Raw genomic sequence first — 47,983 nt, forward strand, 5'->3', positions numbered from 1 at the left:
ATTTCGATATCGTCGCGAATGAATCTTCGCGGGCCATCATGGATCTCGCCGTGAGCGAAAGCCTCGCCATTGGCAATGGTATCCTGACGGTCGAGAATGACGATCAGGCCTGGGCGCGTGCCCGCCGGTCGGAAGGTGACAAGGGTGGGTTTGCTGCACGCGCGGCGCTCACCATGATTGAATTGAAGAAGAAACTGGGCACGGAAAAGTGACGAAGACACCCTCGGATCAGCCGCTGAAGCAGGTCAACCAGCGCGGCGCAGCGCGCCTCGCCGCCGTGCAGGCACTCTATCAGATGGATATTGGTGGTACCGGCGTGCTCGAAGTGGTCGCCGAATACGAAGCCCATCGCCTCGGCCAGGACGTCGACGGCGACACCTATCTGAAGGCGGACGCCTCCTGGTTCCGCTCGATCGTCGCCGGCGTCGTGCGTGATCAGCGCAAGCTCGATCCGTTGATTGGTTCGGCGCTGCAGGACGATTGGGCGCTGTCGCGGCTCGATTCCACAGTCCGCGCCATCCTGCGCGCCGGCACCTTCGAGATGCTGGAGCGCAAGGACGTGCCGGTTCCGGTCATCGTCACCGAATATGTCGAGATCGCCAAGGCCTTCTTCGAGGATGACGAGCCGAAGCTCGTCAATGCCGTTCTCGACCGCATCGCCAAGCAGGTCCGTAGCGAGTTCAGGAAGTAGAACAATGGTTGCGGTTGCTGCGGATGACATGGGGGCCACCCTTCGCGAAGCGCGCCGCAACGTTTTCCATCTGACTGCCGCACAGGCCATTCTCGGCGTCGTCGGACCGATCTGCTTCTCGATCGGTGGTGTCGCCGGCTACCAGTTGCTGGCGCAAGACAAGTCGCTGGCAACAGCACCGCTCACCGCCTTCAACGTCGGCATGGCGCTTGGCGTCGTGCTGGTCGCGATGCTCTCGCGCCTGATCGGCCGCCGGTTTGCTTTCATGACCGGGACCGGGATCGCCGCCACCGGCGCGGCGCTCGCCGCCGTCGCGCTTTTCCGTGAAAGCTTCTGGCTCTTCGCCTTTGCGCTGGCGATGCTCGGCTCGTCGAACGGCTTCACTCAGAAGCTGCGTTTCGCCGCCGCCGATGCGTCCCCGTCGTTCTACAAGCCGAAGGCGATCTCGTTGATCCTTGGAGGCGGTATTGTTTCGGCCGTACTCGGACCGCAAATCGTGATCTTTGCCGGCGATCTGTTCGCGCCTGTTGCCTTTGCCGGCGCTTTCGTCGTGCTGCTGCCGATCTGCCTGATTGCTGCGTTCTTCTTTGCGCCCTTGCGGCTGCCCGAACCGGGTGCAATGGCGAAAGACCACCACGATCAGGTCGTGCGCCCTCTCGGTGCGATCGTGCGCAATCAGCGCTTTGCCACCGGCATGGTCTGCGGCATCTCCAGCTACGCGCTGATGACGTTTATGATGACCGGCGCTCCCGTCGAGATGGTGGTCGGCTGCGGGTTTTCGACCGAGCTCGCGACGCTCGGCATCCAGTGGCACGTGCTGGCGATGTTTGCTCCGAGCTTCTTCACCGGCTGGCTGATCAGCCGTTTCGGTGCCGAGCGCATCGTCGGCTGCGGCCTGCTTCTCCTGATGGCCTGTGCTGCTGTTGCGCATATGGGCATCGAACTCTGGAACTTCTGGGGCGCGCTGGTGTTGCTCGGCCTCGGCTGGAACTTCGGTTTCATCGGCTCGACGGCGATCGTCGCCAGTAGCTACCGCCCGCAGGAGGCCGACAAGGTCCAGGCCTTCCACGACATCATCCTCTTCACCACCGTTGCGCTGTCGTCCTTTGCCTCGGGCAAGGTGCTGTCCGCCTATGGATGGGACATGCTGAATGCCGTCGTGTGGCCGGTCACCATCGTCTGCCTGGTGCTTCTGCTGCTCCTGAAGCGCGTACCGCGCAACGCCGCCGCCTAACTCCTTTCGCCCGACATTCAAAGTCGCCGGAGCGCCTTCTTACTGGCGGTTTCCGGGGCTTGACGATCTCCCGTTGCAACCGCACTCTGGCCGCGCCGTGGGGGGTGCTGCTTGAGGAGGTGGCGCGTGATTCGCGGTTTTGAGGGGCCCGTGGCCGGGAGTGAGTCCGCGGGTTGTAACGGAGGGTAATGCGAAATGACCATATTGTTGGGCGTTATCGCATGCGGGTTGCTCGCGGTGGTCTATGCCATCTGGGCAACACAGTCGGTGATGGCCGCCGACCAGGGGAACGCCCGCATGCAAGAAATCGCAGGCTACATTCGTGAAGGGGCGCAGGCCTATCTCACGCGTCAGTACAAGACCATTGCCATCGTCGGTGTTGTCGTTTTCATCGCCGCTTGGGTTCTTCTTTCTCCCGCCGCCGCTTTCGGCTTTCTGGTCGGTGCGGTCCTTTCGGGCGCTGCGGGCTTCATCGGCATGCATGTTTCTGTTCGGGCAAACGTCCGCACTGCCCAGGCGGCTTCCGTCAGCCTTGCTTCCGGCCTCGACATCGCTTTCAAGTCAGGCGCGATTACCGGCCTTCTCGTAGCGGGCCTGGCGCTGCTCGGCGTCTCCGTCTACTACGTCGTCCTCACGGCCGGCCTCGGGCATGAGCCCGCCTCGCGCGAAGTCATCGACGCGCTGGTGGCGCTCGGTTTCGGCGCTTCGCTGATTTCCATCTTCGCCCGTCTCGGCGGTGGCATCTTCACCAAGGGTGCCGACGTTGGCGGCGACCTCGTCGGCAAGGTGGAGGCCGGCATCCCCGAGGATGATCCGCGCAATCCGGCGACGATCGCCGACAACGTCGGTGACAATGTCGGCGATTGCGCCGGCATGGCTGCCGACCTCTTCGAGACCTATGCCGTCTCGGTCGTCGCAACCATGGTGCTCGCGGCGATCTTCTTTGCCGGCACCCCGGTGCTCGCGACCGTGATGGTCTATCCGCTGGCGATTTGCGGAGCCTGCATCATCACCTCGATCGTCGGCACCTTCTTCGTGAAGCTTGGCGCCAACAACTCGATCATGGGTGCGCTCTACAAGGGCCTGATCGTCACAGGCGTCCTGTCGATCCTCGGTCTCGGGGCGGCGACGTCGTTTACGATCGGATGGGGCACGATCGGTACCGTCGCCGGCAAGGACATCACCGGCTGGAACCTGTTCCTTTGCGGTATTCTCGGCCTGATCGTCACGGCTCTCATCGTGGTGATCACCGAATACTATACCGGCACCAACAAGCGACCGGTGAACTCGATCGCCCAGGCCTCGGTCACTGGTCACGGAACCAACGTCATCCAGGGTCTCGCCGTCTCGCTGGAATCGACGGCTCTGCCGGCGATCGTCATCGTCGGCGGCATCATCTCCACCTACCAGCTCGCCGGCCTCTTCGGCACGGGCATTGCCGTCACCGCCATGCTCGGCCTTGCCGGCATGATCGTGGCGCTCGATGCGTTCGGACCGGTAACCGACAACGCCGGCGGCATCGCGGAAATGTCGCATCTGCCGCCGGAAGTGCGCAAATCCACGGACGCTCTCGACGCCGTCGGCAACACGACCAAGGCCGTCACCAAGGGTTACGCGATCGGTTCGGCCGGTCTCGGCGCGCTGGTGCTCTTCGCGGCCTATTCGAACGACCTCAGCTACTTCGCCGCCAATGGCGACAAGTATCCGTACTTCGCCGATGTCGGGCCGATCTCCTTCGATCTCTCCAACCCTTACGTGGTGGCCGGATTGATCTTCGGCGGCCTCATCCCCTACCTCTTCGGCGGGATCGCGATGACGGCGGTCGGCCGTGCAGCCGGATCCATCGTCGAGGAGGTTCGTCGCCAGTTCCGCGAAAAACCCGGCATCATGCAAGGCACGGAGCGGCCCGACTATGGCCGCGCCGTCGACCTTCTGACGAAGGCGGCGATCCGCGAGATGGTCGTTCCCTCGCTGCTGCCGGTGCTCGCGCCTGTCGTCGTCTACTTTGGCGTGCTGCTTCTTTCGGGCTCGAAGGCTTCGGCTTTTGCAGCTCTGGGCGCATCGCTGCTTGGTGTCATCGTCAACGGCCTCTTCGTGGCGATCTCGATGACGTCGGGCGGCGGCGCGTGGGACAATGCCAAGAAGAGCTTCGAGGATGGTTTCGTCGACAAGAACGGCGAACGTCATCTCAAAGGCTCGGATGCGCATAAGGCGTCCGTCACCGGCGACACGGTGGGCGATCCCTACAAGGATACGGCCGGTCCGGCGGTGAACCCGGCAATCAAGATCACCAACATCGTGGCGCTGCTGCTTCTGGCCATCCTCGCCTGATCGCATCGCTGAAACGAAAAAGGCCCGCGGAAGCGACTTCCGCGGGCCCTTTGCTTTGGGATGGATGAACTACTTGCTGCCGAAGTCCTTGAACAGGCTCTTTGCGGCAGCCTGTCCGGCACCGGGTCCGCTCAGCAGTTGGCCGAGGAAGCTTGTTTCCTTGCCGCCGGTCGGCGTCGTGCGCGACAGCATGTCGAACACCTTGCCATCCTTCAGCGTATAGTGTGCGAGCTGGCTGACGGTGCCTTCCTTGTCGAAGTAAACAGCAAGGATCGACTGGTCGACGAGCTGAGGCTTCATGAAGGCGACGGGACGCTTGCGGGTCTGCGAAATGTAGTAGAACACTTCATTGTCGAAGGTCGCGGTCGTCGACGGCGTGCCGAGCGACAGGAGCACCTGCTCGCGGCTGGAACCAACAGGAACGAGGTTGAGCGTTTCCTGGTCAACCACATAACCCTGATGAAGGACTTCACCGACATTGGCGGACTGGCAGGCTGAAAGGGTGAGACCGGCGATGGTAGCTACGGCCGCCACGCGGCCGAGGGTTTTAAAGTTTTTTCTCAAATACCGCTTCGTCAACGACAGCTCCCCTTGGAGAAACGATGGCAGATCCGCCATTGCAATTCGTGCCTGCTTCGGTAAACCAGCTTCGGCTGTCATGCAACAACGGGATGGGCGCTTGCGCGCATTTCGAGAAAGCCAAGCCCGAGCTTTGTGATGATTTTTGGACTGTTCAAAAGAAAAAGCGGCAACACCGTGATTGTCGAGCGTCAGTATGCACTGCTGACGTCGGCCGCGCGCCAACCTTACCTCTACACCGACCTCGATGTGCCGGACACGGTCATGGGGCGGTTCGAGATGCTGTCGGCGATGCTGATCCTCTACTTCCGCCGCACCCGTGCTTCGGCCAGGCCCGGCCAGGAAATCGCCCAGGAGATCATCGACGCTTTCTTCGAGGACGTCGATCACTCGATCCGCGAACTCGGCGTGGGCGATGCCGGCGTTCCGAAGAAGATGAAGAAACTGGCCGGCATGTACTACGGTCGCCTCGAATCCTATGCGGCAGCGCTGGAGGCGAAGGACACGGCGGGCCTGGCAGCGGCACTCAAGCGCAACTTCCATCCGGAGGGCGGCGATGCAGCGCCCTCGATGGAGGCGCTCGCCGCCTATCTGCTGAGCGTCGAGGCGCAGCTCGCCGACATTGCCGAAGAGGTTGTCGAGACCGGCCAGTTGCAGATACCATCCGCTGGAGCTTAATAGAGCGCTTGTATAGAGACTTTGCGCCGCGAGCCGGGACACGGGCGGCGGCTGCATTCGCGACTGGGCAGTATTTGCCTTGGCGAGGAAGGATCCGATCATGAAAGACGATAGCCAACCGGCCTTCTCCTATCCGGTGAAGGTGGGGCATATCTCGGCGAACGCTGTCAGCGTGCATCTTTCCGCGAACGAGCGGGAAAGGGCGGCACTGGCAAAGCTCTGGGGCGTCAGCGATGTGCTCTCGCTCAGCGCAGAACTGCAGATTGCGCGCTGGAAGAAGGACGGCATCAAGATCAAGGGTGAGGTCACGGCCCGCATTGTGCAAAGCTGTGTGGTGACGCTTGAGCCTGTCGAGGCCGATATCCATGAGCCGGTCGAAGCGATTCTAGTGCCCGAAGGGTCGCGGCTTGCTCGCCAGGCGAGCAATGACGGCGGCGAGATGATTCTCGATCCGGATGGACCGGACATTCCCGACACCTTCACGGGTGACACGGTCGATGCCGGCGTCGTCGTCAGCGAGCAGGTGGCGCTCGCCATCGACCCTTACCCGCGCAAGCCAGGCGCGAGTTTCGGGGCGCGCATCGAGAGTACGGCAGCTGACGACAAGAAGCCGAACCCGTTTGCCGTTCTGAAGGACTGGAAAAAGGACTGAGGCTGCGAAAGCCTCCTCTACAATTCGGTTGTCACGCAAAGGAAAAGCAGTATTTTGGCCCCAAACCGGCCGAAAGAGCCGTGAAGCGATCTGCCGCGTGCTTGGCTCAAGCGTCAGAAGCAATATGTTTCGTCATTGCGTCCGAGAAGAGTGCGCCACGACGGCACGTGTTGTGTGGCAGAAATGAAGGATAAGACACGCGTGGTCAGAATTTCACTTGACGTGATGGGTGGCGACTATGGTCCCGAAGTCGTCATCCCGGGCGCCGCAAGAGCGCTCGAACGTCATCCGGACATCAAGTTCGTGTTGTTCGGAATCGAAGCGCAATGCGCGGACCTCCTGGAAAAATATCCGAAGCTCAAGGCCAACAGCACTTTCTTTGATTGCGAAATCGCGGTCGCGATGGATGAGAAACCGAGCCAGGCGCTTCGCCGCGGCCGCGGTAAATCGAGCATGTGGAAGGCGATCGACGCGATCAATGCCGGCGAGGCAGATGTCGTCGTTTCGGCCGGAAACACCGGCGCGCTCATGGCCATGTCGGTCTTCTGTCTGCGCACGATGCAGGGAATCCAGCGTCCGGCGATTGCTGCCATCTGGCCGACGCTGAAGGGCGAGAGCATCGTGCTCGACGTCGGGGCGACGATCGGTGCGGATGCCCAGCAACTGATGGACTTCGCGCTGATGGGCGGCGCTATGGCGCGCGCACTCTTTGAGATCGAGCGGCCGACGGTCGGTCTTCTCAATGTCGGGGTCGAGGAAATCAAGGGACAGGAAGAGGTCAAGGAAGCCGGCCGCCTGATCCGTGAAGCCAACATCGATGGCTTCGACTACTACGGCTTCGTCGAGGGCAATGACATCGGCCGCGGAACGGTTGACGTCGTCGTGACCGAAGGCTTTTCAGGCAATATCGCGCTGAAGGCTGCCGAAGGCACCGCGCGCCAGATTGCCGAATATCTCCGCGCCGCAATGTCGCGCACCCTGCTTGCCAAGATCGGCTACATCCTGGCGAAAGGTGCATTCGACCGGTTGCGTGAGAAGATGGACCCCCGGAAGGTCAATGGTGGTGTATTCCTCGGCCTCAATGGCGTCGTGATCAAGAGCCATGGTGGTGCCGACGCTGAGGGTTTCGCAGCCGCAATCGATGTCGGCTACGACATGGTGAAGAATGGCCTGAAGTCGAAGATCGAGCTCGATCTGGCAAAGTACCATGGCGCCGAACCGCCACAGGCTCTTTCCGCCGGCATGAATGATGAGGTTTGAATAAATGATCCGTTCCGTCGTTCGCGGCTTCGGCGCAGCTTTGCCGAAGCGCGTTGTCACCAATCAGGAGCTGGAATCCAAGGTCGATACGTCCGATGAGTGGATCGTGCAGCGCACTGGTATCCGGCAGCGCTACATCGCCGGCGAGGGCGAAACGACCGCGTCGCTCGGCGAAGGGGCTGCCCGTGCGGCGCTCGCCAATGCCGGGCTTACGCCCGACGATATCGATCTCATCATCCTGGCGACCTCGACGCCGGACAACACGTTCCCGGCCACCGCCGTCAACATCCAGGACCGCCTCGGCATGCGCCATGGCGCTGCCTTCGATATGCAGGCAGTCTGTTCCGGTTTCGTCTATGCGGTGACAACCGCCGACGCTTACATCCGCGGCGGGCTTGCCAAGCGCGTGCTGGTGATCGGCGCGGAAACATTCTCCCGCATTCTCGACTGGACTGACCGGACGACTTGCGTGCTCTTCGGCGATGGCGCCGGCGCCATCATTCTGGAGGCCCAGGAGGGCGAGGGCACGAATGCCGACCGTGGGGTGCTGACAGCCAAGCTTCGCTCCGATGGTGCCCATCGCGACAAGCTCTATGTCGATGGCGGCCCGTCGACGACGGGCACGGTCGGCCATCTCAAGATGGAAGGCCGCGAAGTATTCAAGCATGCAGTCGGCATGATTACCGACGTGATCGAGGCGGCGTTCGAGGCGACTGGAACGACCGCAGAAGATCTGAACTGGCTGGTGCCGCACCAGGCCAACCGGCGCATTATCGACGGCTCCGCCAAGAAGCTCGGCATCCCTCTCGACAAGGTTGTGGTGACGGTCGACCTGCATGGCAACACCTCGGCTGCCTCCATTCCGCTGGCGTTGAACGCGGCGGCTGGCGACGGCCGAATCAAGAAGGGTGACCTTGTGCTGCTCGAGGCCATGGGCGGTGGCTTCACCTGGGGCTCCGTGCTCCTCCGCTGGTAAAGAAATTGCTTAAGCAACAGACGCTTGACCGCAAAAGGTAAGGGCAATAGTCTTCGGTCGCTGATCGGCGTACCAGACGTTGGTGGGGGAAGATGAGCGGAAAAACAGTAACACGGGCGGACTTGGCTGAGTCGGTATTTCGCAAGGTGGGTCTGTCACGGACAGAGTCTGCCGAGTTGGTGGAAACCGTCATTGACGAAATATGCAACGCAATCGTGCGTGGCGAGAGTGTGAAGCTGTCTTCTTTCGCGACCTTCCAGGTCCGCGACAAGAACGAGCGCATCGGGCGAAACCCGAAGACCGGCGAGGAAGTGCCGATCTCGCCCCGTCGCGTGATGACCTTCAAGGCGTCCAACGTGCTCAAGCAGCGCGTGCTGAAGGCCCATCTCAGCCGCAGAGCCAAGCAGAAGCCGGTATCGCCCGTGGCGTGACGTCATGGCGTCAGCCACAAATGTGGTTGAAAACCCATCCATAAGCCGTTGAAATGGGTCCGATTCGTGCCATCATCGGTATGATATCGGTTCATTGCTGCTCGCGAGCATGAGTCGCGTGACATGGATTGGGAACCACATGGAAAAGAGCCCGGACGCATTCCGCACCATCAGCGAGGTCGCTGACGATCTCGATCTGCCGCAGCACGTTCTGCGCTTCTGGGAAACCCGTTTCCAGCAGATCAAGCCGATGAAGCGTGGCGGCGGTCGGCGCTACTACCGGCCCGAAGACGTCGATCTCCTCAAGGGCATCCGGCATCTGCTCTACGATCACGGCTATACCATCAAGGGCGTGCAGAAGCTGCTGAAGACCAACGGCAACAAGTTTGTCGCCGCCATCGCCAGCGGCGATCTCGCGACCGTCGAGGCGCTTGCTGCATCCAGCAACGAGGAGCCGGCACCGCCCAAGGCCGGTGTTTCGGAAGAAGATCAGATTGTCGGCCGCGCCAAGGCACCGGCGAGCCGCCGCTTCTTTTCATTCGGTGGCGGTAGCGACGACGTACCGGAAATCTCCCTCGGGAAATCGTCGTCCGTGGGCAAGGAGGACAGGGCCCTGCTTCAGGAGGCGCTCTACGATCTCCTGGAATGCAAGCGCCTGCTCGACCAGGTTCGCTGAGACTGACCGCGATTGCCTATGGGGCGCGTGCTAGGTTGGCAACGCGATGCTTTCATGACCTTAAAAAAATCAACGGCGACGCAGGCATGGCGCTTGCGCGAATGTGCGGGGTTGTTGCCAGCCGATCCCCGCCGGAGCTGACGGCAAACATTCGATCGATCGTCGGTTTGGGAGATTGGCAGGCGGCCCGCATCCAAATGCTTCGGGTCCGGGAGAAGGGGCAACCCACTCATGCATTGACGTGAGCGGCTGAGGGACACCTCACAAGGCTCGCGTTCTGTCGCTCACACCACAGGTGCCGCGTCTTAGTAGGACATACGGAAGCCACCGGGGCTTGATGCGGAAACATCAGGCTCCGGATAGGGGCCGGTCCACTGCGCGTAGGTTGTGTTGGTCGAACCGGAAGTCGCGCATCCGGACAGGGTCAGGACGACGAGTGCGGTTGCGGCCAGCAGTGATTTAAGAGGCATGGTCTACTCCTGAAAATGGAGGCTCCAGGCCTCAAGGGCCAGTACTAAACTGTCCCTCAAATCGGTTGTGATGGCAAGCTCACGTTGCGTTAGGTACGGCGTTTCGAGCGGTGCAATTTAAGACTTGGTGAAAGTTCCCTTGCGATGCGCGACCGCCGATCTCAGGGAGATGACTTTGAAAATCGGACCGATTTTCTCATCGTTCCATGGCAGGCCCGCAGCTTTTCCACGCCGGATATTTCTTTTTCACGCCGAGTTCGAAATTCCCGCTTGCGCTCTAAGCGTTGGTTATATAGGGGTTTCCTCGGTTCGGAGCGTAGCGCAGCCCGGTAGCGCACTTGACTGGGGGTCAAGGGGTCGTGGGTTCGAATCCCGCCGCTCCGACCATTCTTCTCAATCCTCAATCCCCCAGAGAGCGATTGATCTGTTTCCCATCCTTATCTTACTTGCGCTACTCAGCCGGCTGAAGGATCGCTGATACCCGGCGTTTGGTGGCCACCTGCTCGTAAAGCGTCTCGGTTTGATCGAGCATCACATCGAGGGTGAAGCGGTGCTTCCGGCTGCGCGCAAAGGCAGCCAGCTCCTCGAATGTTTCCGGTGCTGCGGCTTTGGCCATCGTCTTCGCGAGCAGGGACGTGTCGTCGCTGTTCGGCAGGATGAAGCCGTTCTCGCCATCTTCGATGACCGTGCGCGCGCCGCCGATATCGGTGGCGATGATCGGTTTGCCCGCGGCCGCCCCTTCCAGCATGACGTAGGACATGGCCTCGTAGCGGCTCGGCATGACCAGAAGGTCGAAAGCGGGTGCGGCCTGTGGTCCCGTAAAGGCCGAGGTCAGGTGCATGCGGTTCTGCAATCCGCTTTCGGCGATCGCCTTGCGCAGGGTCGCTTCCAGTGCTCCGGCGCCGACCATGACCAGATGGCTGTTCTTCACCGATGCAGCGATGCTCTGGAAGGCCGCGATCAGACGCTCCGGTGCCTTCTGTGCCGAGAGCCGGCCGATGAAGCCGAAGACGAAGGCATCCGGCGCGATCCCGAAGCTGGCGCGAATCGTTTGCGCCATTTCGTTTGAGGGCGGAGCGACGCCATTGACGACCACTGACATCCGGTCCCCGGGCATATGCAATGACAGGGCGTGGCGATGCTCGTCCTCGGAAACGCAGATGAGATGGTCCGTGAAGAAACGGGCAAGGGCCCACTCGATCATGCCGTAGATCAACCGGCCACCACGGCCAAGTCTCGGGTCGAGCGTGCGAAAGGCGTGTGGGGTATAAAGGCGTGGGATGTGCGGGCCGGGAAGCCGAATCCGGGTCAGTGCACCTGCCTTGGAACTGTGGCCGTGGATGATGTCGAAGTCGTTGTTGCGGATGATGCGTCGCAGTTCTAGCAAGGAGGCGAGATCCCACGGGCCCGGAGCCCGCTTCATGTTGACGGCGTGGACGGCCGGCAGGCCGATCGCCTTCAATTCGCGCACGAAGCCCTCCTCGGCGCGCACCGGCGAATAGACCGCCTCCACATGGTGGCCGCGCTCATGCATGCCGCGGCAGAGGTCGACGAAATGTCGGCCCGAGCCGCCGCCGCTCGGTTCCAGGACCTCAAGCAGGCGTAGGGGGAGGGCCGGTCGCCGGCCCGGAACAAAGTGTTCCATGATCAGGAGCTCCAGCCGGCGCGCGCTTGCCGGCGATGGCGATATTCGAGGGCGGCACATCCCCAGATGATGCCGACGAGCAGATAGAAGTGACGCCAGTGATCGGTGTCGATGACGTTGCCGACGCCGACATGGCCGAGAACGGCGACCCAGGCAATCATCAGGTAGGTCTGCCAGGGGCGGTTGAGCAGCAGGAAACGGAAGCCGAGCGACAGCGTCCAGATGATCAGCGTCACATAGCTGACGAAGCCGAGCCAACCGTAGGACGTCAGCGACTTGAGCCAGACATTGTGTTCGTCTTCCGGGAAGATCGTGCTGAAGACCATGGGGCCGATGCCGAGGGGTTTTTCCATGGACATCAGGAAGCCAAGCCTGTGGCGGTCGAAGCGTCCGAGATGACCGCCATCGTAATCCTGCACGAGCTGCGACCGGCTGGAAAACAGCGTTGCGACTTGTTCGGATTGCAGGGCGACGAGAAGGGCGCCGACAACCAGCAGCCCGCCGACGAGTGCCAGAACCAGGATCCGCAGGCGGAAGAGGCCGCTACGCTCCTTGAGCAGCATGACAAAGACGAAGGCCACGACACAGAAGAGATTGAGCGCCCAGGCCGCGCGCGAAAACGAGAGGAAGACACCGAGCGCGAGGATCATCAGCGCTGCGATCTTCAGCGGTGCCTTCTGGATCGGCTGCGTCAGGATGCCATGGATCAGATACATGGCCGGAACCGACAGAAACGGTCCGAATACGTTGGGATCCTGGAACGCGCCCTTGGCGCGACCGTAGAGCGTGAAATTCTCCGCACCCGGAACGGCGCCGAAGTAGCCGAGGATGCCGAGCAGGGCGGTAATGATGGCAGCGGCCAGCCAGGCATTGAAGATCAGGCGCAGCCGCTCGTGGCGGTCCTCGATGATCGCTGCGAAGAAAACGGACGAAAGCGCAAGAAAGCCGGAAACCGCCATGTACATCGGGCCTTTGGTCAGATCGACCATGACCGTCAGCGACAGGATGCCGCCCACCATGAACAGCGTCAGAAGCGTGAGCAGGGGGGCGACGCTACGGGAAATCTTGAGACCGAAGAGCGCCCACAGCCCGATGAGCGCAACCAGGAACAGCTCATAGGGCGCCGGCTCGAAGATGACGAAGCCCGAAAGGAACACGGCGAACGCCACCATGCCCGAGCCGAACAGCGAGAGAGCTGCAAGCTGGGGGCGCGCGATTGGAAACCGGCCTGTCTCGATGGCGCTCAATAGGCGTTCTCGGTGTTGAGGAGCCGAAACGGCGTCAGGAACAGGATCTTGAGGTCGAAGAGCAGCGACCAGTTTTCGATGTAGTGGAGGTCGAAGGCCGTGCGCAGGCGGATCTTTTCGTCATTGTCGATTTCGCCCCGCCAGCCATTGATCTGCGCCCAGCCGGTAACGCCCGGCTTGACGCGATGGCGTGCGAAGTAGCCTTCGACGACGTCGGAATAGGTCCGGTTCTGGGTCTGCGCCAATACGGCGTGCGGACGCGGGCCGACGAGCGAGAGTTCGCCTTTCAGCACGTTGAAGATCTGCGGCAGTTCGTCGATTGACGACTTGCGGATGAAACGCCCGACCGGTGTGACGCGCGGATCGCCCTTGGTTACGGCGTTGCGCGCCGAGGGGTCGCTCATATGCGTGTACATCGAGCGGAACTTGTAGACCTCGATCGTCTCGTTGTTGAAGCCGTGCCGCTTCTGCTTGAAAATGATCGGTCCGGGAGAGGTGGCTTTGACCGCAATGGCGGCGCCGAGCATGATGGGCCAGAGCAGCACGAGAGCGACAAGGCTAAAGAAGATGTCGAAGCCGCGCTTGGCGACGGAATCCCAGTCGGCGATCGGCTTGTCGAAGATGTCGAGCATGGGAACATCGCCGACATGGGAATAGCTGCGCGGACGGAAGCGCAGATTGTTGGCGTGTGCGGCGAGCCGGATGTCGACCGGCAGGATCCAGAGCTTCTTCAGAAGCTCGAGAATGCGTTTTTCCGCTGTCAGAGGCAGCGAGATGATCAGCATGTCGATCCGCGCCAGGCGGGCAAACTCGACGAGCTCATTGACCGTTCCGAGTTTCGGATAGCCGGCGATCACGTTGGGTGAGCGCCGCTCGTCGCGGTCGTCGAAGATGCCACAGATACGGATGTCGTTGTCGGGTTGATCCTCAAGTGTGCGGATCAGGTCCTTGGCCGGCTGGCCGCCGCCGACGACGACGGCGCGGCGTTCCATCGTGCCGTTACGCGCCCAGTGGCGAATGGAATAGGCGATGAAGGCGCGTTCGGCGACGAGGAAGAGTGCGCCGCCGACAAACCAGCCGCCGAACCATACGCGGGAATACTGGTGGCCGGATTTCAGGAAGAACAGGGCAATGGCGATCCCACCGAAGGCAATCGCCCAGGCTGCGAGAATACGCGGCATCACGCGCAGCCAGGCGCGTAGCGCCGGAATCTGATAGGTATCTGCGATCTGCATAGCGGCGACCGCCAGGGCCGAACCGCCCATCAGGATCGCCATATAGAGTGGCAATTGCTCGAAGCCCGGTTGAACGTAGAGCGCGTTGATGGCGTAGCCGATGGCAAAGAGCGCGCAGAATTCGAACAGCCGCATCAGGCCCATGATCATGGCCGGCGAATAGGTGTCAGCCCGGAACTGCTCGGCAATTTGCCGCGCCAGCGGATTAAGTTCCGCGGCCGGCTCACCGTTCGGCATTTCGCCGGGTGCACGGGCGCGGATTTCCGAAATCTTCTTGCGAAGCGCTTCCGGATCGAATGAACCCGGGCGGTCAAACTTGTTCATGGCTGTCTTCCGGCGCTGAAGTCCCACAGCCCGGATAGCAGAAAGCCACTAAGAAACGCTTACGTTGTGGGCGACACGCTATCCGTGGGTGGCTGGTAACGGCACAATTCCCGATAGAGGTCTAACATATCGGCCGACATTACCGAAGCGGCGAATCGTGATTTGAACGTGCTCGGCTCAGGCATGACCCGTGTCGCCCAGTCCTTCTCGCTGATGGAGCGCGCCATGATGGTGGCCAGCGATTGGACGTCGGCCGGTTCTGCAAGCGCGCCGCTGTCGGGTCCCAGTATTTCCGGGATGCCGCCGACGCGGCTGGCGATGACCGGCTTTCTGGCCGCGAGTGCTTCGAGGACGATGTAGGGCATGGACTCGGCCCGCGAAGGAACGACGACATTGCGCGCCAGCGTAAACGCTTCGCGGGTCTTCATGGCCGGCTGCATCCTGATGCGGCGGCTCAGGCCCTGCTGCAGCATCAGCTCGCTGTACTCCTCCTGCTGCGGGCCGTCGCCTATCATCAATGCCGAAAGTGGCCGTCCGACAAGACGTTCGGTGCGCGCGAAGGCCTCCACAAACAAATCGGGACCCTTCAGGTCCCGCATCATGCCGATATAGAGAAAATCGACCGCATCCGGCCGTGGGGTGATCACCTCGAATTCCCCGTCGTCTATCCCGTTATAGATCAGTTCGTGCCGTACCCGCGGCGCGCCGACCTTGGTGAAGTAGGTCTGGCGTTCGAAATCGCAGACAAAAACGAGAGCGTCCGCAAGCCGCTCCTGTGCCCGTTCCAGCGGGAAGACAAGCCGCCCGATCAGGGAACGGCGGCGAAAGTGCAGGCTTCCCCCGTGCGGTGAATAAAGGCGGGCTACGCGATACCTGTTGACCCGCAAGGCTGAACCGATGAGCCGGGCAATGGCGCCACCCTTGGCGCCGTGCCCATGCAACACATCCGGTCGCAAACTTCTGATTTCCTTGTAGCCGCGCCACAGCGCGGTAAAATCCGACGGACCGACGGAGCGGTGAATCGGCATGCGAACGAGGCCGAGCGCCAGATGGGGCCGGATCTCGTCGAACAGTGAATCTTCGTGGCTACCCCCGGTGGTGCTGTCGCAGAGAATGCCGACCTCATGACCGGCGCGGGCGTGCGCCTCGGCGAGATCGCGCACGTGGCGGAAAATTCCGCCGACCGGCGACCTGAAGCAATGGATGATGCGCAGGGGACGCTGTTGCTGCATCGAGATCAGAACAGGCGTTCGCGGATATAGATTGTATCGCCGGCAAGAACCGCGTCGGTGATCGGAACCCGGCCGGTGATGATGCGGCCGTTGATCTTGCGGGTAATGTCGGCGTTGGACTGGTTGGCGCGCGGCGAGAAACCGCCGGCGACCGCAATCGCGTTCTGCACGGTCATTCCCGGAACATAGGCATATTGGCCGGCCTGGCCGACTTCACCCATGATGAAGACCGAGCGGTAGCGATCGACCTCGATCGTCACGTCGGGGTCGCGCAGATAGCCCTGGCGCAACTTGGCGGCGATCATGCCTTCGAGTTCCGGCAGGGTCTTGCCGCGCGAGGCAACGGTGCCGATCAGCGGAAACGCGACATACCCGGCCTGGTCGACCGTATAGGTGCCGCTGAGGCCGGCCTGTTCGAAGACGTTGATGCGCAAGCGGTCGCCGCTGTCGAGGCGATAGGGCTGGATCGTGGCTTCGCTGAAAGCCTTCGGCGCGGGCTGGTAGCTGGTGCAACCGCTGAGCAACATCGACAGCACTGCCGCCGTGATCGCGAGACCCGTCTTGATAGCTGCGGTTGACATGCGGTTCATAGGCTCCGGAAACGACCCACCTTTTCGGACGTTATCGATCCGTTAGGGTTAATAGCCGGTAAACTCGCGGTAGAATTTTTGCCGCGTATCGCTGCAAAGGGGAGGGTTTATCGTCCGGAAGTTGATTGTATTAACCCTTGCGTTACCATGTTCATTTACCCTCCGGCAAAATTTGAAGGTTCGGAGCCAGTAGCATGTCGGGAAGCGGCAGCGGTCAACAGGATGTGGATATCGACCTCGGCGGCCTGTTTCGTGCCGTCTGGGATCGGCGCGTCAAAGTGTTGCTCGCAACGGCCTGTGTGGCCGCACTCGCCTTCGGTGCGGCGAAAATGATTTCGCCCGACTATCAGAGCGAAACCCGCGTGCTGATCGAATCGCGCGAGCCGGAATTCAGCGGCCCGAACCAGGCTTCGCAGGCTGGGGCAGATCGCGTCTTCGACGAATCCGGGATTCTGAGCCAGGTGCAGGTGCTTCGTTCGGCCGACCTGATCAAGCAGGTCGCCCGCAACATGAAGCTCTATGAGCTGAAGGAGTTCGACCCGTCGTCGGCGCCCTCGGCAATTTCCGACCTCCTCGTGATGCTCGGCCTCAAGAAGAATCCGCTGGAACTGGCCCCGGAAGAAAGAGTTCTCAAGGAGTTCAATGAAAAGCTCCAGGTCTATCAGGTCGAAAAGTCGCGCGTGATCGCGATCGCCTTCACCTCAAAGGATCGCCAACTCGCGGCCACCGTCCCGAACGAAATGGCGAAGGTCTTCCTTGCGCTGCAAAGCGGAGCGAAGCTCGACACCAATTCCGAGGCGACCCGCTGGCTGGAGCCCGAGATCGCCAATCTGCGCGAGAAGGTGCGGGATGCCGAGGCGAAGGTTGCCGCCTATCGCGCGTCTTCGGATCTGTTGCCGACCGGCGAGACGACGAATTTTGCGACACGGCAACTGACCGATATCTCCACCGAGCTGGCCCGCGTGCGCGGTGAGCGCGCGAACGCCGAAGCGCGGGCTGCGGGCGTGCGCTCGGCGCTTGCGAGTGGCCGGGCACCGGACACGATCACCGATGTCGTCGGATCGCAGATGATCCAGCGTCTCAAGGAGACTGAGGCAAACCTGCAGGCACAGGTCGCCGACCTTTCTACGACCTTGCTTGACGGACACCCGCGCCTGAAGGCGCTGAAGTCGCAGCTTGAAGGCATCCGCGGCCAGATCCGTAGCGAGACGCACAAGATCCTGACGAGCCTCGAAAATGAGGCGAAGGTCGGTGAACTGCGCGAACAGCAGCTTGTCCAGCAACTCAATGGGCTGAAGGCTCAATCGGCCCAGGCCGGTGAAGAAGAGGTGGGGCTGCGTGCGCTCGAGCGCGAGGCGACCGCTCAGCGGCAGTTGCTCGAAACCTATCTCTCCCGCTACCGCGAGGCGACCTCGCGCACGGTGGAGAATGCGACCCCTGCCGATGCGCGCGTGATTTCAACCGCGGTGGTTCCGACCAGCGCGAGCTTCCCGAAAGTTCTGCCGATCACCATTGTCGCCGCGCTCGCGACGTTCTTGTTGAGTTGCGTCGTGATCATGCTGGGGGAACTGTTCAGCGGCCGGGCGTTGCGGCCCGTCTCGGCAAGCGGCGAGCGGGTTGCCCCGATGCGACCCCGGCCGGCTTTGGCCGCAAGCGCGACCGATACCCCGATCGTCGCTACCGAAACGGCACCCGAAGTGGCGCCCTTGGTCGATGACGCAGTCGACCTGCTTCCGGCAGCGGAAGCACCGGCTATGGACACGGACACCACAGAAGCAGCCACCGAACCGGATTTCTCCATCGAAGCGGTTGCGGAACATCTGCGCGCCGCAGGCGCACGCGTTGCAATTTCGGTCTCTCCGGGTGGAGACGAAGGATCGACCGCAACCGTCATGCTGGCACGCCTGCTGGCCGAGGACGATGTGAAGGTGGTGCTGATCGATCTGACCGGATCGGCCTGCCCGACGCGCCTTATGGCGCGCTCACCACAGCTTCCCGGGATCACCAACCTGCTGGCCGGTGAAGTGCCGTTCACGGATACGATCCACGCTGATCGTTTCTCCGACGCTCACGTCATTCCCCAGGGCGATGCCGACCCACGGCAGGCGATGCGCGGCATCGAGCGGCTGAAGATGATCATCGACGCCCTGACCAACGCCTACGATCTCGTTCTGGTCGAGTGCGGTCCGGCGGACGAGATGGCTGTCGAGAAGATCGCCGGGCGCGATAGTGCAGAGATCATCCTGTCGGCGCCGTCGGTCAGCGATGAACGCATCGTCGAGGTGCTGACCGGTTTTGGCGCGGCCGGCTATCGCGACATCGTGCTGATGACCGGGCAGGTCGAACCCGGCCCGGAATATCCCGACCGGGATGCTGCCTAATCGGAAGACGGCGCCTCGGTCGCGAATGACCGACGCGGCCCGCATGCGCGCGACGTTGCAGCTTAGTCCGGGGTGCCTCGTGAATCGCCTCTGCCTTGCCTGAACCGTCTCGCTCGCTGCAGGCGAGCGTAGACGGCCTTGTTCGACTTGGCCGCCGCCTTTGCGCGCACGACGAGATGATGGCGCAAGGCGGCAAGGTGTCCGGGAAGCGTTACCGGCAATATGATGTCACGCAATGGCGTCTCGATCGTACACCACGATCGCTTGTAGAGTTGATCGCCGACGCCGAAATCGAACAGGCGCACACCCTGGACCGAAAGACGCTCGATCATCCGGTAGAACAACAATTCACCCGGGCTTGCATCGCCTGCCAGCACCTCGTCGATCGAGCCGAACTGGCAGATGACATGGTCGCCTTTCAACGAAAGCCCGGCGACGGCGACGACTTGTCCGTCATGTTCACCCTTAAGCCGGATGGCGTTCAACTGCATGAGCTGCGGGTCACCATCCTGAGAGGCTGCGAGCGCGTGGAAGAAGGCCGTTGTCTCGGCTTGCTGGAAAACGTCGGGAAGGCCAAGTGCCGCAAACCGTGTCGCCTTTTGCCGGAAGAAGGTATCGAGCAGCGCCTGCGCCTCGTCGGGGGTGCGAGCAACCACGTAGTCGTAGCCACCCATCTCCGCCAGGCGTCGCTCGGAGATGCGCATCTTCTTGCGCCGCCGCTTGGCGTTGATCTGCGCCAGTGTGTGCTGGATGCTACCGAGGAGGGGGAGCTGGAACGAAGCATTGGGGTTTGCGACGCCAGGAAGCGCGGCAAAGGGGCTGGGGCTGCCACGCCATTCGCAGGGTACCCGTTCGAGCATGAGGATGTCGGCAACGCCGTTTAACGCCATACTGACATCGCGGGCCAAAGCATGCGCAAGCGCCGGCGTCATGGCCGCCGAGGCTTCGGCGGTAAAGAGCCCAGTGTTGAGGTTGCTGTGTTCCGTTCCGATCAGGCGCGCCGTTCGAAACAGGCGCCCATGCCTGATCTCCAGCGGCAGAATGAGGAACAGTTCACCGCCGAACGCGACGCGCAGCAAGAGGAGGTTGCTGTTGTGGGCTTCCGCCCAGGCACGGCACCAGTCATAGGCGTGATGAAGCGAATTGGCGGCCAGGCTGTCGAGCGCACGCCATTCGGCTTCCAGCGGCTCCATGGTGCGATGGATCGAAATCTCGAACCGGCCAGTGGCGTCGGTCGGCCCGAAACGCACGGACGTGCGCGGACGGCGGTCGCCGGAGCCTTCCATGGTCAGATCGGAGTTCGTCATCGAAGGTGCCATCCGGTCCCTGTTGCCGCGCGATTGAACCTCAAGCCGGCTACGATCCGTTTAATGCGATAGCTCTCATGTATGGCGGTGAAGAATAACCGGGGAACGCAGTTAGCAAAGCGTGAAGCGTCGCTGGCCAGCGGCACGGCGGATCAGTCGAGAAAGCCGGTGGCGAGTGCCTTTGCCCATTCCAGTCGGTTGCGACTGGCCGCGAGCCGGGACATTGCCGCCCAGTCATACGGGACATTGCGGAAGGTGACGCGCCACCCGGCGCCCGCCTTTTCGATGATGGCGTAGCGCGCATCCGGCGAACCCACCTCGACCTTGTGCGGCACGGGCTGGTCGTCGGCATAACCGGGGCAGCCGACGCTGCCGGGATTGACGACAAGGCGGCCGTCCGAGAGGCGGACGGCGCGCTGGATATGCGTGTGTCCGCAGAGGATCACCGGGTAGTCGATGCCGGCGGCCTCAGCCTCGATTGCCGAACGAGCCGCCATATGGACCGTGCCGTCGCTCGTCAGTGCCTCCAGCCAGTAGGTCTCATCATCAGTCGGCGTCGCATGGCACAGGAAGAACGTTTCCTTGTGGACGTGTGCGACGGGCAGGGTGGCCAGCCATTCGCGGTGCTGCGGTTGCAATTGATCGTAGGCCGCGCGATCCGACTGCCCCAGTTTGCGGGGATCGATGGTCAGGAGATAGCGATCGTGATTGCCTCTGATCGAGGAGATCCCTCGTTCGATGAGGATGTCGGCGGTCCGCGCGGCATTGAGCGGGCCGCTCAAGTGATCGCCGAGGTTGACGATGTCGGTGATGCCGAGCGCATTGATGTCGGCAAGCACGGCCTCAAGCGCGAGGTCGTTGCCATGGATATCAGCGATAACCGCAAGCCGCATGGGCGTCTCCTCGGATGTCTACCACGCCGGGGGATCAGCGATCGCGCGCCGGCTTTTCCATCCATTTGATAATCAGCATGGCTGGCAATATCCAGAGCAGGCCGGTGAAGAAGAAGTAGGCAAGGTGCACCCACCAAGGCGACGCCCCGAGCAGGAGCGAGGCGAAGGTGACGGCGGCCAGCGCATAGACGACGACGAGGATGATGATCAGGATCGTGCCGATCAACTTTCTGAGGCGTACGGGCATTTCATTTCTTTCAAATGGCACAATGGCCGGCCGCGACGGCATGCCGCAAAGGTTTCGGCCTTGTTTTGCATGCCACTCTGGTGCAAATCAACGGCTTTCCTGAAGGTGCGACCGTTGATCCGTCCGGTCTCACCGCCGAACCCTGCGATATCAGAGGGACAATGATGGCCGGCGTCGAAATGGCGACAGAACAGATGCTTCGAAACGAGATCAGCAGAACCGACCGCAACCGCCGGCAAATCCGTGGCTGGCTGGCAGTCGTGCTCTTCACCCTTTTTGCGCTGGTGCTCGTCGGTGGCGCGACGCGGCTTACGGAATCCGGCCTGTCGATTACCGAATGGAAGCCGATTCACGGCGTGATCCCGCCGCTTTCTGCGACCGAGTGGGAGGAGGAATTCCAGCTCTACCAGCGCATTCCGCAGTATCAGCAGATGAACAGCGGCATGACGGTGGAACAGTTCAAGACCATCTTCTGGTGGGAATGGGCGCACCGTCTGCTGGCTCGCACCATCGGATTGATTTTCGCGCTGCCGCTCGCCTTCTTCTGGCTGACCGGCCGGATCGAGCGCAAGCTCCGGATGCCGCTTCTTGGCATCCTCGCGCTTGGCGGCTTCCAGGGGTTCATCGGCTGGTGGATGGTGTCGTCCGGCCTCGTCGAGCGCACCGAAGTCAGCCAGTACCGATTGGCGACCCACCTCGTCATCGCCTGTCTCATCTTTGCCGCCTGCATGTGGATATTGCGCGGGCTCAGCCCGCATTCCAACGACGCGGCGCCCACAGATCGCTCGCGCAAGATGGCAATGATCATCGCGGTCATGAGCCTGTTCCAGATCTATCTCGGCGCGCTCGTCGCCGGCCTCGATGCCGGTTTCAGCTACAATACCTGGCCGCTGATGGATGGCGCCATCATCCCGCAGGACCTGTTCCTGCAGCAGCCCTGGTGGATCAATCTGTTCGAGAACCCGAAGACGGTGCAGTTCGTTCACCGGATCGGCGCCTATGTGCTCTTTGCCTTCGCGCTGATGCACATGATCGCCTCGCTGAGGGCAGCGCCCGAAACCACCCATGCGCGGCGCTCGGTGCTCCTCTTCCTGCTCGTCTCGGTCCAGGCGGTGATCGGCATCACCACGCTCGTGCTGCAGGTGCCGGTCGGCTGGGGCGTGGCGCACCAGGGTGGCGCGCTCGTTGTGCTCGGCTTTGCCATCGCCCACTGGCGCGGCTTTTACGGCGAGTATTTGCGACCGACGGCAATCCAGTATCGGGACTGACGTTCCGTAAATCCCGGAAAAAGAAAGACCCCGGCGAGCGGCTCGCCGGGGTCTTCTTGTTTTCAGTTGATTGCCGATCAGACCGACAGCATGAGGTCCATGTTCTGGACGGCCGCGCCGGATGCGCCCTTGCCGAGATTGTCGAGCAGGGCGACGAGGTTCACGTGATTGCCGCGGCGGGTGCCGAAGACGAAGAGCTTCATCGTGTCCTTGCCGGCAAGCTCGGTCGCGTCGATGCGCGCGAGCTTCTCGCCTTCCTCAAGCGACACGACCTCGACGATCGACTGGCCCGTGTAGTGCTCGACCAGCGCCGCATGGATCGTTTCCAGCGTCGCGCCGGCTGCAAGATCTTCGATATAGAGCGGGACCTGGACGATCATGCCCTGCGCGAATTTGCCAACCGACGGAGCGAAGATCGGTGCGCGGTCGAGCAGTCCATGCATCTTCATCTCGGGCACATGCTTGTGTTTGAGCGGCAGGCCGTAGAGGAAGTGCGGCGCGCTGATGTGCTCTGGATTGGCCTCGTCTTCCATCTGCGCGATCATCTGCTTGCCGCCGCCGGTATAGCCGGAGACCGCGTTGACCGTGACCGGATAGCCGTCCGGCAGGATGCCGGCCTGGCGCAGCGGCCGGATCACGCCGATCGCGCCGGTCGGATAGCAGCCTGGATTGGCGACGCAACGGGCACTGCGGATCTTCTCCGGCTGCGCCTTGTCCATTTCGGCAAAGCCATAGGCCCAATCGGGCGCGATGCGGTGCGCGGTCGAGGTGTCGATGATGCGAACCTTGTTGTTGCCGGAAACCATCGAAACCGCCTCGCGTGACGCGTCATCCGGCAGGCACAGGATGGCGATGTCGGCGTCGTTCAGAAGATCTTCGCGCATCGCGGCGTTGCGTCGCTCCGCTTCCGGAATGGAAAGCAGTTCGAGATCGCTACGGCCGGCCATGCGCGTGCGGATCTGCAGGCCCGTGGTGCCGTGTTCGCCATCGATGAAGATCTTCGGTTTCATGATTTTCCCGTTCTGCCAGTAGGTTAGAGGTCGTTCCGGAATCACTCTGGCATAGAATTGAATCAATTTCTCAACAGGCCGGCGGGACACCGCCAAGCCCATTGTTTCTATATAAGCAGCGGCACTTCATCGCAACGGCAGCGGCTATCTTCAGCGAAGCGGCGCGCGCTCTGCAAGCTTCTCCGCATGCAGCCCCAGCATATACATCGCGACCGTCGCGCCGGCGATTGCGGTGACGTCGGCATGGTCATAGGCCGGCGCCACTTCGACGACATCGCTGCCGACGACCGTCAGCGCGCCGAGCTTGCGCAATACCGACAGGATCTTGGCGCTTGATGGGCCGCCGGCGACCGGGGTGCCGGTGCCGGGCGCATAGGCCGGGTCGAGGCAGTCGATGTCGAAGGTCAGATACGCCTTGCGCTCGCCGACCTGCCTTATGATCGTCTCGGCGATCTCGGCAGCACTCATCTCTTCGACGTCGTAGCCATAAAGGATGCGAATGCCGCAATCCTCCGGCGCGTGGGTACGGATGCCGATCTGGATCGAAGCGTCGGTGTCGATCAGGCCCTCGCGGGCGGCGCGGCCGACGAAGGAGCCATGGTCGATACGACCGCGCTCGTCCGGCCAGGTATCCTGGTGGGCGTCGAATTGAACGAGGGCGAGGGGGCCGTGGAGGGCCGCCTGCGCCTTCAGGATCGGATAGGTGACGAAGTGGTCGCCGCCGAGCGTCTGCAGATAGGCGCCGCCCCTGATGATCTTAGCCGCCTCGCGTTCGATCGTTGCCGGCGTCTTCGAATGGTTGCCGTAGTCGAGCAGGCAGTCGCCATAGTCGACCGTCGGCATCTGCGCGAAGAGATCGCGTTCGAACGGATATTGAGGATCGTTGTCGAAGATCGCCGAGGCGCGGCGGATCGCCTGCGGCCCGAAGCGTGCGCCAGGGCGGTTCGAGGTGGCGGCGTCGAAAGGAATGCCCCAGACGACGGCGTCGACGCCCTTCAATTGCTTCGAATATTTGCGGCGCATGAAGGAGAGAATGCCGGCATGTGTCGGGTCGGATGCCGCCGATGTGAGAGAGCGCGCCGTCAGCGCGTGATCGATTGTCCTGTTGGCCATGTCCCGCCTCTGCTTGCGCGCGGGATGTCGGCGCTGTGGCCGGCCATTCCGCTCTACCTCTCGTGGCGAGACGTTGGACAATCGTTGCCGGCAAGGCAAGGCCCTGCCGGCCGATTCTTCGGCTATTACGATGCCTTGGCCTCGTAGGTCGGAGCGAAGTCGCCAAGCGCTTTCGCTTCAGTGATGCGCGCGGCGATATCCTCTTCGATGATCGTTTCGAGCTGAGCGAAACTGTCGATCACGTAGTAGATCGGCTGCACGATATCGATGCGATAGGGGGTGCGCAGCACGGTCATCAGGTCGAACGGGCGGAACTCGATGCCTGGCGTTTCCATGGCATTCCGTGTCTCGTTCGGCGAAGAAACGATACCGGCGCCATAGCAGCGGCGGCCCTTCGACGTGTTGATCAGACCGAACTCTACAGTGAACCAGAAGATCCGGAACATGTGCCAGGAATAGCCCTTGCCGAGCGAGACGGCTTTCTCGCCGAAGCGCCGGACGAAATTGGCGTAGCTCTGGTTGGTCAGCAGCGGGCAGTGACCGAAGACTTCGTGGAAGATATCGGGCTCTTCGATGTAATCGATATGCTCGCGGCGGCGAATGAAGGTCGCCAACGGAAACTTGCCTTGGGACAGAAGCTCGTAGAAGCGGGACGGCGGAATAAGAGCCGGCACACCTTCGACGCCGAAGCCGGTGGTCTCTGTGAGGCGCCGGTTCACGTCCTTCAACTGCGGCACGTGGTGCGGACCGAGGTCGAGCGTTTTGGCGCCTTCCAGATACTCGTCGCAGGCCTTGTCGGCGAGGAGCTTCATCTGCCGCTGATAGAGCTCGCCCCAGATCGCATCTTCCTCTGGAGTGTAGAGATAGGTGCCGTCAGGCTCCGGTAGTCTCGCAGTATAGGTGCTTTCCTTCGTCATGACGTCTCCTCTTCGTCAGAACAACTCTGTTGTTGCAATTGTATCGCGACTGGAGCGAGTATTTGTTTCACAGTTGCCACGCTTCGGCCCTTAGGCGGGAGGAAATTTCGAAATGTCGTCCGATGTGAAGGAAAATTTTCAACCCCTGCGAAAGCTGTTGCGGCTGATTCAGGCCGATAGCGGTCAGTCTCTTTCGGAACTCGCGGAAAAGGCCGGGATGTCGCAGAGCTCGGCCTGGAGACGGCTGCAGGAACTGGAGACGGACGGCGTCATCCGCAAGCGCGTGGCGCTGCTCGACCCGGCAAAGCTCGATTTGAAACTCTGCATCATCGCCCATGTGACGCTGGAAGATCACCACGACGAGGCGATCGCGGCCTTCTCGGCGCTGGTGCGGGACCGGCCGGAGATCATGGAGTGTTACGCGCTCTCTGGCACCTTCGACTACATGCTGAAGATTCGCGCCACCGATGTCGAAAGCTACGATGCCTTCATGACGCGCTATCTGATGCGCAATCCGCACGTGCGCACGGTTGTGTCGAGCTTCGTCCTGCGTGAACTCAAATCGACGACCGAGCTGCCGATCTGAAGCAATTCCAGGAAAAGTGCGAAGCGGTTTTCCGTTCGGGATTGCGTCGTTCAAGACAGACCGGAGAGGTCATCATTCATTGAGCGACGAACTGACCGTGTCAGCGCTCGAAGCCGTATTGCCGTTCGATCTTGCCAACGCGCACCTGATAGTCCTCGTACCAGCGCTCGCGGCCGAGCCGCTGCGCGGTCAGATGCCGGACGTCGCTTTTCCACGCAGCGATGCTCTCCTCGTCCGCCCAATAGGAATTGGTGAGACCGAAGCCGTCGGCGCCGCGAACGCTTTCCAGTCCGAGAAAACCCGGCTGCTCGCGCGCAAGCCGCTCCATTTCCTCTCCCATATTGTCGTAGCCGTGATCGCCGGCCGTGCGGCGCGAGGCGAAGGTGACGATGTAATAGGGCGGCTCTGGGGTCTTGGCGACGGGGGAGCTTGTCATGCGATCCTCGGTGGGGCGGCGTTGTTGGACACGGTGCGTCGGATGATAACAAAAAAAGGCGGAGCAAAGCCCCGCCTTTCCAAGTGTCGCAGTTTGGAAGCGATTAACGCTTCGAGAACTGGAACGAACGACGTGCCTTCGCACGGCCGTACTTCTTGCGTTCGACCACGCGGCTGTCACGGGTGAGGAAGCCACCGCGCTTCAGGACCGAGCGCAGGCCCGGTTCGAAGTAGGTGAGTGCCTTGGAGATGCCGTGACGAACGGCACCGGCCTGGCCGGAAAGACCGCCGCCAGCAACGGTCGCGTCGATGTCGAACTGGCCATCACGGGCAGCAGCGACGATCGGCTGCTGCAGGATCATCTGCAGAACCGGACGGGCGAAATAAGCCGAGTAGGGCTTGCCGTTGATGGTGATCTTGCCGGTGCCCGGCTTGACCCATACGCGGGCGACAGCGTCCTTACGCTTGCCGGTCGCGTAGGAGCGACCCTGGGCGTCGACCTTCTTGACGTGAACCGGAGCAGCCGGTTCCGCGGTCGTGGCGATGTCCTTGAGAGCGGAAAGGTCAGCCATTATCAGGCGCTCCTTGTGTTCTTGCTGTTCAGCTTGGCGACGTCGAGGACGGCCGGCTGCTGTGCTTCATGCGGGTGGTTGGCGCCTGCGTATACGCGCAGGTTCTTCATCTGGCGACGGCCGAGCGGACCGCGCGGAACCATGCGCTCGACGGCCTTCTCGATGACGCGCTCCGGGAAGCGGCCTTCGATGATCTGGCGAGCGGTGCGCTCCTTGATGCCGCCGGGGTAGCCGGTGTGCCAGTAGTACTTCTTGTCGGTGTACTTCTTGCCCGTCAGGACTGCCTTCTCGGCATTGATGACGATGACGTTGTCGCCGTCGTCAACATGCGGGGTGAAGGTAGCTTTGTGCTTGCCGCGCAGGCGGTTTGCGATGAGGGAAGCGAGGCGACCAACAACGAGGCCTTCGGCGTCGATGATGATCCACTTCTTCTCCACCTCTGCAGGCTTCTGAACGAAGGTTGCCATATCAAAACTCTTTCTTTGGACCCGAGCGGCGAACCGCTGGGCGTTTCTTGTTGCTTGGTTTTGCCCGGTTTCCCGGACAAAAGAGAAAGCGGCCCGTAAGGACCGCGATCTGCGGCAGCTTATACGCAAGAGCGAAACAAGCGTCAAGAACGTGAAATCTGCACGATGGAAATAAAGGTAAGTAAAAACAATATGTTACGTGTATGGTATTTTGTTACCACAAATTATCGCGGCGGAATCGAATAGGTCGCCGTGGCATGCGCGACCAGATCGTCGCCGCCCACCTTGACGATCGATGCGTCGAGAACGGCAAGCCGCTTGCCGAGTTTCAGGATGCGGCAGGTGCATTCCAGAGGTTCCGGCTCGGGCTTGCGCAGGAAGTTGATGTTGAGATTGGTGGTGACGGCAAGCGCAACCGGCCCGATATGGGCGATCAGCGCGATATAGGCGGAAACGTCGGCAAGCGCGAAGAGGGTAGGGCCGGAGACGGTTCCGCCCGGCCGGATGTGCCGTTCGTTCGGATCGAGCCGCATGGTGGCAAAGCCGGGACCGACCGCCGTGACGCGAAAGACCTTGCCGTCGGTATGGACCTGCGGGAAATCCGTGTCGAGAAACCGGTTGAGGTCGTTGACGGTCATGATCGGCTCGATGGTCATGCATTCTATCCTTCAATACACCTGCGCCACCTGAAACCGGCTAATGGTCGGGCGCAAGTGGGAAAAAGGTCTTAGATGAATGCGCCGACCGGTTCTTCGGTCACCTTGCACCGCAGGCGCGTCCGGCGTACCACCAAGCCCGAGTTCAAGTTTCAGGAGAAGAAGATGGCCGAAGTCGTATCGTTCAAGAAGGAAGAGCCGAATGGCCTGCTGCTCAGCGAACGCTCCGGGCCGGTGCTGCGGCTGACGCTCAACAACCCGCCGGCCAACGTGCTGTCGATCGCCATGATGGAGGCGCTGCACGCCGAGTTCGATGCGGTCGCCACCTCCAAGGACATCAGGGTCGTCGTGCTCGCCGCCACGGGCAAGCTGTTTTCCGCCGGTCACGATCTGAAAGAAATGACTGCGCACCGCGAAGACGATGACCGCGGCAGGGCCTTCTTCGAACGGACGGTCCGCCTCTGCGCCGATCTCATGCTGAAAATCACACGGCTGCCGCAGGCGGTCATCGCCGAGATCGATGGCTTGGCAACAGCAGCTGGCTGCCAGCTCGTCGCAAGCTGTGACCTCGCGATCTGCACCGACAGTTCCACCTTCTGCACGCCCGGCGTCAATATCGGCCTCTTCTGCTCGACGCCGATGGTCGCGCTCACGCGTGCGGCACACCGCAAGCAGGCGATGGAGATGCTGTTGACCGGCGAGACCATCGACGCTTCGACGGCCAAGGATTTCGGTCTCGTCAATCGCATCGTGCCGCAGCAGTATCTGCGCCAGGTCGTCGACAAATACGCCGCCGTGATCGCTTCGAAGTCGCCGCAGGCGCTGAAGATCGGCAAGGAGGCCTTCTATCGCCAGGCGGAGATGGACCTGCCTGAGGCTTACGACTACGCCGTCGGCGTGATGGTCGAGAACATGCTGGCGCGTGATGCCGAGGACGGCATCGGCGCTTTCCTCGGCAAGCGCATGCCGGAGTGGAAGGAAGACTGAGCGTCAGGCGAGCTTCAGAAGCAGGGCGCCAAGCGCAATGACGAAGGCAGCGGCGATGCGCCAGACGCTGACCGGCTCCTTGAGAAACACCACCGAGATCACGACGGCAAAGAGGATCGAGGTCTCGCGCAGCGCCGCGACGGTCGCGACCGGCGCCTTGGTCATGGCCCACAGGGCAAGTCCATAGGCGCCGATCGAGCCGGCGCCGCCGATGAGGCCGCGCCACCAGTTCTTGTAGACGTGGCGGGCGACCGGCTTGATGCCGCGCCGGGCAAAGGCCCAGGTGAACAGAAGAACCGGCGGCAACAGGGCCATCCACAGTGTATAGGAGATCGCGTTGCCTGAAACGCGCGCGCCGATGCCGTCGACAAAGGTGTAGCTGGCGATGACGCAAGCGTTGAGCAGCGCCAGAATGATGGCGTGTTTGCCGCCTTTTCGCGATTCGAAGGCAAGCGTCAGCACGCCGGCGGAGATCGTCAGGATGCCGATCATCGTGCCGAAGGTGAGCTTTTCGCCGATCAGCGCCCCACTGGCCATCGCGACGATCAACGGTGCCGCCCCGCGCATCAGCGGATAGACAAGGCCGATGTCGCCGGCGCGGTAGGAGGCGGCGACGAGCTGGAAATAGGCGAACTGGAACAGTGCCGAGACCAGGATGTAGGGCCAGGCTTCCGGCTTGGGCAACGGCATGAACGGCAGGATCGGCAGCGCTACGGCAGCTGCACCGAGCGCGATCATCGCCGCATCGAGCGATTTTTCCGAGCCTGCCTTGACCAGGGCATTCCAGGTCGCGTGCAACAACGCCCCGAACAGGACGAGCGCAATGACTTCAACGGGCAAGATGGGACCTCGGAAAACGATGTGGCAGGCTTTGTGAAGCTTGTCGCGCCGCTTGGCCGCAAAATCAATCGGAAAGTCTCACGCCAGCCGCTGTCTTCGGCTTGACGCGGTGGTCGCGGACCGCACAGTTGACTCGCCACACCTCGGCATCATTATACCATCGTTTAATTGGAATGGACCCGAAGCCTTAATGAACCACGACGCCTATCCGGACTATTATCTCGCCGACATCCTGCGCGAGACCAAGACGATCGCCCTCGTCGGCGCCTCGCCGAATGCCGAGCGGCCGAGCCACAGGGTCATGGCGTTCCTGCTGCGCAAGGGCTATCGGGTGATCCCCATCAACCCGGGCCATGTCGGCAAGACAATCCAGGGCCAGACGGTGGTCGGCAGGCTCGCCGACGTCAAGGAGCCGGTCGACATGGTCGATGTCTTCCGCGCCGCCGCCGCGCTTCCGGCACTCGTCGACGAGATCCTGGCACTGGACGCACTGCCCAAGGCAATCTGGGGGCAGCTTTCCGTGCGGCACGACGGTGCAGCGGCGAAGGCGGAGGCCGCCGGGATCAAGGTCGTCATGGACCGCTGTCCGGCAATCGAGTATCCGCGCCTGATCGGTTGACATCTCGTCCACAAGTACCGCCTGCAACCACGCAACCGTCAGTTTCGTAAAATCCTCTTTGACCAGGTGCGGTGGCTCTGGAATAGTGCCGCGGCTTCCGCGCTGAACCGCGGAGGTTTGCTCGCGGATAACGCGCAGATTCAAGATGATAGAGCGTTCTTGACCTGCCAGAAGGCGGTCGCGCTCTGATCATGGGAGGGGTGAATGACGAAAGACAATCCTGGTTTCAACACGCTCGCAATTCATGCGGGGGCGCAGCCCGACCCGACCACGGGCGCACGGGCGACGCCGATCTACCAGACGACGAGCTTCGTCTTCAACGACACCGACCATGCCGCAGCCCTTTTCGGCCTCCAGCAGTTCGGCAACATCTATACTCGCATCATGAACCCGACGCAGGCGGTTCTCGAAGAACGCATCGCGGCGCTCGAAGGCGGCACCGCGGCACTCGCTGTTGCCTCAGGTCACGCCGCACAGCTTCTCGTCTTCCACACGATCATGAGCCCGGGCGACAATTTCGTTGCTGCCAACCGGCTCTATGGCGGCTCGGTCAACCAGTTCGGCCACGCCTTCAAGTCCTTCGACTGGCAGGTTCGCTGGGCCGATCCAAGCGATCCGACTTCCTTCGAGGCGAAGATCGATCGGCGCACCAAGGCGATCTTTATCGAGAGCCTCGCCAATCCCGGCGGCACCTTCGTCGATATCGCGGCGATCGCCGAGGTTGCCCGCAAGCACGAGCTGCCGCTGATCGTCGACAACACGATGGCGACGCCCTACCTGTTGCGGCCGCTTGAGCATGGCGCCGACATCGTCGTGCACTCGCTGACCAAGTTCATCGGCGGCCATGGCAATTCCATGGGCGGCGTCATTGTCGATGGTGGCACCTTTGACTGGTCGAAATCGGGCAAGTATCCGATGCTGTCGGAACCGCGTCCGGAATATGCCGGCGTCGTGCTGCACCAGACCTTCGGCAACATCGCCTTCGCCATTGCCGCACGCGTTCTCGGCCTGCGCGACTTCGGACCGGCGATCTCGCCCTTCAATGCCTTCATGCTGGTGACCGGTTCCGAGACCCTGCCGTTGCGCATGCAGCGCCATTGCGACAACGCACTTGCGGTCGCCAAGTGGCTGAATACACACGACAAGATTTCGTGGGTGAACTATGCCGGGCTTGAGGACGACCCCAACCACGCGCTGCAGCAGCGCTATTCGCCGAAGGGCGCCGGTGCCGTCTTCACGTTCGGCCTCAAGGGTGGCTACGAGGCCGGCAAGCGCTTCGTCGAGGGGCTGGAAATGTTCTCGCATCTCGCCAATATCGGCGACACCCGCTCGCTCGTCATTCATCCGGCCTCGACGACCCATCGCCAGCTGACACCCGAGCAGCAGGTGGCGGCCGGCGCCGGTCCTGACGTGGTGCGCCTCTCGGTCGGCATCGAGGATGTCTCCGACATTATCGCCGATCTCGAGCAGTCGCTGGCAAAACTTTGATAGGCGTCTCGCCAGTCGTCGTTCGTTGACGACGACCCTTCTTTTCATGGCTGCGTCCGCTTCGGCGGACGCTTTCCGGTCGCCCATGCGTCAACTCACGAAATATCTCGCCTGCGCCGTTCTGTATGGAAGCTCGTCGATGATCGCTCTTGCCCAAGACCGCTATTTTACCGCGACCGGCCAAGAGGACGGCAAGCCTCTGATCTTTCGAGGTCTAGGCAGAGTGCCTGCCGGCGTAAAGGAGGCGGACCTTGCAACCCGAGTAGCGATCCTTTGGCGCTACAAGTCTCATGCCAACGGGATGCCGGATGCGGAAACCAACGACGCACAAATCGCCTTCGAAGATGCTCTGGAACCGTTGGATGCAAGCGACACGAGCCGCCTAATGCTGGTGGTTACCGGGAACGGGCGCAAGGAGTGGCACTGGTATGTCAAGGACTTTGACGCCTGGATGGTGCTGCTCAATCAGAGGCTGGCGCAATACGCTGCCTATCCGATTGAGATTACATATAGCTACGAGCCGGCTTGGTCTCTGTACAAGGATTTCATGGCCAATCTGAGTGATCCGGAAGCGGCCAAATGACAAATCGTTTGATTTCAACGGCAGTGCCGTGAAAGGTGAACGATGATCGTAGACCGCGCGCAGGCGGAGGGGGCAGCCCTCGCCGTAAAGGTGCCAAGATGACGAATATGCAGAAGTTCGATCTGTCTTCCGTCGAGGCGGAAACCGGTACGCCGGCAGCCGAGCGGCTGATTTTCGGGGCACCGCAGTTCCGGACCTGGAACCTGGAGGAGGCCGATGGTGGCCTCTATGCCGGGGTCTGGGAATCGACGCCCGGAAAATGGCGGATCGTCTACGAGGAGTGGGAATACTTCCACATCATCTCCGGCTATTCGATCGTCACGCAGGATGGTGGCGAGGCGGCGCATCTTCGTGCCGGCGATAGCATGATCCTGCGCCCCGGCTTCCAAGGCACCTGGGAGGTGGTGGAGACAACCCGCAAGGATTACGTCATCCGCCTCTAAGCAACCAGACACCGGCGGCCGGACGGTCTCCGGTGCTGCTCACCAGACAAGGTCAAGGCGCTCCAGGCCGTGGAAATGGAACGCGTCCTTCACCTCGGGCTCGTTCTTCAGCCGCATATTCGGCAGTCGCCGAAACAGGATCGGCAGCGAGAGATTGAGCTCCAGCCGTGCGAGTGGCGCCCCGATGCAGAAATGCAGGCCGGCCCCGAAGGAGACATTTGCGCCTTCGTCGCGCGTCGGCCGGAACACATTCGGGTCCGTGAATTTCTTCGGATCCACGTTCGCCGCTCCGAGCAGCAAGCCGATCTTGTCCCCTTTTCGCAGCGTGATGCCATCATCGAGCACCATGTCCGACAGGGCATAGCGCTGGAAAATGTGCAGAGGTGCCGCAAAGCGCAGGCACTCCTCGATCGCCAGCGCCGTTGCCGCTTCCGTGGCAAACAGACCCTCGACGGAAAGTTCCGATTGCAGAATGGTCCTGACGGCATTGCCGATTTGATGAACAGTCGCTTCGTGGCCGGCATTGAGGAGGAGGGCGGTGGTCGAGACCAGTTCCGCATCCGACAACCGCTCGCCATCCTTTTCGGAGGTGATCATGTGCGTCAGCAGGTCGTCGGCGGGGTTGCGGCGTTTCTCTGCGATGATCTTTCGGAGATAATCGGCAAAGTCGGCGGAAGCCTGGTTGGCGTCGAGCTCGGTTTCGTAGCTCGGGTCGAAGACATACATTTTGACCATGCGGTGCGACCAGTCGAGAAGGTCGGGCGCCGCCTCGACGGGAATGCCGAGCATGCGGGCGATGATCGTCACGGGAAGCGCTTCCGCAAAGGTCTTCAGCAATTCGACGTGACCGTCGCTTGCAAAGCTGTCGATCAGGGCATGCGACAGCCGCTCGATATCCGGTCTCAACTGCTCGATCTGCCGCGAGACGAAGGCCCGGTTGACGAGCGTACGCAGCCGCGTGTGTGCCGGCGGCTCGAGCTCTAAAAGCGAATGCGCCTCAAGGGCGTCGAAATCCTTGAGATGTGGCTTCGGTGCTGGGAGGCCCACTTCTTCGCGCGTCGCCACATGCAGGATCTGCCGGCCGAAACGTCGGTCGCGGAGCAGCGCGTTCACCTGGTCATAACCTGCGAAATACCATTGCTGCCGCTCTTCCCAGAAGAAGGCCGGGCAGTGCGCGTGGATCTCGGCATAGGCGGTGAGGGGCTCACGGTAGAAGGCGGGATCGCACGCGTCGATGGAAACGCGCCTTTGGGCGCCGTCAATGGTAATGGCAGGCATGCAACGGGCTCTTCCCAGGTTTGGATCGACGCCTATTTCTACGGGAACCGGCGTTCGGCCGGCAAGTGCCGATATCCCTCCGCTCACTCCGGGACGGCGTTGACAGTGCCGGCGATGGCGGTCAATCTCGTGGCGCTGCGTAGGGCGCATCGGCAAGAGGCTGAAAGGGCAATGCCCGCCTACGGAAGACACACCGTAGTTGCGCCCATGCCAAACCTTGAAAACCTGAAGAAGCAGGCGAAGCAGTATCTCAAATGGCATCGCGAACGGTACCATCCGGTCGCCGCCGAGATCAGGGCTGCTTTGCCGCGTTTCCGTGGCCTTGATGACGACGCCATTCTCAAGTCGGAGTTCAAGCTCGCCGACGCGCAGGAGTTGATTGCGCGCCAATCGGGATTCGACAGTTGGCAGGCGCTCAAATCAGGAGCCCTGACAATGACCACACACTCAACTCCCACCACATCGCAGCCGCTGCTGCAATCGATCGCCGCACAGCTGTTTGTCGCCGATATCAAGGCCTCATGCGCTTTCTACACGGAGAAGCTCGGCTTTACCGTCGATTTCGTCTACGGCGAGCCGCCCTTCTATGGGCAGGTCGTTCGAGACAATGCCAGGCTCGCTCTACGGCTGGTCTGCGAGCCGGTTTTCGTCGGCGACATTCGCGAGCGCGAAGACCTGCTATCGGCGGCCATCACGCTCGAAACCGCCAATGACATCAAGCAATTGTTCCTGGCCTATCAGGCGGCTGGTGTGTGTTTTCACCAGCCTTTGCGGACGGAACCCTGGGGCGCCCGCACCTTCATCGTGCTTGATCCGGACGGAAATCTGATCCTGTTCGCAGGGCCGGCTGACTGAGTGAGGTTGGCGACAATGGACACCGGCGCTGCTCCTGCAGGACCGGCTTCCAGCCATTCGACGCGACAACGCAGTTGCGAAACAACTTCCGTCCCTGACCCTTTTTCAGTGGCGCCCGGTGACCTATTTGCGCAATGATGCGGGCAGCAGGCAGGGAGCGGCATGGCAAAAAACCAGTCCAGTCTATCGGCGGGGATCGTCGCAGCGATCCGCAAGCGGCGCCCCACGGTCGTTCATCGCGAAGCTGCGGTGAGCCGCGGGGATATAGTCATCGCCTCCTACAACATCCACAAATGTGTCGGTACCGATGGCCGCTTCGATCCCGGGCGGACCGCCAACGTGATCGGCGAACTGGGTGCCGATATCGTTGCGCTTCAGGAGGCGGATCAGCGGTTCGGTGAGCGCGCCGGTCTTCTCGATCTCGAACATCTCCGGCGCGAGGCCCATCTCGTCTCAGTGCCGATCTCCGGTTTTTCCGCCAAGGGGCATGGCTGGCACGGCAATGTATTGTTGCTGCGCGAGGGCGCCGTCTCCGATGTCCGTCAACTGAAGCTTCCGGGCGTCGAGCCGCGTGGCGCGCTCGTCGTCGATCTCGACCTGAAGGTTGGCCCCTTGCGCATCATCGCCGCCCATCTCGGTCTTCTCAGGCATTCCCGCGCTCAGCAGGCCGAGGCGATCCTCGAGGCGGCAGCCGATGCGAACGGGCGGCCGACGCTGCTAATCGGCGATCTCAACGAGTGGCGCATGGGCCGGCGGTCGTCGCTGTCCTTCCTGAGCCCCGTTTTCGATCCTTCGCATGCCACGGTCGCGAGCTTTCCGTCGCGCTTTCCGCTGCTGCCGCTCGATCGCGTGCTTGGCAACCCGCACAATCTGGTAACCTCGGTCGCCGTGCATGATTCACCGCTCGCGCGGATCGCCTCGGACCATCTGCCGGTCAAGGCGTCGATCGCCTTGAAGACCGCCCAGCAGGACAATCGAGACGGCAAGCGCGTCGAAGCCGGTCGCGCGGGGCAGGTCTGACGACGGGGCGAGCTTTCGATGTTGTCCTCCGCTCTGATCACCGTCGCCGCCATCGTCGGTGTCGTCGTTGCGGCCATCCTCTACATCTACGGCCGGTTCGGCCGGCGCCCGCACGGCCCGCCGTCAACGGCGCTTCCCGTGGCTGAGGCAGGTACGGACCTCGACCGGCACATCACGCCGCTTCTTGCCGCGCATGTGGGCGCAAATGGCGTGGCGCTCGTCTCCGACAACATCGAGGCTCTGGTCGTGCGCGCGCATGCGGCCCGGCGCGCCGGCCGCAGCCTCGATCTGCAGTACTATTATTGGAAGGGTGATCTGACCGGTCTTCTGCTGGCCCGCGAGATTCTGGCGGCGGCCGACAGAGGCGTGCGTGTCCGCTTGTTGCTCGATGACATCAACGCCGGCATTCACGATCGCATGTGCATAGCGCTCGACGCCCACCCCAATAACGACGTGCGGCTGTTCAACCCGAGCCGGGCGCGCACCGACCGTTTTCGCCGCGGCTTCGAAATGGCGATCCGCGCCTTCAGCGCCACTCGCCGCATGCACAACAAGCTGTGGGTGGCCGATGGCCGCGTCGCGATTGCCGGTGGCCGCAACATCGGTGACGCCTACTTCGATGCCGCCGAACTCTCCAACTTCCGTGACCTCGATGTCTGGATGGTAGGGCCGGTACTGGAACAGGCATCCGCGATGTTCGACCGCTATTGGAACAGCGCCTCGGTCCTCCCGATTGCGGCGCTGCGCACGCCACGCAAGCAATATTTGCCGGCGCTCCGCGAGGCCGTCGACGCGCTTGCCCGGACGCCTGCGGGCCGGTTCTATCTCGAGCGTGTCGATGGGGCAGTCCAGCAAGCCGATATCTACCACGGCACACGGCAGCTTCACTGGAGTTCGGAGATCCGTCTGGCATCCGACCCACCGGAAAAGGCCCTGATGCAGCGGCGCCAGAATTGGTTGCTGCGCGAACTCTTCCCGTTGATCGAGGCGGCGGTGAGAGACCTCAGGATCATTTCGCCCTATTTTATCCCCGGCGTCGCCGGCACCAGGGAGCTTGTCTCCCTTGCCGCGCGCGGCGCGCGGGTGTCGGTGCTGACCAACTCCCTTGCCGCGACCGACGTGGCAGCCGTTCACGGCGGCTATATCAAATATCGCCGCAAGCTCGTGCGCGCCGGCGTGGAGCTCTTCGAGCTGAAGGAGCAGGGGGACGTTGCCGAGGGACACCGCATGTCGCTGTTTGGTGCCCGCAATGCGAGCCTGCACAGCAAGGCCTTCGTTGTCGATGGTCGTCATGGTTTCGTCGGCTCCATGAACTTCGACCCGCGGTCCGCGTCGCTCAACACGGAAATGGGCGTCGTGTTCGCGGACGCTGCACTCGCCGGCGAGCTCGCCGATATGTTCGAGGAGGAGACCTCGCCCTCGATCAGCTATCGGCTGGGCCTGGACGGTTCACGGCTTGTCTGGCGTGATCGCGCCGAAGGCTCCGAGCGGCTGTTGCGGCGCGAGCCGGATGCCAGCCTTGCCAGGCGCATGATTGCCAACCTGATCCGTATTCTGCCGATCGAGTCCCAGCTCTAGGAAAGCGGCGGTGCGGGCACAGGATTTGCCGTTCGTTTACCGACGTCGTCGAACCCTGTGTGAAATGCTCGGTCGCGGCGGCTTGCGCTGCGCATATCGGCGAAAAATGGCGCTATTGACAACCATGTGTGGAGGAGCGCCGAACTTCGCAGTAATGCGGGGCTTCGATTAAGGTTATCGAAGCTTCGCGACTTGAAGTGAAGGGTGTTGACACTCTATGTAGGGACAGAAGGCAAATCCCGTGATTCCCGGTTCGCAAAGGTTTTGCGAGCCCGATTGATGAAGGTTCGATATGAGAAATCCCGTTGATACCGCCCTGGCACTGGTGCCGATGGTTGTTGAACAGACCAACCGCGGTGAACGTTCCTACGATATCTTTTCGCGCCTTCTGAAGGAGCGCATCATCTTCGTAACCGGTCCGGTCGAAGATCAGATGGCGACGCTCGTATGCGCCCAGCTGCTTTTCCTTGAGGCGGAAAACCCGAAGAAGGAAATCGCGCTCTACATCAATTCTCCAGGCGGCGTCGTCACGTCCGGCATGGCGATCTACGACACGATGCAGTTCATCAAGCCTGCTGTCTCGACGCTCTGCGTCGGCCAGGCAGCCTCGATGGGCTCGCTGCTCCTGGCGGCCGGCCACAAGGATATGCGCTTTGCCACGCCGAATGCGCGCGTCATGGTTCACCAGCCCTCGGGCGGTTTCCAGGGCCAGGCCTCCGATATCGAGCGCCACGCCCGCGACATTCTCAAGATGAAGCGTCGCCTCAACGAGGTCTACGTCAAGCATTGCGGTCGCACCTACGAGGAAGTCGAGCAGACGCTCGATCGCGACCATTTCATGAGCGCGGACGAGGCTCTCGAGTGGGGAATCGTCGACAAGGTGCTGACCTCGCGCGAAGAGATCGAAGGCGCGGAGCAGGCCTGATAACGCGCTTTTGTGTCGCGATAGATGTAATTGTGACACAATTGTAATGGCTCAAGGGCTTTATCGTCAGGGTAAAGCCGTTAATATGGACCGTTAATGCTATGTTGGATTCTGAGGGCATAGTGTTCGGATGAGTTGGGAGAGTCGTTGCAGCCGCATCGGGCATGTCGCCCTGGTGCGGTAAGTACTCCCGGAAGCCCTGCGTGAGGATAGGCTACAGGGCGAATTGAGTGGTCCGCGATGCTTCTCTTGAGGTGTCCGGCGTGCTGGAAGGAAGTGGAAATGAGCAAGGTCAGCGGAAGCAACGGCGGTGACTCGAAGAATACGCTTTATTGTTCGTTCTGCGGCAAAAGCCAGCACGAAGTCCGTAAGCTGATTGCCGGACCGACCGTCTTCATCTGCGATGAATGCGTCGAACTGTGCATGGACATCATTCGCGAAGAGAACAAGACCTCGATGGTCAAGTCCCGCGATGGCGTTCCGACCCCTCAGGAAATCATCAAGGTCCTCGACGAATACGTCATCGGCCAGCAGCAGGCCAAGCGCATCCTCTCGGTCGCCGTGCACAACCACTACAAGCGCCTGGCGCATGCGGCCAAGGGCAGCGACGTCGAGTTGGCGAAATCCAACATCATGCTCGTCGGCCCGACCGGCTGCGGCAAGACCTATCTCGCCCAGACGCTCGCCCGCATCATCGACGTGCCGTTCACCATGGCCGATGCCACGACGCTGACCGAAGCCGGTTATGTCGGTGAGGATGTCGAGAACATCATCCTGAAGCTGCTGCAGGCTGCCGACTACAACGTCGAGCGCGCGCAGCGCGGCATCGTCTACATCGACGAAGTCGACAAGATTTCGCGCAAGTCGGACAACCCGTCGATAACCCGCGACGTTTCGGGCGAGGGCGTTCAGCAGGCACTGCTGAAGATCATGGAAGGCACGGTCGCATCCGTGCCGCCACAGGGTGGCCGCAAACATCCGCAGCAGGAATTCCTGCAGGTCGACACCACCAATATCCTCTTCATTTGCGGTGGCGCTTTCGCCGGCCTCGACAAGATCATCTCCGCCCGCGGCGAGAAGACCTCGATCGGCTTCGGCGCCACGGTTCGCGCGCCGGAAGACCGTCGCGTTGGCGAAGTGCTGCGTGAACTGGAGCCGGAAGATCTGGTCAAGTTCGGCCTGATCCCGGAATTCATCGGCCGTCTGCCGGTTCTTGCGACGCTGGAAGACCTCGACGAGGACGCGCTGATCCAGATCCTCTCGGAGCCGAAGAACGCGCTCGTCAAACAGTACCAGCGCCTGTTCGAGATGGAAGACGTGGAGCTTACCTTCCACGAGGACGCGCTGCGCGAGATCGCCCGCCGGGCAATCGTGCGCAAGACCGGTGCTCGCGGCCTCCGTTCGATCATGGAAAAGATCCTGCTCGATACGATGTTCGAGCTGCCGACGCTCGAGGGCGTGCGCGAAGTGGTCATCTCCGACGAGGTGGTCAAGGGTGCGGCGCGGCCGCTCTACATCTACTCCGAGCGGTCGGACGAAAAGACCAACGTTTCGGCCTGATAGCGCCGAAATATCGTTTGAGAAGCCCGCCTTGTGCGGGCTTTTTCATGTTCGCCCACTTAGCTGTTGAGACAAAGCCGCCGCAGCGCAGATTTCACAATTCGATTGTTGCTAAAGTGTCTCAAACAACGCAATGATGTGACGATTCAATGAAGGACCTTTATCGTTGCGCGTCCTTGAGCCTCGTTCTCCGTCGCAAGGCCCGCAACAGAAATGATGCGTAGTCAGAAGGACCCGGCCACGGTTGGTGGGTGTCGCGTCAGCCTTGAAATGGACGCGGTGGCACTCCACTTTCATGTGGAAAATATGACAACCGGGAGTGCCTGCGGGGCTCCCGGGAACGGGCCCGAAATCGGGACGGAAAGGAAATGACATGACGAACAAAACGTCACCGGCGACTGAAAGCGCGACCTACCCGGTCCTGCCGCTCCGCGACATCGTAGTCTTCCCGCACATGATCGTGCCGCTCTTCGTCGGCCGTGAAAAGTCGATCCGCGCGCTTGAGGAAGTCATGGGCACCGACAAGCAGATCATGCTTGCCACCCAGATCAATGCCACCGACGACGATCCGGAACCTTCCGCGATCTATGAAGTCGGCACCGTCGCCAATGTCCTGCAATTGCTGAAGCTGCCCGACGGCACCGTCAAGGTGCTGGTGGAAGGCCGTGCGCGCGCCAAGATCGACGGCTACACGCCGCGCGAGGAATTCTACGAGGCGTCGGCGCATACGCTCGGCGAGCCGGAAGAAGATCCGGTGGAGATCGAGGCGCTTAGCCGCTCGGTCGTCTCCGAGTTCGAAAGCTACGTAAAGCTCAACAAGAAGATTTCTCCCGAGGTCGTCGGCGTCGCCAGCCAGATCGAGGACTATTCGAAGCTCGCCGATACGGTTGCTTCGCACCTTTCGATCAAGATCGTCGAGAAGCAGGAAATGCTGGAAACCACCAGCGTGAAGATGCGTCTGGAAAAGGCGCTCGGCTTCATGGAAGGTGAGATTTCCGTCCTGCAGGTCGAAAAGCGCATCCGCTCGCGCGTCAAGCGCCAGATGGAGAAGACCCAGCGCGAGTACTACCTCAACGAACAGATGAAGGCGATCCAGAAGGAACTCGGCGACGGCGAAGATGGCCGCGACGAGATGGCCGAGATCGAGGAGCGCATCGCCAAGACGAAGCTTTCCAAGGAAGCGCGCGAAAAGGCTGACGCGGAGCTGAAGAAGCTGCGCAAGATGAGCCCGATGTCGGCGGAAGCGACCGTCGTTCGCAACTACCTGGATTGGCTGCTCGGGCTGCCCTGGGGCAAGAAGTCGAAGATCAAGACTGACCTGAACCATGCCGAGGAAGTGCTCAACGTTGATCACTTCGGCCTCGACAAGGTCAAGGAACGCATCGTCGAGTATCTCGCCGTGCAGGCGCGTTCGACCAAGATCAAGGGCCCGATCCTGTGCCTCGTCGGCCCTCCGGGCGTCGGCAAGACCTCGCTCGCCAAGTCGATCGCCAAGGCGACCGGCCGCGAATATGTGCGCATGGCGCTCGGCGGCGTTCGTGACGAAGCCGAGATCCGTGGCCACCGCCGCACCTATATCGGCTCCATGCCGGGCAAGGTCGTTCAGTCGATGAAGAAGGCGAAGCGGTCCAACCCGCTGTTCCTGCTCGACGAAATCGACAAGATGGGTCAGGACTTCCGCGGCGATCCGTCGTCGGCGCTGCTTGAGGTGCTGGATCCGGAACAGAACTCGACGTTCATGGACCACTACCTGGAAGTCGAATATGACCTGTCCAACGTGATGTTCATCACCACGGCCAACACGCTGAACATTCCGGCGCCGTTGATGGACCGCATGGAAGTGATCCGCATCGCCGGCTACACCGAAGAGGAAAAGCTGGAGATCGCCAAGCGGCATCTGCTGCCGAAGGCGATCCGCGACCACGCGCTGCAGCCGAAGGAGTTCTCGGTCACCGACGGTGCGTTGATGGCGGTCATCCAGACCTACACGCGCGAAGCCGGTGTGCGTAACTTCGAACGCGAGTTGATGAAGCTCGCCCGCAAGGCCGTGACCGAGATCATCAAGGGCAAGGCCAAGACGGTCGAAGTGACCGCTGCCAACATCAACGACTATCTGGGCGTTCCGCGCTTCCGCCACGGCGAAGCCGAACGTGACGATCAGGTCGGTGTTGTCACCGGTCTCGCATGGACCGAGGTCGGCGGCGAGCTGCTGACGATCGAAGGCGTAATGATGCCCGGCAAGGGTCGCATGACCGTCACCGGTAACCTGCGCGACGTGATGAAGGAATCGATTTCCGCGGCGGCCTCCTATGTCCGTTCGCGTGCAATCGACTTCGGCATTGAACCGCCGCTGTTCGACAAGCGTGACATTCACGTGCACGTACCGGAAGGTGCGACGCCGAAGGATGGTCCGTCGGCCGGTGTCGCCATGGCAACCACGATCGTGTCGATCATGACCGGTATCCCGATCTCCAAGGATGTCGCGATGACCGGCGAGATCACGCTGCGCGGCCGCGTACTGCCGATCGGCGGTCTCAAGGAGAAGCTCCTGGCGGCTCTCCGGGGTGGCATCAAGAAGGTGCTCATCCCTGAGGAGAACGCCAAGGATCTCGCCGAGATCCCGGACAACGTGAAGAACGCGCTCGAAATCATCCCGGTTTCGCGGATGGGCGAAGTGCTTGAACACGCTCTGGTGCGCATGCCGGAACCGATCGAATGGGACCCGGCAAACGAGCCGGCAACCGTCGCAGCGGTTGATTCGCAGGACGAAGCGGGCTCTTCGATCGCCCACTAAAAAGTGCCAGTGAATGGGCGCAGCGACCTCACGCGGCGCCCATTTTGCAGAAAAATTGGGAAGACCGGCCTCTGGCCGGTCTTTTTTGTTGTAAAAGCACGCTGCAAGCCTTGCATTCCAAGGGATTAGGCGCAATTGGGAAAGGCAAGACGCGGGCGATGCGCAAGCCGCCGCGGCTTAAAACACAGTCGTTTCGAACCAATCTGAAAGGGGTGGAAACATGAACAAAAATGAGCTCGTGTCTGCCGTTGCTGAGAAGGCCGGACTTTCCAAGACCGACGCATCTTCTGCAGTTGATGCAGTTTTCGAGACCATCCAGGGCGAGCTGAAGAACGGCGGCGACATTCGCCTGGTCGGCTTTGGCAACTTCTCGGTTTCGCGCCGCGAAGCCTCGAAGGGCCGCAACCCGTCCACGGGTGCGGAAGTTGACATTCCGGCTCGTAACGTGCCGAAGTTCACGGCCGGCAAGGGCCTGAAGGACGCCGTCAACGGCTGATCAGATTTGCTTGGCGGCCGGACACGAGGCCGGCAGTCCAGGTATTCGAGGGTTCGGCGAAAGCCGGACCCTTTCGCATTTCGGGGGCGGCCCTTGCGGCCTCCCGCCATTTGCTCTACGGCTTGCCCATGCTCAGGGCGGGGTGAAAGTCCCCACCGGCGGTAAGGGCACCACAGCGCCGCGCGTCCTTCAAGACGCGCAAAGGTCGCTGTCGCACGATGGTTGGCCCAAGCCCGCGAGCGCCTTTCCCCGCAACGGGGAAGGGGTCAGCAGATCCGGTGCAATTCCGGAGCCGACGGTCACAGTCCGGATGAAAGAGAATGGTCGTCGGCACGAAGGGCAGAGGCTGTCTGGCGTCGTGCCGTGCGCTCATGCGTCCTGATTTGTGTTTGTCCAGTGTTCAGGATGCATGACATGAATCAGACTTCCCTCGGCTTCTCCTCCTCGCGCGCCATGGCCGGAGCCGGCTTCATGGTGCTGGCCGGTATTGCCTTTGCCGGCCTCAATGTCGTCACCCAATGGCTGACGATGAAGCTCGGCTTCCCCGCTGCCGCCACCGCCTTCTGGCAATACGCCTTCGCCTTCCTCTTTTCTTTGCCGTTCCTGCGCCGCGTCGGGCTTTCGGCGATGCGCACCGATTACCCCTGGCGTCACGTGGTGCGTGTGGCGCTTGCCGCCTTCGGTGTCGGAGCCTGGGTCTCCGGCCTTGCCCATGTGCCGATCTGGCAAGCGATTGCTCTGGTCATGACCTCGCCCTTCTTCATCATCCTCGGTGCCCGCCTGTTCCTCGGCGAACGCGTCGGGCCGGCGCGCTGGACCGCAACGGCGGTCGGTTTTGCTGGCGCGATGATCATTCTCCAGCCCTGGTCGGACAGCTTCACTTGGGCAGCACTTCTGCCGATCCTCTCCGCGCTGCTCTGGGGCGCCTCGTCGCTCATCACCAAGAGTCTAACGGGCAGCGAGCGTCCCGAAACCATCACCATCTGGCTGCTTGTCCTTCTGACCCCGATCAATGGCGCCATTGCATTCACAGCCGGTTTCGCGGTGCCGGATGGCGCTGCGCTCGGCCTTCTCCTGCTGGCCGGGGTGATGACCGTTTTCGCGCAGTACTTGCTGACGCTCGCCTATACGGTTGCCGACGCTGCCTATGTGCAGCCCTTCGATGATTTGAAGCTGCCGCTCAATGTCTTCGCCGGCTGGTCTTTGGTTATGCGCCGACGGGCTATCTCTGGTTCGGCGCGATCCTGATCCTCGGCGCGTCGCTTTTCATCATGCGCAACGAGATCCGGCGCGAGCGGGAGACCGCGGGCGCCTGAATGGTGCAAAACCGTTCGGCTGTCATTCGGATGTCATCCCCATCGCGCAGAAACCCCTTGTTTTTTAGAAGTGTCCATGGGGGATTTCATGACCATTAGATCGCGCGTGACGGCGCTTGCCGCCGTCCTTCTCGCTTCCGCGGCTTTTCCCGCGGCGGCCGAGCCCGTCTTCAACCGCATTGCGTCCTTTGCTGTCGCTGACAATCTTCCGGAAGGTGACGCGCGCAAGGCGCCGACGTCCGCCGAGATCATCACGGCCAGCGAAGACGGCAATACGCTGATCTACTCAGACAGCCCAGGCAAGCGCATCGGCCTGATCGACATCACCGATGCCAAGGCGCCGAAGGCCGCCGGCACGATTTCTTTCGACGGTGAGCCGACCTCCGTTACCGTTGCCGGCGGTAAGGCGCTCGTTGCAGTCAACACGCGCGAAAGCTTCGTCAAGCCTTCCGGTCTCCTGGCTATCGTCGATCTGGCATCGAAGAAGGTGGAGAGCACCTGCGATCTCGGTGGTCAGCCGGATTCGGTCGCCGTCAACAAGGACCGTACGCTTGCGGCCGTCGCCATCGAAAACGAGCGCGACGAGGAACTGAACGACGGCAAGATCCCACAGATGCCGGCCGGCGACCTGGTGATCCTGTCGCTGAAGGACGGTGTGGCCGATTGTGGCTCGCTGAAGCGCGTGACGTTGACCGGTCTTGCCGAAATCGCCGGCGAGGATCCGGAGCCGGAATTCGTCGCTTTCAATGGCAAGGACGAGATTGCGCTCACGCTGCAGGAAAACAACCATATCATCATCATCGACGGCAAGACCGCGACGGTGAAGACGCATTTCTCCGCCGGTACGGTCGACCTCAAGAACATCGACACCAAGCGCAACGGGGCGATCGCTTTCAAGGACGAGCAGCCGGGTCGCAAGCGCGAGCCCGATGCCGTGAAGTGGCTTGACGACAACCGGATCGTCATTGCCAACGAAGGCGACTACGAAGGTGGTTCGCGAGGCTTCACGATCTTCGATACGACTGGCAAGGTTCTCTACGAATCGGGCGCCAGCTTCGAGCATGCTGTTGCCGCGATCGGTCACTACCCGGAAAAGCGCTCGTCGGCCAAGGGTGTCGAGCCCGAAGGTCTGGAAGCGGCGAAGTTCGGCGACGACAACCTGTTCTTCCTGCTCGCCGAACGTGCTTCGGTCGTCGGCGTTTACAAGGACACCGGTGCGGAGCCTGAGCTGCTGCAGCTCCTGCCATCAGGCATCTCGCCGGAGGGCGCTGTTGCGATCCCGTCGCGCAACCTGCTTGCGACCGCCAACGAACTCGATCTCGGTGAGGACGGCGGCGCGCGTTCGCACGTCATGATCTACGAGCGCGGTGAAGGCGAGGCTGCCTATCCGCAGATCCGCTCCGCCGAGAAGGACGGCCTGCCGATCGGCTTCGGCGCACTTTCCGGTCTCGCGGCCGTCGCGGACAAGCCGGGCTTCCTGCGCGCCGTCAACGATTCGGTCTACTCGTCGCAGCCGACGATCTTCACGATCGACGCCACGCAGAAGCCGGCGCTGATCACCGAAGCGCTCGCCATCACCCGTGACGGTGCGCCGGCTCAGAAGCTCGACATCGAAGGCATCGCCAATGACGGGGAAGGGGGCTTCTGGCTCGCATCCGAAGGCAATTCCGACAAGCTCTACAGCCACGCGATCTTCCACGTGAACAAGAAGGGCGAGATCAAGAAGGAAATCGCCCTGCCGGAGGCCCTGCGTGCGGGCGAAACCCGCTTCGGCTTCGAAGGCATCACGGTTGTTGGCGAAGGCGATGACCAGACGCTGTGGATGGCCGTTCAGCGCGAATGGAAGGACGACGAGAAGGGCTTCGTCAAACTCGTTTCCTTTAACCCGAAGAGCGAAGAATGGGGCGCCGTGCGCTACCCGCTGGAAAAGGCCGGTGAAGGCTGGGTTGGCCTGTCGGAAATTTCCGTCCATGGCGACTACGTCTACATCATCGAGCGCGACAACCTGATCGGCCAAGCCGCCAAGCTCAAGAAGATCTACCGCGTCGCGCTGACGGAACTGAAGCCGGCAGCACTCGGTGGCGATCTGCCTGTGGTCAAGAAGGAAGAGGTTCGTGACCTCATTCCGGAGCTGAAGGCGCTGAACGGCTATGTCGTCGACAAGGTCGAAGGCTTCACCGTCGATGCCGCCGGCAACGGCTACGTCGTCACCGACAACGACGGTGTCGACGACTCCTCCGGCGAGACCCTGTTCTTCTCCATTGGCGCCATCAACGCGATGTAAGCGTTATCGCCTGGAGAAGAACGGAAGAGGCCGGGACATGATGTCCCGGCCTCTTTCTATTTCGGCATTGCGCGATCTGGTAGAAGGAGCCGCTATTAGCGGGCGACGGCGACCTGCGCCGCTTCCTCTTCGTCCTTGCGCTTGCGGATATCGTCCGTCTTGTCGACCAGCTTGCCGACGATGTCGTAGAGCGCGTCGAGTTCTTCGTCGTCGAGCGCCGAGAAGATCTCTTCGAGCAACTGCTTGCGCGGATGCTCGGCGGCTTCGAGCACGATGCGGCCCGTTTCGGTAATCGAGACGATCTTGGCGCGCCGGTCCTCGGGGTCGGGCTTGCGCATGACCAGGCGGTCACGTTCCAGGCCATCGATGGCCTCGGTGACCGTGCGCGGCGCGAAATTCAGCGCACAGGCGATATCGGTCGAGCGGCAGGGGCCGAGCTTGCTGAGAAAAAAGAGGAATTTGCTGCGTGCCAGCGACACGCCTTCTTCGGTCATCGATTCGTTCACCAGCCGGTGTACCCGGTGGTAGAGCTCGAACAGCCTATCTGAAACTTCGAATGTCTTCTTCATGATCGTCATTGGAATTTCATGAGGTGCCATGTGAAATGGCAGTAACATTAGTGATAGTTATAATTGCCGCATTTGTCGACATAAACCTCTGGCGTTTCACGGTAAGTACCTTGCCGACAAAGAAACGGCCGCCGTTACCGGCGGCCGTTTGACTTGCAGTTTGCAAGAATTTCGCGTTTTGAGCGGTCCTGCTTTGACGCGGACACTTCAGCGCCGAACGCGAAATCCGCGGGGACGGCTCGCAA

47 protein-coding genes, 1 tRNA gene, 1 pseudogene and 1 riboswitch are annotated in these 47,983 nt (G+C 61.6%); of the genes and pseudogenes, 28 read left to right on the forward strand and 21 right to left on the reverse strand.

Features of this window, described 5'->3' with window-relative positions; genetic code table 11:
- From I8N66_RS07400 to I8N66_RS07415, 4 genes are all read left to right on the forward strand, one after another.
- The coding region (locus I8N66_RS07400; protein WP_291151610.1) for a 6,7-dimethyl-8-ribityllumazine synthase at window positions 1-212 on the forward strand (212 nt) is incomplete at its 5' end.
- A complete protein-coding gene (gene nusB / locus I8N66_RS07405) occupies window positions 209-691 on the forward strand; it encodes a transcription antitermination factor NusB (protein WP_113398386.1) in 483 nt (160 codons plus the stop codon). The genes I8N66_RS07400 and nusB, both read left to right, overlap by 4 nt.
- A 4-nt stretch (window positions 692-695) precedes the next feature.
- Window positions 696-1,925, forward strand: coding sequence for an MFS transporter (locus tag I8N66_RS07410; RefSeq protein WP_162768694.1), 1,230 nt, complete (start codon window positions 696-698; stop codon window positions 1,923-1,925).
- A gap of 195 nt (window positions 1,926-2,120) precedes the next feature.
- Window positions 2,121-4,256 carry a sodium-translocating pyrophosphatase gene (locus I8N66_RS07415; protein WP_113536909.1) on the forward strand — a complete coding sequence of 712 codons (2,136 nt, stop codon included), beginning with the start codon at window positions 2,121-2,123 and terminating at the stop codon, window positions 4,254-4,256.
- A 69-nt stretch (window positions 4,257-4,325) separates the two neighbouring features.
- On the opposite strand, the gene I8N66_RS07420 is transcribed toward I8N66_RS07415, so the two are convergent.
- The gene (locus tag I8N66_RS07420) at window positions 4,326-4,835 is read right to left on the reverse strand and encodes an outer membrane protein assembly factor BamE (protein ID WP_057252891.1); all 510 of its coding nucleotides are present in this window, start codon (window positions 4,833-4,835) and stop codon (window positions 4,326-4,328) included.
- A gap of 138 nt (window positions 4,836-4,973) precedes the next feature.
- Here I8N66_RS07420 and I8N66_RS07425 point away from each other — a divergent pair, with 138 nt between their 5' ends.
- From I8N66_RS07425 to I8N66_RS07450, 6 genes are all read left to right on the forward strand, one after another.
- Window positions 4,974-5,513 carry a ubiquinol-cytochrome C chaperone family protein gene (locus tag I8N66_RS07425; RefSeq protein WP_113536910.1) on the forward strand — a complete coding sequence of 180 codons (540 nt, stop codon included), beginning with the start codon at window positions 4,974-4,976 and terminating at the stop codon, window positions 5,511-5,513.
- 100 nt (window positions 5,514-5,613) lie between these two features.
- Window positions 5,614-6,165 carry a DUF177 domain-containing protein gene (locus tag I8N66_RS07430; protein WP_113536911.1) on the forward strand — a complete coding sequence of 184 codons (552 nt, stop codon included), beginning with the start codon at window positions 5,614-5,616 and terminating at the stop codon, window positions 6,163-6,165.
- A gap of 201 nt (window positions 6,166-6,366) precedes the next feature.
- Window positions 6,367-7,425: a phosphate acyltransferase PlsX gene (gene plsX / locus I8N66_RS07435; protein ID WP_113536970.1), complete on the forward strand. Its 1,059-nt coding sequence runs from the start codon at window positions 6,367-6,369 to the stop codon at window positions 7,423-7,425.
- Between the two features lie 4 nt (window positions 7,426-7,429).
- Window positions 7,430-8,401 carry a beta-ketoacyl-ACP synthase III gene (locus I8N66_RS07440; protein ID WP_113536912.1) on the forward strand — a complete coding sequence of 324 codons (972 nt, stop codon included), beginning with the start codon at window positions 7,430-7,432 and terminating at the stop codon, window positions 8,399-8,401.
- Between the two features lie 92 nt (window positions 8,402-8,493).
- The gene (locus tag I8N66_RS07445; protein ID WP_113536913.1) at window positions 8,494-8,832 is read left to right on the forward strand and encodes an integration host factor subunit alpha; all 339 of its coding nucleotides are present in this window, start codon (window positions 8,494-8,496) and stop codon (window positions 8,830-8,832) included.
- A 139-nt stretch (window positions 8,833-8,971) separates the two neighbouring features.
- On the forward strand, window positions 8,972-9,508 hold the full coding sequence (locus I8N66_RS07450) for a MerR family transcriptional regulator (RefSeq protein ID WP_057252555.1): 537 nt from the start codon (window positions 8,972-8,974) through the stop codon (window positions 9,506-9,508).
- 305 nt (window positions 9,509-9,813) lie between these two features.
- Here I8N66_RS07450 and I8N66_RS07455 read toward each other — a convergent pair whose 3' ends face one another.
- Complete coding sequence (locus I8N66_RS07455) at window positions 9,814-9,978, reverse strand: hypothetical protein (protein ID WP_291151629.1); 165 nt, start codon at window positions 9,976-9,978, stop codon at window positions 9,814-9,816.
- 310 nt (window positions 9,979-10,288) lie between these two features.
- Here I8N66_RS07455 and I8N66_RS07460 point away from each other — a divergent pair.
- Window positions 10,289-10,365: transfer RNA gene (locus I8N66_RS07460), tRNA-Pro, on the forward strand.
- A gap of 64 nt (window positions 10,366-10,429) precedes the next feature.
- On the opposite strand, the gene I8N66_RS07465 is transcribed toward I8N66_RS07460, so the two are convergent.
- Genes I8N66_RS07465 through I8N66_RS07485 form a run of 5 tightly spaced genes read right to left on the reverse strand, consistent with a single transcriptional unit; the run spans window position 10,430 to window position 16,242 of the window.
- Window positions 10,430-11,623 carry a glycosyltransferase family 4 protein gene (locus tag I8N66_RS07465; RefSeq protein ID WP_113536914.1) on the reverse strand — a complete coding sequence of 398 codons (1,194 nt, stop codon included), beginning with the start codon at window positions 11,621-11,623 and terminating at the stop codon, window positions 10,430-10,432.
- 2 nt (window positions 11,624-11,625) lie between these two features.
- Window positions 11,626-12,870: an O-antigen ligase family protein gene (locus I8N66_RS07470; RefSeq protein WP_113536915.1), complete on the reverse strand. Its 1,245-nt coding sequence runs from the start codon at window positions 12,868-12,870 to the stop codon at window positions 11,626-11,628.
- A complete protein-coding gene (locus tag I8N66_RS07475; protein ID WP_113536916.1) occupies window positions 12,867-14,429 on the reverse strand; it encodes an undecaprenyl-phosphate glucose phosphotransferase in 1,563 nt (520 codons plus the stop codon). Before I8N66_RS07475 ends, I8N66_RS07470 begins: the two co-directional genes overlap by 4 nt.
- Window positions 14,430-14,488: 59 nt before the next feature.
- The gene (locus I8N66_RS07480) at window positions 14,489-15,661 is read right to left on the reverse strand and encodes a glycosyltransferase family 4 protein (protein ID WP_113536917.1); all 1,173 of its coding nucleotides are present in this window, start codon (window positions 15,659-15,661) and stop codon (window positions 14,489-14,491) included.
- A gap of 5 nt (window positions 15,662-15,666) precedes the next feature.
- On the reverse strand, window positions 15,667-16,242 hold the full coding sequence (locus I8N66_RS07485) for a polysaccharide biosynthesis/export family protein (protein ID WP_113536971.1): 576 nt from the start codon (window positions 16,240-16,242) through the stop codon (window positions 15,667-15,669).
- Window positions 16,243-16,445: 203 nt separating this feature from the next.
- Between I8N66_RS07485 and I8N66_RS07490 the strand changes: the two genes are divergently transcribed.
- Window positions 16,446-18,632, forward strand: a complete 2,187-nt coding sequence (locus I8N66_RS07490) for an exopolysaccharide transport family protein (RefSeq protein ID WP_291151639.1) — start codon at window positions 16,446-16,448, stop codon at window positions 18,630-18,632.
- Between the two features lie 62 nt (window positions 18,633-18,694).
- Here the strand turns inward: I8N66_RS07490 and I8N66_RS07495 are convergent, their stop codons facing one another.
- The 3 genes from I8N66_RS07495 to I8N66_RS07505 form a co-directional block, all read right to left on the reverse strand.
- Window positions 18,695-19,825: a GNAT family N-acetyltransferase gene (locus tag I8N66_RS07495; RefSeq protein ID WP_291151692.1), complete on the reverse strand. Its 1,131-nt coding sequence runs from the start codon at window positions 19,823-19,825 to the stop codon at window positions 18,695-18,697.
- Between the two features lie 266 nt (window positions 19,826-20,091).
- Complete coding sequence (locus I8N66_RS07500) at window positions 20,092-20,832, reverse strand: metallophosphoesterase family protein (protein ID WP_291151642.1); 741 nt, start codon at window positions 20,830-20,832, stop codon at window positions 20,092-20,094.
- A 34-nt stretch (window positions 20,833-20,866) separates the two neighbouring features.
- Window positions 20,867-21,079 (reverse strand): DUF2842 domain-containing protein, encoded by a 213-nt coding sequence (locus I8N66_RS07505; protein WP_113536920.1) that lies wholly within the window; start codon window positions 21,077-21,079, stop codon window positions 20,867-20,869.
- 164 nt (window positions 21,080-21,243) lie between these two features.
- Between I8N66_RS07505 and I8N66_RS07510 the strand changes: the two genes are divergently transcribed.
- Entirely contained in the window at window positions 21,244-22,347 is a 1,104-nt protein-coding gene (locus tag I8N66_RS07510) for a COX15/CtaA family protein (protein WP_291151647.1), read from the forward strand.
- A 77-nt stretch (window positions 22,348-22,424) separates the two neighbouring features.
- On the opposite strand, the gene argC is transcribed toward I8N66_RS07510, so the two are convergent.
- From argC to I8N66_RS07525, 3 genes are all read right to left on the reverse strand, one after another.
- Entirely contained in the window at window positions 22,425-23,357 is a 933-nt protein-coding gene (gene argC / locus I8N66_RS07515; protein WP_291151650.1) for an N-acetyl-gamma-glutamyl-phosphate reductase, read from the reverse strand.
- 150 nt (window positions 23,358-23,507) lie between these two features.
- On the reverse strand, window positions 23,508-24,470 hold the full coding sequence (gene speB / locus I8N66_RS07520) for an agmatinase (RefSeq protein WP_113536923.1): 963 nt from the start codon (window positions 24,468-24,470) through the stop codon (window positions 23,508-23,510).
- 125 nt (window positions 24,471-24,595) lie between these two features.
- Window positions 24,596-25,387 (reverse strand): phenylalanine 4-monooxygenase, encoded by a 792-nt coding sequence (locus tag I8N66_RS07525; protein ID WP_113536924.1) that lies wholly within the window; start codon window positions 25,385-25,387, stop codon window positions 24,596-24,598.
- A gap of 112 nt (window positions 25,388-25,499) precedes the next feature.
- On the opposite strand from I8N66_RS07525, the gene I8N66_RS07530 reads away from it, so the two are divergent.
- Window positions 25,500-25,973: an Lrp/AsnC family transcriptional regulator gene (locus I8N66_RS07530; RefSeq protein WP_113536925.1), complete on the forward strand. Its 474-nt coding sequence runs from the start codon at window positions 25,500-25,502 to the stop codon at window positions 25,971-25,973.
- 100 nt (window positions 25,974-26,073) lie between these two features.
- Here the strand turns inward: I8N66_RS07530 and I8N66_RS07535 are convergent, their stop codons facing one another.
- From I8N66_RS07535 to I8N66_RS07550, 4 genes are all read right to left on the reverse strand, one after another.
- The gene (locus I8N66_RS07535) at window positions 26,074-26,409 is read right to left on the reverse strand and encodes an antibiotic biosynthesis monooxygenase (RefSeq protein ID WP_113536926.1); all 336 of its coding nucleotides are present in this window, start codon (window positions 26,407-26,409) and stop codon (window positions 26,074-26,076) included.
- Between the two features lie 103 nt (window positions 26,410-26,512).
- Window positions 26,513-26,980, reverse strand: a complete 468-nt coding sequence (gene rpsI, locus I8N66_RS07540) for a 30S ribosomal protein S9 (RefSeq protein ID WP_113536927.1) — start codon at window positions 26,978-26,980, stop codon at window positions 26,513-26,515.
- A 2-nt stretch (window positions 26,981-26,982) separates the two neighbouring features.
- Window positions 26,983-27,447, reverse strand: a complete 465-nt coding sequence (gene rplM / locus I8N66_RS07545; RefSeq protein WP_057252379.1) for a 50S ribosomal protein L13 — start codon at window positions 27,445-27,447, stop codon at window positions 26,983-26,985.
- Between the two features lie 224 nt (window positions 27,448-27,671).
- Window positions 27,672-28,103, reverse strand: coding sequence for a PaaI family thioesterase (locus tag I8N66_RS07550; protein ID WP_113536928.1), 432 nt, complete (start codon window positions 28,101-28,103; stop codon window positions 27,672-27,674).
- 165 nt (window positions 28,104-28,268) lie between these two features.
- Here I8N66_RS07550 and I8N66_RS07555 point away from each other — a divergent pair, with 165 nt between their 5' ends.
- The gene (locus I8N66_RS07555; protein ID WP_113536973.1) at window positions 28,269-29,090 is read left to right on the forward strand and encodes an enoyl-CoA hydratase; all 822 of its coding nucleotides are present in this window, start codon (window positions 28,269-28,271) and stop codon (window positions 29,088-29,090) included.
- 3 nt (window positions 29,091-29,093) lie between these two features.
- On the opposite strand, the gene I8N66_RS07560 is transcribed toward I8N66_RS07555, so the two are convergent.
- The gene (locus tag I8N66_RS07560; protein ID WP_113536929.1) at window positions 29,094-29,930 is read right to left on the reverse strand and encodes a DMT family transporter; all 837 of its coding nucleotides are present in this window, start codon (window positions 29,928-29,930) and stop codon (window positions 29,094-29,096) included.
- A gap of 190 nt (window positions 29,931-30,120) precedes the next feature.
- On the opposite strand from I8N66_RS07560, the gene I8N66_RS07565 reads away from it, so the two are divergent.
- The 4 genes from I8N66_RS07565 (at window position 30,121) to I8N66_RS07580 (ending at window position 33,063) form a co-directional block, all read left to right on the forward strand.
- A complete protein-coding gene (locus I8N66_RS07565) occupies window positions 30,121-30,549 on the forward strand; it encodes a CoA-binding protein (RefSeq protein ID WP_113536930.1) in 429 nt (142 codons plus the stop codon).
- A gap of 204 nt (window positions 30,550-30,753) precedes the next feature.
- Complete coding sequence (locus tag I8N66_RS07570) at window positions 30,754-32,037, forward strand: O-acetylhomoserine aminocarboxypropyltransferase (RefSeq protein ID WP_113536931.1); 1,284 nt, start codon at window positions 30,754-30,756, stop codon at window positions 32,035-32,037.
- Window positions 32,038-32,176: 139 nt separating this feature from the next.
- Window positions 32,177-32,620, forward strand: a complete 444-nt coding sequence (locus I8N66_RS07575) for a DUF695 domain-containing protein (protein ID WP_162768695.1) — start codon at window positions 32,177-32,179, stop codon at window positions 32,618-32,620.
- A 98-nt stretch (window positions 32,621-32,718) separates the two neighbouring features.
- Complete coding sequence (locus I8N66_RS07580; RefSeq protein ID WP_113536933.1) at window positions 32,719-33,063, forward strand: cupin domain-containing protein; 345 nt, start codon at window positions 32,719-32,721, stop codon at window positions 33,061-33,063.
- Between the two features lie 39 nt (window positions 33,064-33,102).
- Here the strand turns inward: I8N66_RS07580 and I8N66_RS07585 are convergent, their stop codons facing one another.
- Window positions 33,103-34,341 carry a cytochrome P450 gene (locus tag I8N66_RS07585; protein WP_113536934.1) on the reverse strand — a complete coding sequence of 413 codons (1,239 nt, stop codon included), beginning with the start codon at window positions 34,339-34,341 and terminating at the stop codon, window positions 33,103-33,105.
- A gap of 207 nt (window positions 34,342-34,548) precedes the next feature.
- Here I8N66_RS07585 and I8N66_RS07590 point away from each other — a divergent pair, with 207 nt between their 5' ends.
- The 9 genes and pseudogenes from I8N66_RS07590 (at window position 34,549) to I8N66_RS07630 (ending at window position 47,169) form a co-directional block, all read left to right on the forward strand.
- On the forward strand, window positions 34,549-35,196 hold the full coding sequence (locus tag I8N66_RS07590) for a VOC family protein (protein WP_113536935.1): 648 nt from the start codon (window positions 34,549-34,551) through the stop codon (window positions 35,194-35,196).
- Window positions 35,197-35,358: 162 nt separating this feature from the next.
- On the forward strand, window positions 35,359-36,216 hold the full coding sequence (locus I8N66_RS07595) for an endonuclease/exonuclease/phosphatase family protein (protein ID WP_113536936.1): 858 nt from the start codon (window positions 35,359-35,361) through the stop codon (window positions 36,214-36,216).
- Window positions 36,217-36,234: 18 nt separating this feature from the next.
- Window positions 36,235-37,794, forward strand: coding sequence for a phospholipase D family protein (locus I8N66_RS07600; protein WP_291151675.1), 1,560 nt, complete (start codon window positions 36,235-36,237; stop codon window positions 37,792-37,794).
- A 292-nt stretch (window positions 37,795-38,086) separates the two neighbouring features.
- On the forward strand, window positions 38,087-38,719 hold the full coding sequence (locus I8N66_RS07605) for an ATP-dependent Clp protease proteolytic subunit (RefSeq protein ID WP_113536938.1): 633 nt from the start codon (window positions 38,087-38,089) through the stop codon (window positions 38,717-38,719).
- Window positions 38,720-39,001: 282 nt separating this feature from the next.
- The gene (gene clpX / locus I8N66_RS07610; RefSeq protein WP_077961578.1) at window positions 39,002-40,279 is read left to right on the forward strand and encodes an ATP-dependent Clp protease ATP-binding subunit ClpX; all 1,278 of its coding nucleotides are present in this window, start codon (window positions 39,002-39,004) and stop codon (window positions 40,277-40,279) included.
- A 373-nt stretch (window positions 40,280-40,652) separates the two neighbouring features.
- On the forward strand, window positions 40,653-43,073 hold the full coding sequence (gene lon / locus I8N66_RS07615) for an endopeptidase La (RefSeq protein WP_291151680.1): 2,421 nt from the start codon (window positions 40,653-40,655) through the stop codon (window positions 43,071-43,073).
- A gap of 220 nt (window positions 43,074-43,293) precedes the next feature.
- Complete coding sequence (gene hupB, locus I8N66_RS07620) at window positions 43,294-43,569, forward strand: DNA-binding protein HupB (protein WP_065777403.1); 276 nt, start codon at window positions 43,294-43,296, stop codon at window positions 43,567-43,569.
- A gap of 124 nt (window positions 43,570-43,693) precedes the next feature.
- Window positions 43,694-43,895: riboswitch (FMN riboswitch) on the forward strand.
- Window positions 43,896-43,983: 88 nt separating this feature from the next.
- Window positions 43,984-44,885, forward strand: a pseudogene (locus tag I8N66_RS07625) (DMT family transporter).
- A gap of 76 nt (window positions 44,886-44,961) precedes the next feature.
- Entirely contained in the window at window positions 44,962-47,169 is a 2,208-nt protein-coding gene (locus tag I8N66_RS07630; RefSeq protein ID WP_162768696.1) for an esterase-like activity of phytase family protein, read from the forward strand.
- Window positions 47,170-47,264: 95 nt separating this feature from the next.
- Here I8N66_RS07630 and I8N66_RS07635 read toward each other — a convergent pair whose 3' ends face one another.
- On the reverse strand, window positions 47,265-47,738 hold the full coding sequence (locus I8N66_RS07635) for a MarR family transcriptional regulator (RefSeq protein WP_113536975.1): 474 nt from the start codon (window positions 47,736-47,738) through the stop codon (window positions 47,265-47,267).
- Window positions 47,739-47,754: 16 nt separating this feature from the next.
- Window positions 47,755-47,983, reverse strand: a 229-nt coding sequence (locus tag I8N66_RS07640; protein WP_291151689.1) for a hypothetical protein, incomplete at its 5' end; no start/stop codon positions are given.

It is taken from the genome of Ensifer sp. SSB1 (assembly GCF_016652895.1).
GTDB lineage: Bacteria > Pseudomonadota > Alphaproteobacteria > Rhizobiales > Rhizobiaceae > Ensifer.

Coding starts and splice junctions, on each gene's coding strand:
- I8N66_RS07410 (WP_162768694.1), top strand. CDS start 696: ATGGTTGCGGTTGCTGCGGATGACATGGGGGCCACCCTTCGCGAAGCG.
- I8N66_RS07415 (WP_113536909.1), top strand. CDS start 2,121: ATGACCATATTGTTGGGCGTTATCGCATGCGGGTTGCTCGCGGTGGTC.
- I8N66_RS07425 (WP_113536910.1), top strand. CDS start 4,974: ATGATTTTTGGACTGTTCAAAAGAAAAAGCGGCAACACCGTGATTGTC.
- I8N66_RS07430 (WP_113536911.1), top strand. CDS start 5,614: ATGAAAGACGATAGCCAACCGGCCTTCTCCTATCCGGTGAAGGTGGGG.
- I8N66_RS07440 (WP_113536912.1), top strand. CDS start 7,430: ATGATCCGTTCCGTCGTTCGCGGCTTCGGCGCAGCTTTGCCGAAGCGC.
- I8N66_RS07445 (WP_113536913.1), top strand. CDS start 8,494: ATGAGCGGAAAAACAGTAACACGGGCGGACTTGGCTGAGTCGGTATTT.
- I8N66_RS07450 (WP_057252555.1), top strand. CDS start 8,972: ATGGAAAAGAGCCCGGACGCATTCCGCACCATCAGCGAGGTCGCTGAC.
- I8N66_RS07455 (WP_291151629.1), bottom strand. CDS start 9,978: ATGCCTCTTAAATCACTGCTGGCCGCAACCGCACTCGTCGTCCTGACC.
- I8N66_RS07465 (WP_113536914.1), bottom strand. CDS start 11,623: ATGGAACACTTTGTTCCGGGCCGGCGACCGGCCCTCCCCCTACGCCTG.
- I8N66_RS07475 (WP_113536916.1), bottom strand. CDS start 14,429: ATGAACAAGTTTGACCGCCCGGGTTCATTCGATCCGGAAGCGCTTCGC.
- I8N66_RS07480 (WP_113536917.1), bottom strand. CDS start 15,661: ATGCAGCAACAGCGTCCCCTGCGCATCATCCATTGCTTCAGGTCGCCG.
- I8N66_RS07485 (WP_113536971.1), bottom strand. CDS start 16,242: ATGTCAACCGCAGCTATCAAGACGGGTCTCGCGATCACGGCGGCAGTG.
- I8N66_RS07490 (WP_291151639.1), top strand. CDS start 16,446: ATGTCGGGAAGCGGCAGCGGTCAACAGGATGTGGATATCGACCTCGGC.
- I8N66_RS07495 (WP_291151692.1), bottom strand. CDS start 19,825: ATGGAGCCGCTGGAAGCCGAATGGCGTGCGCTCGACAGCCTGGCCGCC.
- I8N66_RS07500 (WP_291151642.1), bottom strand. CDS start 20,832: ATGCGGCTTGCGGTTATCGCTGATATCCATGGCAACGACCTCGCGCTT.
- I8N66_RS07505 (WP_113536920.1), bottom strand. CDS start 21,079: ATGCCCGTACGCCTCAGAAAGTTGATCGGCACGATCCTGATCATCATC.
- I8N66_RS07510 (WP_291151647.1), top strand. CDS start 21,244: ATGGCCGGCGTCGAAATGGCGACAGAACAGATGCTTCGAAACGAGATC.
- argC (WP_291151650.1), bottom strand. CDS start 23,357: ATGAAACCGAAGATCTTCATCGATGGCGAACACGGCACCACGGGCCTG.
- speB (WP_113536923.1), bottom strand. CDS start 24,470: ATGGCCAACAGGACAATCGATCACGCGCTGACGGCGCGCTCTCTCACA.
- I8N66_RS07525 (WP_113536924.1), bottom strand. CDS start 25,387: ATGACGAAGGAAAGCACCTATACTGCGAGACTACCGGAGCCTGACGGC.
- I8N66_RS07530 (WP_113536925.1), top strand. CDS start 25,500: ATGTCGTCCGATGTGAAGGAAAATTTTCAACCCCTGCGAAAGCTGTTG.
- I8N66_RS07535 (WP_113536926.1), bottom strand. CDS start 26,409: ATGACAAGCTCCCCCGTCGCCAAGACCCCAGAGCCGCCCTATTACATC.
- rpsI (WP_113536927.1), bottom strand. CDS start 26,980: ATGGCTGACCTTTCCGCTCTCAAGGACATCGCCACGACCGCGGAACCG.
- rplM (WP_057252379.1), bottom strand. CDS start 27,447: ATGGCAACCTTCGTTCAGAAGCCTGCAGAGGTGGAGAAGAAGTGGATC.
- I8N66_RS07550 (WP_113536928.1), bottom strand. CDS start 28,103: ATGACCATCGAGCCGATCATGACCGTCAACGACCTCAACCGGTTTCTC.
- I8N66_RS07555 (WP_113536973.1), top strand. CDS start 28,269: ATGGCCGAAGTCGTATCGTTCAAGAAGGAAGAGCCGAATGGCCTGCTG.
- I8N66_RS07565 (WP_113536930.1), top strand. CDS start 30,121: ATGAACCACGACGCCTATCCGGACTATTATCTCGCCGACATCCTGCGC.
- I8N66_RS07570 (WP_113536931.1), top strand. CDS start 30,754: ATGACGAAAGACAATCCTGGTTTCAACACGCTCGCAATTCATGCGGGG.
- I8N66_RS07575 (WP_162768695.1), top strand. CDS start 32,177: ATGATCGCTCTTGCCCAAGACCGCTATTTTACCGCGACCGGCCAAGAG.
- I8N66_RS07580 (WP_113536933.1), top strand. CDS start 32,719: ATGACGAATATGCAGAAGTTCGATCTGTCTTCCGTCGAGGCGGAAACC.
- I8N66_RS07585 (WP_113536934.1), bottom strand. CDS start 34,341: ATGCCTGCCATTACCATTGACGGCGCCCAAAGGCGCGTTTCCATCGAC.
- I8N66_RS07590 (WP_113536935.1), top strand. CDS start 34,549: ATGCCAAACCTTGAAAACCTGAAGAAGCAGGCGAAGCAGTATCTCAAA.
- I8N66_RS07595 (WP_113536936.1), top strand. CDS start 35,359: ATGGCAAAAAACCAGTCCAGTCTATCGGCGGGGATCGTCGCAGCGATC.
- I8N66_RS07600 (WP_291151675.1), top strand. CDS start 36,235: ATGTTGTCCTCCGCTCTGATCACCGTCGCCGCCATCGTCGGTGTCGTC.
- I8N66_RS07605 (WP_113536938.1), top strand. CDS start 38,087: ATGAGAAATCCCGTTGATACCGCCCTGGCACTGGTGCCGATGGTTGTT.
- clpX (WP_077961578.1), top strand. CDS start 39,002: ATGAGCAAGGTCAGCGGAAGCAACGGCGGTGACTCGAAGAATACGCTT.
- lon (WP_291151680.1), top strand. CDS start 40,653: ATGACGAACAAAACGTCACCGGCGACTGAAAGCGCGACCTACCCGGTC.
- hupB (WP_065777403.1), top strand. CDS start 43,294: ATGAACAAAAATGAGCTCGTGTCTGCCGTTGCTGAGAAGGCCGGACTT.
- I8N66_RS07630 (WP_162768696.1), top strand. CDS start 44,962: ATGGGGGATTTCATGACCATTAGATCGCGCGTGACGGCGCTTGCCGCC.
- I8N66_RS07635 (WP_113536975.1), bottom strand. CDS start 47,738: ATGAAGAAGACATTCGAAGTTTCAGATAGGCTGTTCGAGCTCTACCAC.